The following is a 57,671-nucleotide window of genomic DNA, read 5'->3' as shown; positions in this document are numbered from 1 at the left end:
TGAACCGTGATTCCCTCCGCCCCAAATTTTTCACAATCAATCGCAACCTGCACCACATTCGGTTGGCTTCCGCCTCGTGAGTTTCGCAAGGTCGCTATTTTGTTGATATTGACCGATAATTTCGTCATGCTGTTCTTTAATCTGTTTCGTTAAAATCAAACTCTTCCCTAACAAATACCGACTACGTGTCTGAGTATCATAATGAGACGTGCGAGTGGCAACGTTTTTCCCATCAACGGCTCTTACAAGCTTCATTTTTTGGTAATAGTAAGTATTTTCGCTTACTTTTACCAGATTTTTGTCGGAACTTTGTTTTGTTTGGTACTGAAATAACTGATTTGTAGCCAAAATCAGTTCCCCATTTTTGCCAAAATAATACTCGTGTCTGATTTTTCCAGCTTCTCCGTAAGTTTCCGAAACGATTAACTCAATTCGTTTGTTTTGGAAGTAAGCCGTCACGACATCATCGAATCGTTCGTCAGAGATTCGTTTGGTAATGTACAGGTGGTTTTTGAGATTTGTTTGGATTTCGGCACAACGTTTCTGAATGCTTGTCGTAGGTGAGTAACTTTTCTTAGGAGTAGCAAACACACTGGACGTAAATAGCAGAATGCCAACGGCAGTTAAATTAAAAACACGCATATTTGTTTGATGGGTTGGTTAAGTAATACATACCCGTTATCAAAAGGTGTTCCAAAAAATTATCGTACGGATACACAAATCGAAAAACACCAGTTTTTATTAAAATAATACAATTAATTCTTAAAAAAATGTCTTTAAAAACAACAATCGACGCCCAAATAAAAGCAGCTATGCTTGCTCGTGAACAAGGCAGACTTATGGCTCTTCGTGATATTAAAAAATTGATTTTATTAGAAGAAACGAAGGAAGGAAAAACAGGCGAATTGACAACCGAAGAAGAAACAAAATTGCTTACAAAGGCCGCAAAACAAAGAAAGGATTCGGCTGATATTTATCGTCAACAAAACCGTGAAGACCTTTTGGAAAAAGAGTTAGCCGAATTGACGGTTATCGAAGAGTTTTTGCCAAAACAACTCTCAGAAGATGAGCTAAGAGCTAAATTAGAAGAAATCAAGGCTCGTGTTGGGGCATCTGCTCCATCGGATATGGGCAAAATGATGGGCGTAGCTACCAAAGAACTCGCTGGTCTTGCAGATGGAAAAGCTATTTCGGCAATGGTGAAAGCTTTATTGGCGTAGTTTCGATTTACGAATGACGATTTACGAATTTTATACGTTGCGTGTATTCGTAACTCGTCATTCTTAATTCGTCATTCGTAAATTCTTCCTCATCGCAACCATTCCCAAATATTCGGTTTTCATTTGCTCGAAATCAAGGCGTGAAGTTCCGCATATTTCAAAGCCGAGGCTTTCGTAAAACCTAATGGCATTGTGGCTACTATCCATTGCTTTTAGCCAAACATAATCTTTGTTTTGCTGCTGTGCCATTTCAATGGCAAACTCCATTAGTTTTCGGCCTACACCTTTTCCTGTGGCTTCGTTTGTCAGATAAATTCTTTCTACCTCAAAGCCATCTCCATCTTGCCCAGCCAGTTGATTTTCGGGACGAATTTTCAAGAATCCGACGTACTTTTCATCAAGAATTGCAAAGAAAAACTCGTTTTTAGCATCAGTCAACTCTTCGGTTAATTGATTGATATTAAAACATTTATGGGCATACCATTCGCCTTCGTCGTACCACAGGTGGCGGTAATGGTCGAAATATGCCCGAGTGGCAACCTCTGAGAATTTTTCAACCTCCGAAGTACTTATTCTTTCTATTCTTAAATTCATTATAAATCTCTTTTCATCGTAAAATCGGTTTGAACCTCTGTGCCTAACACAAAAACGTGTTTGTCGAGAAACTCAAAGCCCATTTTCTTATAAAACTGCATGGCATTGTGGTTGTTTTCCCATACCCCGAGCCAAATAGACTCAAAATCATTTTCTTTTGCCCAATTCGTGCAGAAATCCATTAGTTTTCTTCCCAACTGCTGTCCATGCAAGTTTTTATCGACATAAAAACGCTCTATCTCTACAACTTTTTTGTCTTCTAAACCCTTGGTTGGGTGGTCTTTTACGAGTTTAGCAAATGCCACAATTTGTTGCTCTGATTCAATGATAAAATATTGATTTTGAGGGTTTTGCAAATCTGATAAAATTGCTTCTGATGAGAAATTTTTAGCCACATGGGTTTCCATGTTTTCGGGTGTGTTAAACTCTGTGTAAGTATCACGGAAGGTTTTTTCTGCCAATTGGCGAATAGTTTCGGTATCGTTGGTTGTTGCTAATCTGAAACTAAAATTCATGGGTATTTCAAATACTATTTGGTTTCTGAAAAATTTAAGGATAAAATTTCTTTTTTCGGTGAACAGGATGTTCACTCCACAAATTATAGAAATATTCTTTTCTATCGTTCTATTATTTTCTTTATCTTTGAAATATCACCCTAATCAATAAAAAATGAGTACTTCGACTCCTACACAAAGACTTTATTCGCTCGATGCCCTACGTGGTTTTGATATGTTTTGGATTATGGGCGGTGAAGATGTTTTTCATGAACTCATGGAAGCTTCGCATCACCCCGCTGCCGTCTGGATGGCCACACAGCTCTCGCACGTTGCATGGAACGGTTTTCGTTTTTACGACCTTATTTTTCCATTGTTTCTATTTATTTCGGGGGTTTCAACACCATACTCTGTTGGGCGTGAAATTGATAAAGGCATCGAAAACCGCAAAATTGCCCTCCGAATCATCAAGCGTGGACTCATTTTGGTGCTGTTGGGTATTATTTACAACAATGGCTTACAGATAAAAGAACTTTCGCAGATTCGTTTCCCGAGTGTATTGGGTCGTATCGGGCTGGCGTATATGTTTGCGTGCATGATATATGTATATGCAAGCCACCGTTTTCAGTATGTTTGGTTTGTGAGTATTTTGGTTGGTTATTGGTTGATTATGAAATTTAATGCTGCACCAGGTTTTGTGGCTGGCGATTTGACAATTCAAGGCAATTTTGCTTCGTGGGTTGACCGTATGGTACTTCCGGGCAGATTACACCTTGTTATCCATGACCCCGAAGGACTTTTCTCAACACTTCCTGCAATTTGCACGGGTTTATTGGGGATTTTTGCAGGAAATTATCTTAAAAACAATTCTACCAAAACGCCAACCCAAAAAGCCGCAACTTTGGCGATTGGCGGTTTACTGTGTTTAATTGTTGGTGGAGCTTGGGGGCTTTTCTTCCCTATTAATAAAAACCTCTGGACAAGCTCGTTTATGCTTTATGCGGGTGGTTGTAGTTTACTTTTGTTGGCTATTTTTTACTTCATAATTGATGTTTTGCAGTATCAACGTTGGGCTTTCTTCTTTACGATAATCGGACTAAACTCTATTCTGATATATCTATCGGTTAAGTTTATCGACTGGTATTATACGGCTGAGGGGCTTTTTCGTTGGCTGGGGCAGCTATTTGGCGAGGCGTACTACGGGGTTATCATTACGATTGCTGTCATTGCCGTGAAATGGGCATTTTTGAGAGCGATGTATCACTATAAGATATTCTTAAGAGTTTAGGTAGGCCTTGTTATTATTTGTTAATGAAAAACTTTTTAATGCTAACCAACGTATATAGATGTAGAGGTTTCAGTAATGAATAATAACAAAAACGACATAAAAATGAAGATTACAAGTTTATTGAGTATCATATTGCTTACGGTGAGTAGCTGTTTTGCCGTAAATGCTCCGACATCAAATGCCGAGCCGATTAGCCATGAGATTTGGAATGGACTTTTGAAAAAATACGTTGATGCCAAAGGTTTCGTCAATTATGGAGGTTTTAAGAAAGACCAAGCAGAGCTGAAAAAGTATTTGACATTGGTTGAAAACAATGCTCCTGGCGATAAATGGAGCAAAGACGAAAAGTTGGCGTATTGGATAAATGCTTATAATGCCTTCACGATTCAGCTTATCTTAGATAATCTGGATAATAAAATCAAAAGTATCAAAGACATCGGTAGTAAAGTAAAAATTCCGTTTGTAAATACACCGTGGGACGTGAAGTTTATTAATATTGGTGGAAAGAAAATGGATTTGAATAATATCGAACACGGTATTATCAGAAAAGATTTTGATGAGCCTCGTATCCATTTTGCGTTGGTTTGTGCTGCAAAATCTTGTCCACCACTCCGAAATGAAGCATATATTGCATCAAAACTTAACCAGCAACTCGACGACCAAGGTGTAGATTTCTTGAATGATTCGAGCAAAAATCAGGTTTCAGCCGATGAAGCGAAACTTTCAAATATCTTTAATTGGTACGGTGGCGATTTTAAAGACAAAATGCCCGTGATTGATTGGGCAAACAAATATGCCAAAGTAAAAGCCAATAAAGGTGCAAAGATTTCGTATATGACCTATAACTGGGATTTGAACGGAAAGTATTAGCCCCTCCCAACCAACCTCCCCGATAGGGAGGAGAAAAGCAGTTTCTTGATAAAGAAGCTGCTTTTTTGTTTTTATACTCCTTCAAATCGGCTGGGCGATTGACCTGTGAATTTTTTAAATGCCCGATTGAATGTAGCTTTTGAATTAAATCCACAGTCGAAGGCCACTGCCAAAAGTGTATAGTTTTGGTTTTGAGGGAGTTTTATTTGTTTCTTAAATTCTTCTACTCGGTATTCGTTCACAAAATCATTGAAGTTTTTGCCAAAATTCGAGTTGATGGCAGCCGAAAGTACCGAAGTGTTAGTCTTTAATTTTAGAGCCAAATCGCTCAACGAAAGTTCTGATTCGAGATAGGGCTTTTCTTGAAGCATCAGGTTTTCGATTTTAGTCTTTAATTCTTCAAAATTATTCTCCTTCGGCTCGCTTATTATGGTTGTGTTTTGTGATTCTGACATCAGGCTTTTTGAATAAGCCAATCGCAAAGGCTGATGCTGGGCATAGCCTTTAATGCCCACATAACAGATAATCAGAACCGTAAACAAGTGCCACCACCAATCTTGCTCGAAAGGTAAATCGCCGAGTAGTTTGTCGGCCATTCCCCAAGCCCATTTAAAGACTTCGCCCGCAATAATCAGATAAATAAAGTTTCGTAGCCAAACAAAGCTAATTGTCTCAGTATCAGAGAATTGGGTTTCTGTCCAACTCCTATATTCTCTATAAATTCGTAGTGATTGATAGAAATAATAAATATACGAACCCCAAATTGCTACAATTTCTACCCAACCTAACCAATCAGAAATTTTTGAACTTCTGAAACGATTTACAGCCTCATGCCCTTGTAAGAAAGCCCCAAAATTGATAATGAAATAGATAGCATAAAGCACATAATGCAGAAAATAAATTGGCTTAAAACGAAATTCTCGATTGATTTGAGCCTTTAGATAAAAGTAAATAGTTGGAGCAAATGCCAAAGTAAAATAGCGAGGAAAACCATCGAATTTTTCCCAAAGAATATTGATACCAGCAAAACCAAAGGTATAATCTTGGATTTCCATCGCCAAAAAGAACATCACGAATCCCAAAAATTTATCAGAAAGGCGTTCTTCTTGCCAACCCCTATACCAAAGTAAAACGGCAAAAAGCAGAGCGAGAAAATAACCAAATTGTAGCGGAGTGGTGTATAGCGACATTTTTCGGAGGTAATTCTTTTTTAACTATTTCGATGTTGTTTTGTTTAATATTCACATTTTTCGCACTTCACCATTGCCAATAATTCCTGACATCGGGTCGATTTTTCCTTGGCCAAACTGCATTACGCTGTTGTTTCCTGTGCCGTGAGCAACAAGCGAGATTTGCGAATTTACTGACACATTTCCGTTACCGTAGCTTTTTACTTTGGCGGTTTTGGCAATAAGCTTTTGGGCATTTACATTACCATTTCCGTTTTTCTTGATGTCGAGTTCGTCGATATTGCCTTGTAGCGAAACATCACCGTTTCCATCATTTTCAAATCTAAAGTAGCGGCCGATAACACCCAAAACATGCACATTAGTGTTTCCTCGGTGCTGAATAACCGTAGCTTCGGGCATGGTTACTTTGATTTTTATTCGGGTATCTTCCAGATACAGTTTTCCGTTGTAGTTTCCTGCCAAGCGAATCGCTAATTGGTGCTCGGCATCATCTTTTTTCACTTCAAGTCTTGGTTCTAAATTTTCGTCAATATCCACTTTTATCGAAAAAGGTTTACCGATTTCTACTTCAATCTTTCCATCAAAGTCTTCAAACGAAACTTTATCGAAGTCTTTAAAATCAAAAGTTCGAGAAATAATTTTTCCAGTGCCTCTTAATGGTCCTTTTTGGGCGAAAGTTATGGTGCAAAATACATTAAATATTGCGATGATTAAAATTAGCTTTTTCATGTTTGTATATTTAAAATGTTGATTTGTTTGGAGCAAAATAGAGTTTTGCTCTACTATTCTTTGTCAAATGTTGTTTCGTAAATGGTTTTGCCGTTTTCGTTGAATATTACTCGTCGGTTATCTTTTTCTTGTAATTCAAACTCATCATTGACCACAAACTTCACTTCCGTAAACTTATAGCCCGTCAGAAATGTAACCGTAACCGAGTACAGACTATCTTGCTTGATGGCTTTCATTTCTAAGTCTTGTCTCCAACTCAAAGGTTTCTCTTTGCCCCTTAACCCAACTTTTTCGATGTTTTTTAGTTGTTCGGTGTGTAATAAAAACGTCACTTTTCGTTCATACGCTTTTTGTACACAATTTATTAGTAATAAAGCTATTGTGCTGATTATCAAAATATTAGTTATTTTCATTGTAGTATTTTTTTGAGATTAAGAAATCAATTCTGAAGCGGCCAGAGCCTAAAATCATGGTAAAAAGGCTCACCCACAAAAAGCCCATCGCAGGAAGCATGTTCCACATTCCATTACTGAATTGCTGCATAAAAACCGCCACCAACATTGTGCAGAGAATCAAGAATGATGCGATGCGGGTTTGGAAACCAAACAAAAGAAATAATCCACCAACGGCTTCACTGAAAGCTCCCATCCAAGCAAAAAATGCTGGAAAAAGTGCGAAAATTCCGCCATAAGATGCTACATCGTTCGGAAACCAAAAGGCCACTTCAAAGAAGCCCAGATTATTGTCGGGTGGCGACCACGGCAGGCCAAATTTTGCCGCACCAAAATCGGTGGCGAGAAGGTATCCACACACAATGCGTGGAATAGCAAATAAAAAATCTTGTAGCCAATGTGGCATCGTGATAGGTTGTAATAACTTTTTCATTTTATGCGTTTTATACTTTGATTCGATTTTGTGAATGAGAGTGCGGGCAAGGCTTGTTTTTAATCATTTCTAAGGTTGATAGTTTTACCGTTATCTTCGCTCTTGAAAACCCAGAATGCTTTGTCTTCAATCTTTTTGCCACTCATTACGGTATTTATTTGAGTAGAGTTAGCCAAAAACAACTCCGTTCCGACTACATCTGTAATCGTTTTAGTTGCGTAAGGGGCCAGCACAACACCTTCGGTTGCGTTATTGTGGCGGTCTTTTGTCCAGTAAGTTACGAATGTGTATTTTCTTGGTAAAAGGCTGTTGTTTTTAAAAGTAATGCTTACTTTTTGTGCTGGTTTTGATTGTTTTTCTTGAGCGATGGCACCTATTGATAAAAGTACTAAAAGTGTGATTTTTGAAATTTGCTTTTTCATGATTTAGAAAGTTTTATTGTTGAAATTTTAGTTTTTATAACCCATCGAAAGACCAGTATCTCCTTTTACCAAAAGTTCAACTGTTGCTTGCTCATTAGCTTTGTTTTCGATTTTTAGAGCTGTATTTTTTTCTACATTAATCTTTACGGTTTCATTGGGTTTTACAGTTACTGGCGAATTCTGGCCACCATCAATTGGTGTTCTCCAAAGTTCGAGGTTGGTTTTGGAAGCATTTTTTAGTCTTACCGAAAACTCCCCGTGTTTATTATTGCCCAAAATAAAAGCGTCATTGCCTTTGATATAAGTAGTTGAAGTAAGGCTACGACAAGACGTAAAAAATAAAGTAAATGCGATTGATGTTAGAAATAGCTTTTTCATTTTGTTAGTAGTTTTTGCCAAACGCTTTGTTGCGATTTGATGCTACAAAGTTGGGGTAAAATGAAAAGCTGGTCGTTGCAGAAGATGATTTGAGCCGTCTCAGATTATAATTCGAGACATTCTCACTTGGTAGAGGCTAACGTTCAAGTAGTTGTATAGCCTAATATTAATCTTTGACAATTCGTTAATGGTATTATAAATGGTTTTTTTTTTATTTTTTCACGAAAAGCTGTTTTCTTGCCTCATATTGAGCCAGTTAGCAAATAAAAAAACTCGAATAAAATATTGCAGTTTCTTACAAACCACTACATTTGCACACTTTTTTACTAAATATCGTTAAAAAATAATGAGCCAAAATCACAAAAACCTTGATAAGGTTACGGCCGCTGGATTGCTTATAACACTCGGTATTATTTTCGGAGACATCGGAACTTCTCCACTCTATGTAATGCAGGCCATTATTGGCAAAGAAAAAATTGATGATGAAATTGTTTTTGGTTCGCTATCACTTATTTTCTGGACGCTTACACTACAAACCACACTCAAGTATGTTGTTTTGATTTTAAGAGCCGATAACAACGGTGAAGGTGGGATTTTTGCACTCTATGCACTTGTCAGACGCCACGCTAAATGGTTGACTATTCCTGCAATTATTGGAGGGAGTACACTATTGGCCGACGGTATCATTACTCCACCAGTATCGGTAGCTTCTGCTATTGAAGGTTTGCAACTTGTTTATCCCGACATTCAGACTATTCCGATTATCATTACCATCATAACGATTCTTTTCTTAGTACAGGCGTTCGGAACAAACTTGGTTGGTAAGGCTTTTGGGCCTATCATGTTTATTTGGTTTTCGATGCTGGCTATTTTAGGACTTCGTCAGATAATCAATGAGCCAGCTATTTTTTCGGCACTTAATCCTTATCATGCCTACCGCTTATTATTTTTCCACCAAGATGGATTCTGGTTACTCGGCTCGGTGTTTTTGTGTACAACGGGTGCAGAAGCTCTTTATTCAGATTTAGGGCATTGTGGTCGTGGCAATATCAGAATTAGCTGGATTTATGTAAAGATTTGCTTGCTACTCAATTATTTCGGACAAGGAGTTTGGGCAATTTCTATGCACGGACAATACCTCGATGGCCGTAAACCATTCTATCAATTAATGCCTGATTGGTTTTTGTTGATTGGTATCGGTATTGCTACGATGGCTACAATCATCGCCAGCCAAGCCTTGATTACGGGTTCATATACGCTTATTTCGGAAGCAATTCGCCTTACTTTTTGGCCAAAAGTTCGTTTGAAATATCCTTCTGACCATAAAGGCCAACTTTACATCCGTAGTATCAACTGGCTACTTTGGGCAGGATGTGTGGGTGTTGTGCTTTACTTCAAAGAGTCGGCTAATATGGAAGCAGCTTATGGTTTGGCTATTACGCTCACGATGTTGATGACCACAATTTTAGCAGCATATTATCTTTATACTCACCGCTTTAACAAAGCATGGATTGTGGCATTTTTGGTTGTGTATGTTTTAATTGAAGGGGCTTTCTTAGCGGCAAATATGCTCAAATTTACTCACGGAGGATGGGTTTCGGTGCTAATTGCGTCGGTTATTGCGTTGGTAATGATTATTTGGTATCGTTCGAATATCATTAAAAACCGTCTGACTGAGTTTGTGAAATTAGAAAGATACATTGATGGCTTGAAAGAATTAAGCAAAGACGAATCAATTCAAAAATATTCAACGCATTTGGTTTATATGAGTAATGCTCACCGAGTTTCGGAAATCGAATCAAAGGTGATGTATTCAATTTTTGAGAAACGCCCAAAACGTGCCGATATTTATTGGTTTATCCACGTTGATATTACCGATGAGCCTTACACAATGAAATATAAAGTAAATATCATCGAACCAGATGATGTGATTAAGGTAACTTTCAAGCTGGGCTTTAGAGTTGAACAAAGAATCAATCTCTATTTCAGAAAGGTTATTGAGGAAATGGTAAAACGCAAAGAGGTTGATATTAGAAGTCGATACGAGTCGCTGAGCAAACAAAATGTGACTGGCGATTTCCGTTTTGTTGTTTTGGAAAGATATTTATCGAACGAAAACAAACTTCCGTTCTGGGAACGTCTAACGATGGAAGCCTACTTCTTCATCAAAGGCTTTACGAACTCAGAAGATAAATGGTTTGGGCTTGATACAAGCAATGTAAAAGTCGAAAAAGTACCACTGATTCTTCGTCCGATTGATAATATTACTTTGGAGAGAGAGGATTGATTTCTAATTAACAAAAACGGAGGCTTTAGAGAGTCTCCGTTTTTTTGTTAATTAGGATTTTCTAAAATACGCAATATCCCAAAGTTGATTGGGTTTCAGATAGATTTCATTTTTCTGAAAATCGAAAATAACATTGAAGCGTTTTAATAAATCATTGCCGAAAACTTTCATCGGAATTGATGACGATTGTGCCGCAATACTTAATGGTACGTTTTTTAACTTTTTACCGCCAATCTCCACTTCTGGAATTTCCTTTGTTTCAATCTTTATTACGTTGTTGAACGAATCTCTCAACTCCGAACTTTCAATGGTTTTAAGGGCACTCATATCATACTTTTCTGCAATTTTGGGGTCAAGCAAGATAGAACGCCCATAGCCAGTATGAAACATGAATTTATCTTTATAGGTAACCTTTCCTGTATTCAGTGTTCCTTCGATATACATACTTCCCCTATCAAAATTCATCGCCATTTTAGCGTATCCACGTAGTTTTTGCGGTAAAGTTTCCGAGACTATCATGCGTTTTTTGTCATAATCAACGCTTACGATTTTGTTTTTGAAAATATCACAGCCAAACTTACCATCGGTATCAGCTCCCGAATTATCATCGGCAAAAACGGTCATATCATTCCAAACTAAATGATTAATAAATAGCGTATGATGTTCGCTATTCTCCGACTTTGCCATTCCACCCCAAGTTTGTACCTCATCCGTTTTATCTAATTTAATGGTAATCTTATTTTTGATAGCCTCACGAGTCAAAGTAATATCAGATGCAGATGTATGAAACATCAGCGTCAGCGTATCTGAATTGTCGATGCGTGCTTTGATACAAATATTACTTTGCTTATTTAACGTAAAAGCGATGGTATCTGACTTAACTTGGGCATAAATCGTATGCAACGGAAGTAAAAGTAATAGAAGCGTTTTTTTCATAATTAGATGTTTTTGAACTAAAATATAAGGTAGAGAGTCGACAGTCAGTGGTCGACAGTCCACAGTCATGTAAAATACTTATTATTAATGTTTTATACAAAATAGCGTTGTCGATTATTTTCTAACATCTACATTATTTGTCTTGGGAAACATCAATTCTCGACCAAACACTCCTTCAATTTCACTTCAAACACCAACCAATCTAAATCATAATTGGCAATGAGCTCGATGCGGCTATCTCGGCGGTAGGCGATATATTGCACCGAAAATTCTCGGTCAACGGCATTTATTAACACCCAATCTTTGCCCGTTCGGAAAACGCCTTTGGCTCTATCAACGCCTTGTAGTGTACTAAAAAACTGACGCAACTTAGGCAAACTAAAAATCTCTTCGGGCGAGAAAATCCAACCACAGCTATACATTCCCAGTCCTTTACTTAGTTTCTTGGTGGGTTTCCCTATTTCAAGAATGTCGAGCGTTTCTTCTGCGTGGTGATGATGATGTTCATGAGAATGTGCCTGTGGAAATTCGGCCTTTCTGCCTGCAAATGGCTCAATATCAAGCCAATCTACATTTATTTCGCCATTAGAAACGGTTTCTACCAAAAGCTTGGGTGGAAACAGCGTTTTTGCCCAACCTTTAAATTTTTCGGCCAACTCCTCTCCTACTAAATCGGCTTTGTTAGCTACCAACACATCGGCCAAATTGATTTGGTCTTGGAAGGTTTCGTGCGAGCGTACATTGGCATCCGCCCAACGGCGTGGGTCAACTAAGCAAATTGTTGCTCTGACTTCGAGAATATCTTTTAAATATTTGCTTTGCAGTAAGTCTAAAATACTGGCGGGATGCCCCATGCCCGTTGGCTCAATCAAAATTCGGTCGGGCTTTTGGTTGCGTAAAATGGACGTAAGCGTAACTTGCATTGGCACATTGGCCGTGCAGCAAATACATCCTCCTGCTACTTCTTTTATGGTTAATCCATCTTGTTCGTCTATGGCTGTGTGGTCAATAGATACTGCCCCAAATTCATTGATAATTATTGCCCAACGCTCATTAGAAGGTTTATTAGCAAGAATATGTTTGATGGCGGTAGTTTTGCCCACACCCAAAAAGCCTGTAATGATATTCACTGGTATTTTCATAAAGAGAAGATTCTTTGTTGCTATAAAATCAAAAGGAAGGCATCGCTTAAAGCGATGCCTTCCTTAGAAATAACACCTTTTATACAAAAAAGTTTACTTAGCTGGTGTAATAACAATGTTTCTGTATTCAATCGGTCCGTGGTCACCTTGGAAGAAAATTGGGCCAGGCTCACCTTCGTTGCTATCTAAAGCACCGCCCGTAATTCCTGGAATTTCGTTTTTATAGATAATTGTTTTACCGTTCAAAACAACCGTCACGACTCTCCCTACCAACGTAATATCGAAACTTTGCCATTCGCCTGCTGCTTTTGCTGGCATTTCGAGCGGAGCAATAAAACCATAAACAGCACCCAGTTGGTCTTTCAATGGCTCACGACCTTTGCTATCAGTTACTTGCACTTCATAGCGACCTCTTAGGTAAACTCCACTATTACTTTCTTCTGGATACTTAAACTCAACGTGTAGTTTAAAATCTTTGAAAGTTTTAACCGTACGAAGATTAGCCCCTGATTTTGGACTTTTAAGAATACCATTTTCTACAATCCATTGGTTTTCGCCACTTACAACTTGCCAACCATCAAGATTTTTACCATTGAAAAGTTTGATTGGCGTACCCCAAACTGGTGTTACTGTACTGTTTAACTTGGGAGCTCTTACACCAACCCAACTCAAAGATTCGCCACTTGGCGTGTTCATTGTGCCAGTTAGTTTATCATCTTTCAGAACAGCTTCTACTGATAAGTCTTTTTCGGCTCTATCCCATTGTGGTGGAATTGAGAATGACATTTTATCATCAGCGAAATTGATGCGTGAAATCGGTCTGGCACTTCCACCGTCTCCCACAAAATGACCATTTAAGTATTTTACGCCTGAATGATTTACCTCTAACCAAGATGGCACTTTTTTATCGCCTTTGGTAATCGTAATATCCCAACGGCCTTCGATGCTTTTGATTGGAGCCAATTGTGCCATGAGAGAGTTACTGATAAGGATTGCTCCTAAAAATTTTACAAAGTTTTGCTTCATGTTTGTTTTTGGTTGAATATAAAATTTGGTTAAAATTGGATTGTAGCACAATTCTCCGAATTGTGAGTTACGCAAAACATAAGCGGAACGCCGCCCGTTCAGAAAATTGTGCTACAAAGTTACTTCTTGGTTTCTTCAAAACCCATTTCTTCGTACCATTCTTCAAATTCAGATGGCGAAGCAGTTGGTTTCGGACTCATTGCTCTACGAGAGCGACGCTCCGATGCTTTGATTTCAAGGTCTTTTTCTACTTTGTCGCCGTTGAGTTCGATGATAACTTTATATTTTGCTGGACGGAAATAAATTTTCTTATCGTCAGCAAGCTCCAACTTGATTTCTTTATCGTCTTTTTTCTTTACATCGTTCAAATACTTTTCGTATTCGCCTTTGGCAGCGGCATCAATCGCTTGGTCGAAGTTTACGTTATTTAAACCTGCTTCAGCATCATCCGAAATATTTTTTACAACTAATCCTTTATCTGTCTGAATCTTGATTGTGGCTTTTCCTGCTGCTTTTGCGTAGTAAGTAATGTTGTACTTACGTTCTTCTGGCTCGGCATATTTATCAAACATTCTACCCCATGAAGCATTGTAATTGATTGCTGGTAAATCATATACGTGAATATTTTTAGCTAAAACCTCGTTACTCAATGCTTGCAAAGGCTTCACATCAGCAATGTAAATTGAGCGTCCGTGCGTGCCAACGACCAGTTCGTTTTCTCTTGGGTGAATCACCAAATCATGAATTGAGACACTTGGCATTCCATCGCCATTGCCACGCATAAAAGTTTTGCCTTTATCCATCGAAATATATAAACCGTTGTCAGTTCCGATATAAATAATATTAGCATTTTTCGGGTCTTCTTTTACTACGTTAATTGGCTCGGCTGGTAAATCTGCACCGATTGCTTGCCAATTTTGACCGTAATCAGTAGAAACAAACAAGTATGGTTTGAAATGGTCGCCACGATAAGCGTTTAGTGAAGCATAAACCGTTCCTTCCGCATGAGCCGAAACCGCAATTCCACTTACCCAAAGATTTGGTTTATCCATGATTTTGGTGAAAGTATAACCGCCATCTTTTGTGACATAAATCAAACCATCGTCTGAACCTGTGTAAATCAAGCCAAATCTGCTTGGTGATTCTTCGATAGTTGTGAGTGTTCCGAAAGGAACATCGCCTTCTTTGCGGCCACGAGTCAAATCTCCCGAAAGGGTTTTGAAAGTATCGCCTTTATCGAAACTTCTATGGAATTTATTTGAACCAAAATAGATAATATCTTGATTGTGGCGAGAAATCGTAAGTGGAGATTCCCAGTTGAAACGGAAAGGTGCTTCGCCTAATTCACGTGGAACTTCCAATCTTTTACGTTCGTTGGTTGCTTTATTGATTCTGAAATAGTTTCCAAACTGAAACCCTGCGTAAACCGTGTTATTATCTCGGTAATCTACTTGTACTTGCATTCCATCACCACCGAGCAAGAATTTATAGCCATCGCCATTATCGAAGATACCATAGTTATAATCGAACGAATTGGTTGACGAACCATACCAAACGCCATTATCTTGCAAACCACCATAGACATTGTAAGGCTTAGCCATATCCACTGAAACGTGATAAAGCTGCCCAACAGGAATTGAATTTGCCTTGAACCAAGTTTTGCCATCATCATAAGTTATGTTGATTCCGCCATCATTTCCGTTAATATAATGTTTCGGATTTTTCGGGTCGAACCACAAAGCGTGGTGGTCTGAGTGTACGTTTTCTCTTTCGATACTTTTGAAACTTTTTCCGCCATCTTCCGAACGCACGATTGGCACACCTACAATCACGATTTTCTTATCATCGGTTGGGTCAACCCAAATTTGTCCAAAATAATAGCCATACGTGAAGTAGATATTATCCAAATAGTCGGCGTGGGTGCGTTTCCATGTTGCACCTGCATCTTCACTGCGGTAAACCTCCGCTCCTGTTACTTGCGTATCGAATAAATCATTATTGCCATTGTAAGTGTATTCGTAAATATCTTGTACCTTGATTTTATCGGCTTTTAAGTTTTCTTTGAAAGCCATTGCCGTGAATTTTTCAGGAAAACCTTGTCCATCTAAATATTCATTGATAGTTGCATCACTCAAAGCCAAAAACTCATCTTTGGTGATGGTTTTCATTTTTTTTGTGGTTAGACGGCTGGCATCTTCTTTTTCTTCTTTCTTTGGTCTATTCGCTTGATTATCAATGATTGCGTAAACGATATTCGGATTTTTTGGGTAAACCGCCAAACCAATGCGGCCATTGCCCGCACCAGTCGGAAAGCCACTACCTTCGCCCGAAATCAATTTCCAAGTTTCTCCTGCATCGGTACTTTTATAAATGCCCGATTCTTTTCCACCTTCCACAAAATTCCATGCTGTACGCTCTTTGTACCACATGGTAGCATAAAGTGTATTGGCATTGTTTGGGTCGAGTCTTACATCAATCGCACCCGTGTTTTCGTTGATGTATAGCGTTTGTTTCCAAGTTTTTCCGCCATCGGTGGTTTTGTACATACCACGTTCTTTATTTGGGGAATATAAATGTCCCAAAACTGCCACCCAAGCAATATTTGGGTCGGTTGGGTGCAAAGCGATTCGTCCAACGTGGTGAGATTCGGGCAAGCCAAGATACTCCCAAGTTTTGCCATTATTGGTAGATTTGTACATCCCCACACCCGAATACGACGAGCGACTTGAGTTATTTTCGCCCGTACCAATCCAGATTGTGCGAGTTTTCCAGTCAACGGCAATATCGCCGATGGTCATAACTGCCTCATTATCAAAGATTGGCGAGAAAGATTGACCATTATTGACAGTATGCCACAAACCACCCGAAGCATAAGCCGCATAAAACTCAGTTGGGTTTTCGGGATTTGCATCAATATCTACAATACGGCCACTCATAACAGTTGGGCCGACATTTCTGAATTTTAGATTTTTAACGAGCGATGCTTCTTGCAATTTTTTGCGTTGCTCATAGCCAGCCATTCGCTCAGTAGCTGATGTTGGAGAAACAGCATCGGCTGCTATTACTGGAGCTGCTTCAACCGAAGCTTTCTTCTTTTTCTGAGAAAACCCTGCGAAGCAGGTGATTGATAATAAGGTAATTAGGGTTAGTTTTTTTTTCATTTTTTATGTTTGAAGTGTTTTCAATGTTCTTATTTTTCCGAAAGATAGGCTTTTAACCATTCTACAAAAACTGTTATTTTAGGTTTAAATTCTTTTAGAGCAATGCTCCAATTAATCGTATCTGTGTCTGGATTATAAAAACTCTCCGCTTCTTCATGGTCAATTGTATATATTCTTTCATCGTTATCCAAATTAATAAAAAACATATTCCCTCCATAATCGCAACCTATGGGAAAGAAGTTTCGAGGAAGAGTTTCTTTGGGGTTAAACCAACGACATCTTATTATCAAGTTATACAATAAATCTTTGGCATCATAAATCAAAAACTGATTTCCATATTCATTTGATTTTAACTCTTCTGGATAATTCAACAATATATTTTTATAAGCAATCGGAAGTTTTATATTTAAGTTTTCTTCTAAACTTTGAATATCATACGCTGTCATACTGTATTTTTCCATTATCTAAAGAAAATAAGGTCTAACCATGATATATCAAAACCCAGCCGCATGGCCATCTTTTCGAGACTCTGATGCTCCGAAATATACTTTACGCACAGGGTCGTAGCGAATGGCTTGATAACCACCATATTGGCCGAGCGTGTAGCCAACTTTATGTCCTTTTTGCATCAAACCTCTGATAGTTTCGTATGGTATCCCCGACTCCATTGTTATCATTCCTACGCCTTCCATTGGCTCGCCCGTTGGCTCTGATGAACCATCGTGGTTGAGTCTTGGGGCATCGCCTGCTTCTTGTAGATTCATGCCAAAGTCAACAACATCCATAATTATCTGTACGTGTCCCATTGGCTGGAAAGCTCCGCCCATTACGCCAAAACTCATAAATGGCTTGCCATCTTTGGTTACAAATGCAGGAATAATTGTCTGAAACGGACGTTTATGCGGAGCATAAGTATTGTTTTCGCCTTCTTTCAAATTATACAATTCGCCACGGTCTTGGAAAATAAACCCTAAGCCATCTGGCATCATTCCCGAACCAAAACCTCGGTAATTACTCTGAATCAACGAAACCATGTTTCCATCTTTATCTGCCACGGTCAAATAAATAGTATCACCTTCACGCAAGGCAGGATTTCCTGCATCGTAGTGAGTGGCGGCTTTATTTGGGTCGATTAATTTGCGTCTTTCGGCAGCATATTCTTTCGAGATTAATGATTTTACTGGAATTTTAGCAAACTCAGGGTCGGCATAGAATTTTGCACGGTCTTCAAAAACCAATTTCTTGGCTTCGGTGAAAAGGTGTACGTGTTCGGTGCTTCCGTAAGGAATTTTTGAGAAATCGTATCCTTCTAAAATATTGAGCATTTGCAAAGCAGCAATTCCTTGTCCGTTCGGTGGCAATTCCCACACATCATAGCCACGATAATTGGTTGAAACTGGCTCAATCCAAGTTGAAGTATGGTCGGCAAGGTCTTTTGCACTCAAAAATCCGCCGTTTTTCTTCATAAAAGCATCAATCGTTTGGGCAATTTCGCCTTTATAAAAAGCATCACGACCACCTTTAGCGATTTTCTCCAGTGTATTTGCCAAATTTGGATTCTTGAAAATATCTCCTCTTTTCGGCACTTCTCCATTCGGGTAATAATGTTCTTTGATGTTTGGAAACTTGCCGTACAAACGTGGGACATTCTGTAAGCTCATCGCCAGCTCATCATGAACAGGAAAACCATTTCGGCCATAACTGATAGCGTGCGAAAGGATTTTTTCCATCGGCAATTTGCCAAATTTCTTGTGTAGCTCGAACCATCCATCCACACAACCTGGCACGCTGATTGGCAAAGGCCCTGTGGCTGGAATGTGCGTTAAACCTCTTTTCTTAAATTCTTCGAGAGTCAAAGAATATGGTGAGCGACCCGAACCATTCAGTCCGTATAATCTCTGAGTTTTAGCATCCCATACAATAGCGAAAATATCGCCTCCGATTCCATTTACGTGTGGTTCGACCATTCCTTCCATAGCATTGGCGGCAATGGCAGCATCAACGGCACTTCCGCCTGCTCGAAGAATCTCGATGGCGGCCTGCGTTGAAAGTGGGTGCGACGTACAGACCATGCCGTTTTGTGCCATTACTTCGGAGCGACCCGCCCATGTTTTACCATACATTCGGTCTTGGGCGAAACTGGAAATCGAAAAAGTAAGTAGTGAAATGATGGTTAGGTGTTTTTTCATATAGTTTGTTAATTTTTTCATAAATATAATTTTTTTAGCTACCGCTTCCAACCAAATTATAAAAACCAGAATCATTATTGCTGAAAAGGGTAATTTACTCAGACAGAAACACTTTGTTTCGTCGTGGGAGAAGAAATGAGAATGAATCCTTTTTCTTCTCCCCGACAAGCTGAGTTTTTTTAGTCCACTGGCCACGGACGAACGTTTAAATAATTCTCAAATCTACATCTATAACAAAAATGAAAAAGCTAAGTTTTTTATTCATTATCACCGTCCTGTTTGCTTTTTCTTGTACAAAAGAAGAAGTTTCGGCTACTAAAGAAAGTACCAGTGGCCTTGTTGGTGAATGGCGTTGGGTATCGTCAACGGGTGGAATTGCGGGCAAAACAATTACTCCTACATCGGCAGGTTATGAGCGAAAATTAGTTCTTACGGCCGATTTAAAATTTTCTCGATACAAAGATAACACCCTCGAAAGTTCGGGTACTTATCAGATTACACAGGGAAAATCTATCTACAAAGTCGAACAAGTTGACTTCATCAAATTTAGCGATGGAGCATCCTCAGTAATTATCAGCCAGTCTGCTTCCGAATTATCGCTCGCCGATAATTTCTATGATGGCTTTGGCGAAGTTTATCAACGAATAAAGTAAGAAAATGAAACTTTTAGTAAACACACTCTTAATCTGCACACTTCTTTTGGGTGCTTGCTCAAAGGAAATTGTAGAAGCCGATTCTATGACAGTCAGTGCCTTGAGACAATCCGAATTGCTCGGACAATGGAAATTTAAAAGCTATTCGGATGGTAAAACTCCCGCTTATGATGTTACGCTCGAAATCAAAGATGAAGAAGGTAAATATACTTTCAATGGGCGTTCATCGGTGAATTTTTATTTTATATCGCCCGAAATCAATGAAAGCAAGAAGACGATTTCGGTTGAAGGTGTAGGAAGTACCAAAATAGCGGGTACGCTTGAAGCCAATCAATTTGAAATGGCCTATTACGAAAACCTCCGAAACATTGAGCGATATGAATTACAAGATAGAAATACGCTCATTTTTCATATTTCAAAGCCAACAAAAGAGGCAATGTATTTTGAAAGAAAGTAATTTAGTCAATAGTCCATAGACGACGGTCAACGGATTAAAAAAACTATCCAAACAAATGAAAAATTTTAAAACACTAACACTTGCTGGAGCATTATTTCTGATGGCCGCCAGCTGTAAAGACGAGGCAGATTCTGTGCAACCCAACCAATTATTAAAAGCCGTTCCTGCTACTTTTGCAGACCAAACCAGCGAGTTTGCATTCGATTTTCTAAAAAAACACAATGCTACGGAAAAGGTTGATAAAAACTACTTTGTTTCGCCACTCAGCCTGCACGTAGCACTCGGAATGTTGGCTAATGGAGCCGACGGCAAAACAAAAGAAGAACTCACAAAGGGTTTGCGGGTATCGTCTGATTTGACCACTACCAACCAAATTTACAAAGATTTGATTGATAATCTGCCAAACTCTGACCCAAAAGTAACTAACACAATCGCCAATTCGGTTTGGTACAGAAATACGTTTTCGGTAGAAAAATCTTTCTTGGATATTCTGAAAACGTCTTTCAATGCCCAAACTTATGCCGAAGATTTCAACAATGCTGCAACCGTTGGCAAAATCAATAATTGGGCGAGCGATAACACAAACGGAAAAATCAAAAAAGTGATTGAGCAAATTGAGCCTGCTCATGTAATGTTTTTGATGAATGCTCTTTATTTCAAAGGCGATTGGAAGATTCCATTTAAGACCGAAAACACGCAAGATGCCAATTTTACTGGGATAAATGCTAAAAAAACGGTAAAGATGATGAACATGACCGAAAAAGTTAAATATGCCAATCGCCCCGACTATCAGGCTATCGAATTGGCTTATGGCAGCGGAAACTACGTCATGACAATTCTATTACCAAATGAAAAAAGCAATGTTGGTAGCGTAATAAATTCATTATCAGCAAGTGAGTGGCAAAACTTAAATAAGGCTCTTGCCGAACAAAAAGTAATTGTTGGACTTCCAAAATTTACGGTCGAATACGAGACAAATCTAAACAGTGTTTTGAGTCAAATGGGAATGCCAACGATGTTTAGCGATTTTGCCGATTTATCAAAAATTTCGCCGCCTGCGGGTAAGCTTAAAGTTGGATTTGTGAAGCAAAATACTTTTGTCGCAGTTGATGAAAAAGGCACAGAAGCAGCTGCAGTTACGACTATCGGCATTGAACTTACTTCTGCTCCAATTTTGCCCGAATTTATCTGTAATCGACCATTTGCGTTCTTTATTAGCGAAAAACAATCAAATACGATTCTTTTTGCAGGTAAAATTGTGAATCTGTAAAAAATATCACGGAGGCATAGATAATTCGCCTATGCCTCCGTGATAATAAAAACCAAAAACTATGAAAAAACTATTACTACTTCTTATTTGTGCATCTATTTTCTTCTCTTGCCAAAAAGAAACAATCGAAGTTGCACCAGTTAGTGATTTTGACCACTTAAAAACTGTCAGTAAGCTTAAAGACCAAAAAGGTTTTTTGATGGATGCTGGCAATAATTTGACCGTAATTGTTGTGGAAGGCAATACCGATAACTTTGACCCACTTTCGTGCGTAGCCAATCCTTCAGAAAGATACGTAGTTGGTAATCTTCCTTCCGAATTGAAAAATAAAACTGACTTGAAAATAGTATTTAGTGGAGAAGTAAAAGAGTTGTTATCAGCCACAGCTCCAAATCTTGGAATTCCGCTTAAACTTACCAAAATACGAGTAAAATAAGTGTTTTTTGATTCTTTCTCTCTCTTAATAATTATGAAAAATATTTTATTACTGCTGGGTTGCATCTGCTTAGCCATTGTCAACTCAGCCTGTACCGATAATTGCGAAACTACTCGCACCTATCGCACAACTGTACCCGTTACATTTACGCTTGCACAAATTCGTTCGGGCATTGCCTCCGAAGCACCACAAGATTTAAAAAATCCTGGCAAAATCTATGTAAAAGACAACTACATTTTTGTCAACGAAATAAAAAAGGGTATTCATATTATTGACAATACAAATCCGCAACAGCCACAAAATATTGCTTTCTTGAAAATACCTGGTGTTATTGATATGGCTGTGAAAGAGAATACCCTTTATGCCGATAATTACATGGATATTGTTGCATTTGACATCACCAATCCAAAAGCAATTAAAGAAACTGGCCGAGTAAAAGATGTCTTTCAGAATGGTCTTACCGATGGCATTTCTTGGTATTATAACCCTCAAAATCAGACAGTTACCGACTATGAAGTGAAAATCATAACCGAAAAAGTGCGTAGTAATTGTGGGCAAAATGGCAATATAAATCCGATTTATTATTATGCCAATGATATGGCTTTCAAGAATGGTTCTGTACAATCTGGAAGTTCGGGAGCGAATAGTGGTGCGGCAGGTGCAACAGGAACAGGCGGCTCAATGGCTCGTTTTACAATTTATGATAATTACCTCTACACCGTCTCACAGTCAGACCTATTACTTTTCAATATAAAAACGCTTAATCAACCAACTCAACTTAGCAAAATCAATTTAGGTTGGGGAATTGAAACTATTTTTCCTTACAAAGACAAATTGTTTATCGGCTCAAATACTGGAATGTACATTTTCGATAATAAAAACCCTGAAAAACCTGAACGTTTGTCAATTTTTCAACACGCTCGTGCCTGTGACCCTGTCGTTGTACATAATGATATTGCCTACGTTACGCTTCGCACGGGTTGGTGCGGAACATCGCCCAATCAACTTGATGTTGTCAACGTATCAAATCTTACTTCACCAAGCCTCATCAAAAGCTATCAAATGCAACAACCTGCTGGCTTGGGCATTGATTTCCCGAATTTATTTATTTGTGAAAGTCAATACGGCCTAAAGTCTTTTGATGCGACCTCTGCAACGAATATTACCTTACAACAACACATCGAAAAGATTAATGCCTACGATGTAATTCCACTCGAAGGCAAACACCTCTTGATGGTCGGTAAAGATGGTTTGTATCAATACGATACTTCTAATCCAAAAAATATGAAGCAACTAAGTGTAATTCCTGTCAAACGTGAAAACTAAAACCCCATTTTCAATCATGAAAAAGATAATTATACTATTCATTTGTGGGGTTTTTAGTATGACACAAGGCCTTGCACAAGACAAAAAATATGGGTTTTTCAAAAAATATCCTTTTGTCAATATCACCGAACTCGGAGCATCATTTGGTCGAAATAAGTACCAAACCAATGCTTATTACAACAGTTATTATCCCCAACCCATATTATATCAAACTCAAAACAGAGTAAATTTCACCCTACACACTTTCAATGGCGTTTATGTAAATCCTAAAACTGCCATTGGTCTTACGGTCGGTGTTGACTCTTATGGCGAAACCGTACTCATGCCTATCTCGGCGGGTATTCGTAGGAATTTGGTTCAGAAAAAACAAGGGGGAAGCATTTTGCTCGGTAGCTTAGATGTGGGCTACTCTACTATTTGGCTCAATGAAGATAATACTGGCTATAAAACCTCGGGAGGTTTAGTCGTTTGTCCAACCATTGGCTATAAGTTTCCCATGCGAAATGGTTCTGCTTGGATGATGAATTTTGGTTATCGTTTCCAACGTGCCGAATACAAACAACAACGCACCGAAGACCAATTCTACTGGACAGAATCAAATGAAGTAAGAAACTACCGTCGAATGGTTGTAAGGTTTGGTATTGAATTCTGAAGTTACGTTTCGGAGGCACGAATTAATACAAAGACAATTCTGTGAAAATCTATGTAATCGCAGCGGCGAACCGCCCGTGCCTCCGTGGTAAATTTCCATAAATACGGTTTTCTTTGGTTTTGATTAAGTAGAATTTTTATCTTTACTGAAAATCATCAACCAAAGAAAACCAACATGAATAAATCCCTCCTACTCTTCATTTGTTTACTATCAAACCTTACAATTTTTGCTCAAAAAAAACGAGCAAGAGATTACGGCATCGAAATCGGCGTACTCCGAACTGGCAAACTCAATGCCATTACTGACGTTGCTGGTGTAAAGGTCGGACAAGTGACTTTCCATCAAGCCGATGGCGTACACACGGGCGTAACCGCCATATTACCACACGATAAAAATATCTTTCAAAATAAAATTCCTGCGTCCATTCACATCGGCAATGGTTTCGGGAAACTGGCAGGTTATTCGCAAGTAGAAGAACTGGGCAATATCGAAACACCAATTGTACTCACCAACACACTTTCCGTACCAACGGCCTCTGCAGCAATTATTGACTATACTTTTCAATCTCCCGAAAACAAAGACGTCAGAAGCGTAAATCCCATCGTAGGCGAAACCAACGATGGCGGCCTAAACGATATTCGCAGAAGGTTCATCACAAAAGAACACGTACTGGAAGCTCTCAAAAAGGCTCAAACAGGGCCAGTGGAAGAAGGAAATGTAGGTGCTGGTGCAGGGACCGTCTGCTTCGGTTTTAAGGGCGGAATTGGCACTTCTTCAAGAATTTTACCAAAATCGAAAGGTGGCTATACGGTTGGTGTTTTAGTTCAATCTAATTTTGGTGGTGTACTTCAAGTAAATGGTGTGCCAGTGGGTATCGAATTGAAAAAACACAAATTCAGCAAAATTGATGAAGCCTACAAAGATGATGGCTCATGTATGATTGTAGTCTTGACCGACGCACCCCTCAGTGCCAAAAATCTAAAGCGTTTAGCCGCACGTGCAATGTTGGGATTAGGTAGAACTGGCGGAATGGCAGCCAACGGCAGCGGCGACTACGTAATTGCAGCTTCTACGGCCGAAGATTTAAGAATAGCACACAATTCCGAATCCATGTATGAAACTTTTAAAGTATTGAGAAACAACGACTTAGATTTACTTTTTGAAGCAGTAATCGAAGCTACCGAAGAAGCAATCATCAATTCACTTTTTGCAGCAGAAACCTTGACTGGTTTTGAAAACACAAAAGTTGAGGCCTTACCGATTGATAAAACCATCGAAATTTTAAAGAAATATAACAGAATAAAATAAACCTTACAAATGCAAAAAGCCTCGAAATTCGAGGCTTTTTTAAGTCAATGGAAAGCGAACGTCGCTCGGTTCGCCCCACAATGTTATGCTTCGCCCATTGGGCCACCAAAGTTCATTGGAAAAGGCAATGCTTCATTTGTTTCTCTGATACTGCCAAAATTATCTTCGTATTTAGCGATATTATCCTGCAACGCAGTCAATAAACGTTGTGCGTGTTCGGGAGTCAGAATCACTCTTGACTTTACTTTTGCCTTCGGTACACCAGGCATTAATCTGATAAAGTCAATTACGAATTCGGTATTAGAGTGAGCTATCATCGCTAAGTTTGCATAAACTCCTTCGGCCATTTCTTCCGATAACTCAATATTTATCTGTTGTTCAGGTTCGTCCTGAATGTCTTTGCGTTTTGCCATTATTATTTGTATATTTAAGTAGTTGGGAGTCATCAGATTGGTTGGTTAACCAAATATAAGAATCATTTTCTTAAAAATAAAATTCCCCCCTAATTTGTTATTCTGTGGTCGGTTTTCTTCAAAAAAGCTTCTTATCTTACCGCTTCTCTTACTCTCAACAGTTTTTCAAGTAAACCCTCCAGCTTATCAAGAGCCAACATATTTGCACCATCTGACTTAGCCACCGAAGGATTTGGATGTGTTTCTATAAAAATACCATCTGCTCCGACGGCAATGGCAGCCTTAGCAATTGTCTCGATAAGAGCTGGCTTTCCGCCTGTCACACCCGACGATTGATTTGGTTGTTGAAGCGAGTGTGTGCAGTCCATCACGATTGGCACATTGAATGCTTTCATTTCAACTAAGTTTCTGTAATCAACCACGATGTCAGAATATCCAAACGAATTTCCACGGTCTGTCAACATCACATCGGCATCTGGATTTACGGCTTTTACTTTTTCAACGGCAAAACCCATTCCCGAGCCGTGCATAAACTGTCCTTTCTTCACATTTACAGCTTTGCCTGTTTTTGCAGCAGCTACCAAAAGCTCAGTCTGACGGCAAAGAAAAGCAGGAATCTGCAAAACATCAACGTATCGTGCCGCCAAAGCCGCCTCTTCTGATTCGTGAATATCAGTAACGGTTGGTACTTCAAAAGTCTGTCCAACCTCTTTCAAAATCCCTAAAGCAAGCTCATCTCCAATGCCCGTAAACGAATCAAGTTTCGTACGATTTGCTTTACGATAAGATGCCTTAAAAATATACGGAATAGCCAAGCGGTCGGTTATATTTTTGATTCTCTCGGCAATTTCCAATGCCATATCACGCCCCTCTACCACACACGGGCCAGCTATGAGGAAAAAATTGCCCGAATCCTGATTTTTTAAATGATTGATTTTCAATGCTTTGTCTATTTTTATAATAATTATTTACAATTCTTTTATTTGTCAACTGAATATTTTTCAAGGCAAATTGGGCATTTTTCATAACATTTTACCCAATTTTTCGTTGCAAAAGAGCAATTTAACAAAATCTACTGCAAAGGTCTAAACAATTCTCGTACTAAAAAAATTTCCTGTATTTTGTTGTTTTCGTTTAAAAGCGTTTTCTTTGCAGTCGTTTTTCACCAAACTACAGTTCAAAATGTCAGCAATTGCAACTAAAGTAACGCAAATTATCGTTGAGAAACTCGGCGTTGATGTATCAGAAGTAACTCCAGAAGCTTCATTCACAAATGACTTAGGAGCCGATTCTCTCGACACCGTAGAATTGATAATGGAATTTGAAAAAGAATTTAATGTCTCTATTCCAGACGACCAAGCAGAAAATATCCAGACAGTAGGTCAGGCTATTACTTACTTGGAAGAAAATTCTAAATAAGTATTCTTAAGTACCGAGTACCGAGTATCGAGTTTGGTGTGATTATCTATCTTTGTATAAATATTCACTCCCAACTCGGTACCACGAGCTCTGTATTTTTTTACTTTGACACAAACATTTACACTTTATGGCATTCAAACGAGTAGTTGTAACAGGATTAGGAGCATTAACACCTATCGGTAATACGGTAGAAGAATTTTGGCAAGGGCTATCAACTGGTAAAAGTGGAGCAGCTACTATAACCAGATTCGATGCGAGTAAGTTTCGTACGCAATTTGCCTGTGAAGTAAAAAATTTCGATGTTACGCAGTACATTCCACGTCAGGATGCTCGTAAGATGGACTTATTCACCCAGTTTGCAATGGTGGTTGCCGATGAGGCCGTCAAAGATTCTGGTCTTGATTTAGAAAGTATCAATAAAAATAAAGTTGGCGTAATTTGGGGGTCGGGTATCGGCGGTTTGAAAACTTTTGAAGAAGAAGTTATCAATTTCTCGAACGGCGACGGAACTCCGAAGTTTAACCCATTCTTTATTCCCAAAATGATTGCAGATAGTGCTTCTGGCCAAATCTCAATCAAATATGGTTTCCGTGGACCAAACTACATCACGGTTTCAGCTTGTGCTTCCACTAACAATGCTATCATTGACGCCTTCAACTACATTCGTTTAGGCAGAATCAACGTTTGTGTTTCGGGTGGTTCAGAAGCAGCCGTAACTCAAGCGGGTATCGGTGGTTTCAATGGTCTTCGTGCCATGTCTGAAAGAAACGACGACCCAGCAACGGGTTCTCGTCCGTACGACAAAGACCGTGATGGTTTTGTATTGGGCGATGGTGGTGCTGCCTTGATTTTAGAAGAATACGAACACGCTGTGGCTCGTGGAGCTAAAATCTATTGCGAAATCATCGGTGGTGGATTCTCTTCAGATGCGTATCACATTACGGCTCCACACCCAGAAGGCGAAGGAGCATATTTATCAATGGTTGATGCCCTTGAAGATGCAGGTATCAAACCAGAAGAAGTTGACTATATCAATACGCACGGTACATCAACTCCACTTGGCGACCCGCAAGAAATTAAGGCAATCGAAAAGTTATTTGGCGACCATACTTACAAAATGAGTATCAGCTCAACCAAGTCTATGACTGGCCACCTATTGGGTGCTGCTGGTGCGGTTGAATCGGTTGCTGCCGTTTTAGCAATCAAACATCAGGTAGTTCCACCAACAATCAATCTCTTCAATATTGATGAGTCAATTGACCCTCGAATAGATTTGACACCAAATGTTGCGAAAGCTCGAAAAATAGATGTAGTTTTGAGTAATTGTTTTGGTTTCGGTGGGCATAATGCTACGTTGATATTTAAGAAAATTTAATTACGAATCGTGTTGTCGGAAGTTAGTAACTCTTTTTGGGGATTTTTCAAATCTGATTCTAAGGAACGCAGTTTTAGAAAATCAGTGGAGCAGATAATTGGCGAAAAGCCAGGAAATCCTTTGCTCTATCAGCTTGCTTTTAGACACACATCTGCATCTAAAGAAACAAATATTGGTGGTTTCAGAGAATCAAACGAACGACTCGAATACCTCGGTGATTCTGTTTTGGGTATGATTGTAGCTGAATACCTCTTCAAAAAATATCCGTTTAAAGATGAGGGGTTTCTGACCGAGATTCGTTCTCGAATCGTAAACCGTGAGTCATTGAACGTTTTAGCACGTAAGATAGGTTTAGAGCGACTCATTGAGTTCGATGGACAAAGAGTCGCTCATAACCGTACTTCAATGTATGGCGATGCCATGGAGGCTCTCATCGGGGCTATTTATCTCGACAAAGGTTTTCGTTTCACCAAGAAGTTTATCTTAAAGAAACTAATCGCCAACTACTTCGACCTTGATACGGTCATTCAAACTAATACAAACTACAAAAGTATTCTTCTGAGTTGGTCGCAACAAGAAGGCAAACGTGTTACTTTCGAGATTATTCAAGAAAACGGCAAGCACCACCACAAAGAATTTGTGGCTCAAGTTTCGGTCGATGGCGAAGCCGTGAGTAAGGGTGGGGGATGGAACAAAAAGAAAGCCGAACAAGAAGCAGCACGCCGTGCTTGCGAAGCTTTGGAGATAAAATCTTAATCGAGATTAGTTACTGGTTATTTTTTTAGGAAACGTTGAAGTCTTCCACAAGTTTATTGGTTTGATGGTTTTCTCCGTAACCTTATTTTTTCACTTCATTTTTTTGTATTTGCCCTTCCTCTTAGTAAAATGATTTGAATTTATTTGCAGAATCCCTACAAGTATCTATTTTTGTGATTTGATAGAATTCAACCACCATTACTTATAAGCTGCCATTTGTTGAAACTTTTACCTAAAATAACTTTCGGCCTATTACTATTTTTAACTTGCGGTGTTTCATACTCCCAAAAGGTAAATATTCAGGTTTTGCAACAAGGGACTTCCTATTCGGATTCGTCTTATTATGACATTATACCCGTAGGCGACAAATTTTGGATAGGAGGGAAATACGGCACATTGAAATCTATCGACGCCGAAGGAAATCTCTCTAACATTAGCTACCCAAGCGAAAACGTTGATATTTATAAATTAGACCATTTTGATAAAGAAAACCTTATCATTAGTGGCGATAAAGGCATTGTTTATAAGCACAATCTGACTACCAATACTTGGGAAACAATCAAAATCAAAGGCTACGAAAAAGCTTGTTTCTATAACCTTACAGTTGTGAATGATTCAACAGCTTTTATTTGTGGTGGTAATTCTGCTATTGCACATTCCGAAAAGACAGTTCCGTTTGGATTTATTTTGAAAACAACCGATAAGGGCAAAACGTGGAAACGGGTGTATAAGAATGCCTTTAAGATGGTTTGGTGCGTAAAATACAATGAATTCGATAAAAAGGTTTATGCTTTGATGTACACACCCAACAAAACTCATTTGTATGCTTTTGAAAATGAGCAGTGGGAAAAGAAACAAAAAATAGGCAATAGCATCTTCCACGAAATTCAGTTTGAAAACTCGAAAGACTTTATTGCAATGGGCGGCTGGATGGGCAAAAAAGGCCGTATTCACAACCAAACGCAAAAGTTAGAGATTCCTACTTCTGGTTTGCTTTGGGGCCGTGTAGCCAACGAAAAATACGAAATTTATTCAGCCTGTAATGGTCAAGTTGTATTGGGTGACAAAACTGGCAACTACAAAGTCTTTGGTGAAAAACTCAATAAGGCATTTAATATTTACGAAACTGTTTTTACCTCTCCTACAACAGCCATTTCGATTGGTAGTGCCAGAACGATTCTTTTACTTAAAATAGTTGAAGAAAAAAACACTGGTAATTTATCTGTTGGTAAATAACTCTGTTTGACTAATACGCTCCTACAAATTTGCTAATTCAAAAGCATCTTCTTAATTTTAAAAACTTTCAAAGATATAAAGTAGGTCTTTCAAAAATTTTAAAATTCAACTCTCTAAAACAATGAAAAAAGTAATGGTTTTGGCACTTGTTGCTTGTAGCACATTTGCTTATGCCCAAAAAGGCAAAACGGTAAACTTATTTGACGGTAAAACGACCAAAGGCTGGCATACTTGGCACGAAACGACTGTGAAAGGCTGGCATGTGATGGATGGTATATTGATGACACACGGTGGCAATGGTGATTTAGTGACCGATAAAGAATACGAAGACTTTGAACTAACTTTTGAATTTAAAGCCGCCCCAAAAGGTAATAGCGGTGTAATCTATAAAGTTTTGGAAACACCAGAAGCTCAAGCTTCTTACATGTCAGGGCCGGAGTATCAAATCATTGATGATAAGAATTATCCTTCGCCGATTAAGGATGTACAGAAAACCGCTGCAAACTACGATATGCAAGTGCCTGCCGACCTAACCGTTGTAAAGCCAGCAGGGCAGTGGAATACTGGTAAAATCATAGTAAAAGATAACCACGTTGAACATTGGCTAAATGGCAAGAAAATGGTTGAATACGAATACGGTAGCACCGACTGGCAAGTGATGGTAGCTAAAAGTAAATTTGCCAACTGGGAGTTTGCAAAAGCCCACGCAAAAGGCAAAATAGCCCTTCAAGACCACGGCGATATGGTGTCGTTTAAGAGTATCAAGATAAAAGAGTTATAACAAAAAAGGAGAGCCGTTGAAAGCTCTCCTTTTTTGTTTTTGTATTGACATCTTAGAATTTAAGAGAAATACCAAGTGAGCTATATGGCACACCACCTTCGGCATAAATAGCTAATTTTTCTTTAATGTAATATCTTGCTCCTACATAACCTCCTAACATAATGCCAGCAGCTGCTCCACTATAATAAGTTGAATAAGTGTCGTTGTATTTAACGGTTCTAAAACCTCCTACTGCACCAACGTAAGGGTCTAATTTGTCTTCATTAATACCTATTTCTTTCAAATACTTACCAAAGTGTAGTGCTGCTCTTCCGCCTACGCTCAGATATGTTACACGGTAATTAGAAAGTACATAGCCATAACTTCTTGAAGAGAAAGCCCCAATAGCCCCGATACTTATCAAATCCGAGATAGCATAATCAACACCAACATTTACTCCAAGGCCATATCCAGCCCCAACGCCAACACTGAAGTTCTTTTGACCTTTTTCGAATGATTGTGCATTGATACTTTCGGAATACAAGAAACACGATATTGTTAATAATGCAACTGTGAGTAATTTTTTCATGATACTTTAATTTTTATGGATAGTTCTATTAAGTCCGAAATTTATACATTGGTATTTTGATAACAAAAGTAAAAAGGGAAAAATGACCTAAAAATCAATTAAGCGGTCGGAAATCCGAAAAGCAGACGATTTTACTTTAAAATTTCATCTAAAATCTGATTATAGACCTTTGAGCGACGTTTCTTTTTTTCGTTGATAGTAATTTGCTCAGCTTTTTTATAGCCTCCCATATAATACCTCTGAAACCACGGAGCAGCAGTTACCAGCACATCAAAAGGGCTTGAACTTTTGATGGCGGCCATAATTCCCCATGTGGCAATACCAACTGTAAGAATAATTGAATTTGTACCATTTTTTATATCGCCCGCATAAAACTGTCCAAGCCCCGGCACTATCATGCTCATAATTCGTGCTGCTCGGGGGTTGAGTTTGTTTATCTTTTCGTTTTTTATAAATAACTGTTCTATTTTTTTTCTCGACTCAATATTCGATGAGTCAACCAATGATAAAAACTGTGCCTTTGCTAAATCGTATTTTTCTACTGAAAAATTGAGTACTCCCGTATAGAATATTTTTCTTTTGGCTTGTTCGGTATTTAGCTTTGATGGTAAATTTAGTAACTCGATTTCGGCATATTCAAAGTTATTTTGAATAAGGTAACAAGACATTTTTCTGAATATCACTTCGGCCTTTGCACTATCGGTTTTTTGTTGAAAAAATGCTAATTCATAATAATCGGCGGCTTCTTCGTACTGCTGTGTTTCGTAAAGGCAATCGGCTATATTCTTATAGCAGTCTTTTCGATATACTTCGGTTTTATCAAAATAAATTACTCTTCGATACGTAACGCTTGCTCCGAGATAATCTTTTTTGGCAAAGAGTTCGTTAGCAAAATCGAAGCTTTGTTTGAGGTCTTGCGAAAAAGAAATCCGTGATATTAATATAAAAAGTATTAAAAGTATTTTTTGCATAATTATCGACTCAATAATAGCTATTAAAAAGATTTTCTATTTTGGTTCGGATACCTAAATGGCTTTTTTTATTATAGCCTTTTGCCGAAACCACTGAGCCGTAGATATTTCCTAAATAAAACCCAAAGCCTATTCCGCCATAAATCCAGCCTCGGGTGCTTTTGACACCGCTTTTATTAAATCCTCTTACAGACTGAACCGCCATTGTTCCGACAAAGAAAAGTGACACGATTCCGTCTTTCCAATCTTTTACATACATACGTCCAGTACCAGGAATAATTGCCGACATAATACCCGCAACCGCTGGACTTTTACGCTTGATTGCCATCGCTTGCTCGGCCAAGTCTTTATAGTTTGCAGCTAATCGGTGGTCTTCTGGCTTGACCGTTTGTAATAACTCATTGGCACTCTTATAATTATCTTGTAGAATATCTGAAGTAGCCGAAAGGATTGTTTTATCGGCAGCTGATAATTTTAAGTTAGCATCCCAAAAGGTTTTTGCTGATTTATACTCAGATTTCAGAAGAAGCGTTCGGCCATATTCAACGGCCGATGAGGCACTCATGGTTGTAAGTTCGGGGTAGAGTTGTTTTCCTCTGATGAGTGCTTCATCGTATTTTCCCGAACGACGATACATTGATAGGAGAGATGTTTTTAAAGTATCGTTGTCGGGCGACATAAATGTGAGGCGTTCAAACTCACGAGTCGCCAAATCATATTGGCCAGACTTGGCTAAGTATTCGGCAAATTTTTTTGTGTTTTCAAAATTATAGAGGTCTTGAGAAAAGACGTTCGTGGTATAAAATATTATAAAAAGTATTAACAGTTTTTTTTTCATTATCAAGGCTTATCTATCAGTAATTTCTCTTTAAAATCAATTGCGTATTTTTCGGGACTAAGGCCATTGCAGCGAGTAAGCCTATCCATCGTTTTGATTCCTCCCATGACAACTCCGCTTTTTTTAACCGCCAAAATACCAAACTCTGAGCAAGACGGCGTAAATGTACAAACCGTTAGGTCTTGCGAAGAGAAAAAGGTTTTGTAGAAAAGAAACAGCCCCGAAAACAAATACTGAACTTCGTTGCGATTACCTTTAGCTTCTTTATATACTCTCTTTTGTGGAGCTTGAATAACCCCACGAAGCAAATTTACCTCCGACTTACTTTGGGCTTTTAGCTGACTGCTTAGGCTTAGTGATAGTAGGAATAGGATAGTTATAACTTTCGTTTTCATCTTCTTGGTCAATGATAATATTTTTATAGGTTGTTTGTTGAATATTCTGTGTTCCATCAGTATTTATTGAAATCTGTGTTACTTGCTTCGGAAATTCAACGCCGTTATAGTTTGAGTATTCTTTGAAAAACTGTTGGCTAAGTAATTTATCTTGGGCATCATAAAAGGCAATCGCATCTAATTTTTTGTTAACATTAGCCATTTTTATTTTGCCGAGGGTCTTCATGAGTTGCTTTTCTACTACGCTCCAAGTAGTTATTACTCGTCCATCTTTGTCTTTTTCTACTTTTGATATTTTATATATTTTAGCCACATTGCCAGAGTTGAGACCATAATCAGCCAATTTTCCAGAAAGGGCTAAATGAAAAATCGAGAACTCATTGGAAGCCAAAACACTCTGCACCAAAACACTATCTTTAGTGATTTTGTACAAAGTTGTATCTTTAATTATAATCGTTTCTTTTTGGGGAAAGGTGAGTTTATAAATTACTTTTAGCGATGTTTTGTCATAATAAACTTTACCGACTGTTAAACGATACGAGCCATTCGATAATTTATCTTTGATAGATACATCAGCCTTGACTCTATAAAATTGTTGGGCGTTAGCAAACTGTACGCCCAACATAAATGTCATTAATAAGAGAAAAATGTTTTTTTTCATAAAATAGATTTTCAAGTAAAATGCCTGCGAGTCTTGCTCTTACAATGTTCCTGCACTCAATCCAATTGCAATCAAGACAATGTAAATGACCGCCACAACACCACCAGTAGTCAAACATCCATAGAGAGCTTTTTTAGTTTGTTCTTTATCTTCTGTAAATATATAGACAAGTAATATACCCAATCCCCCTAAGAAACATCCCCACAAAAATGCTGGAATATTCAGTGGTAAGTCATTATCTTTTGTAACATTGGCTGAAGTATTGGTGTCAAGTTCGATGTCTTTTAATAAGTCAGTATTTTTTATTGTTTCAAAACTCGCTTCGGTATTTTGTTCAACAAATGCCTCAACTTTATTGAGTTTTTCAAAATTGGAATTTATGCTTTCTTGATTATATACTAAAACTTCATTCTCCGAAATATTATTATTCAAAGACGCTGTTTCTTCATTTAGTACTAAGACTTCAGAAGCAGCCAGTTGATTTGTTTCGTTAATATTGTTGGTTATTGTGCTTGTAATTTCATTTTTGGTCTGATTAGCAACTTGGCTTTGGGTTACCTTTCTCGAAGACTCAAAGTTTTCTACTTTACCTTGCTGCACATAAGCATATTGCTTTTGTTGACAAGAAGTAAGTGCTAAGACCAATGCGATGGTGGAAATAATTATAGATTTCATAAGATTGGATTTTTGTGACTATCAATAAACAAAAATAGCCCAATCTTTTGATTTGGGCTATTTTTGAGGATACTAATATTTATTATTATCTAAATGTAGCTAATACTACAAAGTAGTAAACTACCCAAAGAACTGTCCAAGCTAAACAACCATATAGTGCTTTTTTAGTTTGCTCTTTGTCTTTATCAGTGATTAAGTAAACTGCCAAAACACCAAGTAAACCAAGTACACAACCCCACCAGAAAGCAGGAATGTTTAATGGCAAATCTCCAGCTGCAACAGCATTAGTTACGTTTGTATCTAATTTTAAATCTTTAGTAAGTTCTGTATCTTTTACGTCTTCGATTGTTGTACCTTCGTGTGAAGCCACATACTCTTCTAATTTATTCAATTTTTCAAACTCAGCATTTACCGATTGCTCGTTGAAAGTCATTACTTGGCTTTCAGCAACTACTGGAGCAGGAGTAGTTTCTGTATTTAATGAAGAAACTGCTACTGAATTATCTGCCGAAAGTGCAGTCTCAGTTGGAGCTACAATCGAAGCGGTTGCTTCTTCTACAACAGCTACTTCAGTAGTTGGTTGAGCGGCTACTGCTTGTTTTTTAGCAACTGCATAGGTAGGAGTGTTAGTTTTTTGGAAAGAAGCATATTCTTTCTTTTGGCAAGAAGCTAATACAACGATTGCTGAAAGGAATAGGATTAATTTTTTCATAGAACAAATGTTTTAAAAGTTAAGAGAATGATTATTAGATACAAAAATAAAATTTTAAATTGATTTACAAAGTGATATTAAACATAAAACTGTTTTTTTCTTAATAACTCAAAATAACCTTTGAAATTGACCTATTTTTCATAAAATGCAAATCAACACAAAAATTTTATCTTTGTATTTTTTGATTCATTAAAATCCAAAAAAAATTTACTTAACGGTCAATTATTATTTTTTATGGAATCCGAACATAAGCATATAGATTATTCAAATCCATCAAATTTGAGTTAGGAGGATTTGATTGCCAAATCGAAAGAAATTTTTCAACACCTCAACAAACGTCGCTCGTTGAGATTCTTTTCTGATAAAACATTTCCAGCAGAAGTAATCGAAAACTTGGTGATGTCCGCTTCAACCGCACCATCAGGAGCAAACAAACAACCGTGGACATTTTGTGTTGTTTCATCTCCCGAACTTAAAAGGCAAATTAGATTTGCTGCCGAAGTAGAAGAACGCATTAGTTATGAAAGTAGGATGTCTGAAGACTGGAAACAAGACCTAAAACCGTTTGCAACTGATTGGCAAAAACCGTTTTTAGAAATTGCTCCGTATTTGATTATCGTTTTCAAGCGAGCATACGAATTTGAAGTAGGAGGTAAGAAGCACCAGAACTATTGTGTCAATGAGTCGGTCGGGCTTGCGTGTGGATTTTTGCTTACGGCTATACACAAATTAGGCTTGGTTGCACTCACGCACACACCAAGCCCAATGGATTTTCTGACTAAGATTATAAACCGTCCTGCTAATGAACGCCCATTCTTATTGATACCTGTTGGTTATCCTGCCGATGACGCAACCGTACCTGACATTCAACGAAAGAAGAAAGAGGACGTACTTGTTTGGTACAAGTAATGTCTTATTTAATTCTATCGCTAAATACTTTTTTGAATTTTTCAACCTTTGGTTTTACTACCATTTGGCAATATGGATTATGCCCATTCAGATTGAAATAATCTTGGTGGTAATCTTCGGCTTTGTAGAAAACACTCGCTGGCTCGAAAGTCGTAACGATTGGAGCATCATAAGCACCAGATTGGCTCAAATCATTTTTAATGTTTTCGGCAATTTGTTTTTGAGTAGCGTCATGATAAAATACTGCCGAGCGATATTGAGTGCCGATATCTCCACCTTGGCGATTAAGCGTTGTCGGGTCATGGGTTTTCCAGAATACTTCCAATAATTCTTCAAACGAAATAATATTAGGATTGTACGTAATCTGACAAACTTCGGCATGGCCTGTCTGACCAGTACATACATCTTTATACGTAGGGTTTTTGAGTGTACCGCCCATGTAGCCTGATTCTACTTTTTCAACACCTTTCAATTTCTGAAATACTGCCTCAACACACCAAAAACAGCCAGCAGCCAAAGTGGCAACTTTATTTGTTGATACTGCCGTATTTTCTACTTTTACATTTTCTTGATTCATTTTCTTAACTTTGTTTTTTACGACTTGAGCATTGGACAAATATCCAACAAACAGAAGTACAATTAGTGGGACATTGTATTTCATTTTAACAATTTACTTTTGGGTTATGTTTCCTTAAATCAAATTTTAAATTAACTCTTTCAGAAACCATCACGCTACATTGCATAGCAAAATCTACAATCCAATGAAGAAAATTGATATTGACGACTTTAAGTTTAACGGTAAAGGTAAGTTTTCGATTAAAAAATCTGAGACCAAAGTTAATGATTTTTATGAAGATAAAGAAGACTATGAAACAGCTTTAAAGTCACTCCAAACCGAACTTGACGAACTACAAGAAAAAATGTTTGCTCATAATAGATATGGTTTGTTGGTTATTTTTCAGGCGATGGATGCCGCAGGAAAAGATGGAACACTGAAGGCTGTCTTCTCGGGAGTCAATCCACAAGGCATGAGATTTTATTCTTTCAAGCGTCCAACCGAAACCGAACTCGACCATGATTTTCTGTGGCGAACAAATTTGCAATTACCCGAACGTGGAACAATTACAGTTTTCAATCGTTCTTATTACGAAGAAGTTTTGGTAGTAAAAGTTCACCCAGAGATTCTTCTTAATACCCAACGTCTCCCAGCCGAAATCTCTGAGGATTTAGATAAAGTGTGGGAAAACCGTTATGAGGATATTGCCAATTTAGAAAAATACCTTACTCGAAATGGCATCCATGTTGTGAAGTTTTTTCTAAATGTTTCAAAAAAAGAACAATCAGAAAGATTGATTGAACGCATTGAAGACCCTTCAAAAAATTGGAAGTTTGAAGAGCAAGATGTAAAGGAAAGAGAGTTCTGGAACGACTATCAAAAAGCGTACGAAGATGTCATCAATGCCACTTCAACTGACCAATGCCCATGGTATATTATTCCTGCGGACGATAAAAAAAATATGCGATTGATTGTAGCGAGTATTCTTGCCAAAAAGCTAAAATCACTTGATATGGATTATCCAAAATCTGATGCAACAAGACAAGCAACTTTGAAGGGTTTGATTGAAAAAATTCGATTACAAGATAATGAATAATTTCGCATAAAAACAAAATAAATAACAAAAAACGACATTATTAAGCGGTGTCATTTTTACATAAATTCCTTATAATAAACAAGTTATACCTTAATAAATTTAAAAAATCATCAAATTTCTATTTTTTGCATATTTTTTCAACTTTAGGAGGAGTATAAAGAGCCGTTTTCTTATATATACGTTTGTTTTCTGAAGGTATTTTTGTCAAAAATCACAGATTAATCGAAGAGGATTATCTGAAATTTGACTCAACTAAGTGAAAATTTCAGATAAATTTTATCTGAACAATTCAAGAATTAGAATTTTATTTATTTCGTATAAAAATATAATAAAAAATAAATTACGATATTATAATTTATTGCATTTTTTACATAAACAACTGATAACAAATAACTTATATTAAAATATTAAAAAAATTATCAAATTTCTAATTTTCATATATTTTCTCAACTTTGAGGGCAATATTGAGAGTCGTTTTTTACATTTGTGTCATATTTAGCAGGACGCAGAATTATATCTGCGTCCCTTTCGTATTTATAAAAGCATAATTAAAGTGAAAGCTCACGAATTATTAAAGATTTATGAAGAAGATAGTTTTATCAAAACTCTTCTTGAAGAAATAAAATCAAAAAAGAATGTATATATCAAAGGTCTATCGGGGAGTTTAGATGCAATCATTGCTTCGGTCAATTATAAAGTAAATCCCCAACACAATATTTTTATTTTGAATGACAAAGAAGATGCGGCCTACTTCTATAACGACCTACAAAATTTGTTGGGAGAAGAGAACGTCTATCTTTTTCCGATGTCATATAAGAAGCCTTACTTATATGAAGAAATAGATAATGCCAATGTGTTACAACGTTCGGAGGTATTGAATCAACTAAACAATGAAAAGACCAATCTTTTAATCGTTACTTACCCCGAAGCTCTTTCAGAAAAAGTAATTAACAAGAAATCATTAATTGCCAACACGCTTCAAATTAAAATAGGAGAGAAGCTCGATGTAAGTTTTATTTCGGAGTTACTGGTATCGTATGATTTTGAAAAAACAGACTTCGTTTATGAGCCTGGGCAGTTTTCGATTCGTGGTGGTATTGTCGATATCTTCTCTTATGCCTCTGAGTTTCCTTGTCGTATCGAACTCTTTGGCGATGAAATTGATAGCCTCCGACTTTTCAACCCAGAGTCACAGCTATCAATGCAGTCTGTCAAGCAAATCAATGTAATTCCTGACGTTCAAAACAAGTTGATTCAAGAAACAAGAGAATCTTTCTTTAATTTTATTCGTAATAAAAGCGTTATATGGATAAAAGACGCAGAATATTCTTTAGAGTGCATGGAGGATTGTTTCAATAATGTTGAACAGCAATTTCATAAAATACTCGAACAAAGCGGAGGAATAAAAATCATTTTAAAGCCCGAAGAACTTTTTGAAACCCGAAGAACCTACCTCAACGAACTAAAAAAATTTGATGTAATAGAATTCGGTACGAAGTCCTATTTCAAAGATTCTGAGAAAATGGTTTTTCCTTCCAAGAGCCAACCTTCATTTAATAAGGATTTTAAAAGACTAATAGATAATGTAAAAGAAAACCAGCTCAATGGTATTTCGACACTTATTACTTCTGACTCGCTCAAACAACTAAATAGACTTGAATCTATTTTTGAAGAGATAGACCCGCTCACCAAATTCAATGCCTTAGAAATTTCACTTCGTGCGGGTTTTATTGATGAACTTACAAAAGTTGCTTGCTATACCGACCACCAAATTTTTGACCGCTATCACCGATTTAAAGTACGTGATAAATTTAGTAAGTCAAAGGCATTGACTTTGAAAGAATTAAAATCACTCCAAACGGGCGATTTCGTTACGCACATTGATTATGGAATCGGTCGATTTGTGGGTTTAGAAAAAATTATGGTTGGCCATAAAGAACAAGAAGCCGTAAGGTTGATTTATCGTGATAATGACATTTTACTCGTAAATATACATTCTTTACATAAAATTGCGAAATATTCAGGTAAAGAAGGTGCTCCACCAACTATGAGTAAGTTGGGTTCGGGCGAATGGGAAAACAAAAAATCAAAAGTCAAACGACAGGTAAAAGATATTGCCAAAGAGTTGATTGCCTTATACGCCAAGCGTCGCCTTGCACCTGGCTTTCAATTTTCAAAAGATGGTTTTATGCAAGCCGAGTTAGAGTCTTCGTTTCTTTATGAAGACACCCCCGACCAAGCAAAAGCAACGAGCGACGTCAAAGACGACATGGAAAAACCATACCCGATGGATAGGTTGGTTTGTGGAGACGTTGGCTTCGGAAAAACTGAAATTGCTATTCGTGCAGCCTTCAAGGCAGTAGCCGATAGTAAGCAAGTGGCGGTCTTAGTACCTACTACAATTTTGGCTATGCAGCACCACAAAACTTTTTCTGAGAGGCTATCTAAACTACCTGTAAATATTGAAGAAATTAGTCGCTTCCGAACAGCAAAGGAAATCACCCAAACACTAAAGAATATAAAGGAAGGCAAGACTGATATTCTTGTTGGCACGCACCGTATCCTTAATAAAGATATTGTATTCAAAGACCTCGGCTTACTTATAATTGATGAAGAACAAAAGTTTGGTGTAAAAGCCAAAGACCGTTTGAAAGAAATAAAACATAACGTCGATGTGCTGACTTTGACTGCAACGCCAATTCCGAGAACTTTACATTTTTCGTTACTGGGGGCAAGAGACTTATCTATTATTTCTACGCCTCCACCAAACCGCCAACCTGTTACGACCGAGGTGCATGTTTTCAAAGAGGAACTTATCAGAGATGCAATCAGCTATGAATTGAAGCGTGGTGGACAGGTTTTCTTCGTACACAATAGAGTGAATGACATTGAGTCAATTGCCAACATTATTCTTCGACTTGTTCCTGATGCTAAGATTGGAATCGCCCACGGACAAATGGACGGAGACAAGTTGGAGAAAGTAATGATGAAATTCATCGAAGGCGAATATGATATTTTAGTTTCTACCAATATAATTGAATCGGGTTTGGATATTTCTAATGCCAATACCATTATTATTAATCAAGCCCAAAACATTGGGATGTCTGACCTTCACCAAATGCGTGGTAGGGTAGGGCGTTCAAACCGAAAAGCCTTTTGTTATTTGCTTACTCCACCAGTATCGTTGCTTTCAAAAGATGCTCGTAAGCGTTTACAAACACTCGAAGAATTTTCAGATTTAGGAGATGGTTTCAAAGTTTCGATGAGAGACTTGGATATTCGTGGAGCAGGAAACCTTTTAGGGGCCGAACAAAGCGGTTTTATTAACGATTTGGGTTATGAAACTTATCATAAAATTTTAGATGAGGCAGTACAAGAACTGAAAGAGAACGAATTTAAAGACCTATTTACAAAAGATTTGTCTTCGGCTGTTGATTTAAGGCTTCCAGATTGCCAAATTGAAACCGACTTACAAATTATTATTCCTGAGAGTTACGTAAGCAATATTTCCGAAAGACTTTCGCTTTATAATCAACTTGACAACATTGAAAGAGAAGAAGAGTTACAGGAATTCCAAAAATCAATGGTTGATAGATTTGGTCCAATGCCTGAAGAAGTTGAAAATCTATTCAAAATTGCCCGAATTAGATGGAAAGCCGAACAGATTGGTTTTGAAAAATTAACCTTGAAAAACAATATCCTAAAAGGATACTTCGTTTCACAAGAGCGTACAGAATATTTTCAGACCGATAAGTTTGGCAAAATTCTTGATTATATTAAGAATAATCCTAAACATTGTTCTTTGAAAGAAATTAAGTCTAAACTGCTACTTACAGTCGAAAAAGTACAATCAATCGATGAATTAGACAAATTATTAAGCGGTGTTATCTAATTTATCATGTTTCTTAAGTAATTGATTTTCAGATTTCTACTGAAATATATATTGAATTACCTATTTTTGCAAAACGAATTTAATTAACAAAAATCATTCCGAAAATGAAAAAACTACTTTTTAGTTCGACTGCGGTTGCGTTAGCGTTCATGCTAATTCTAAGTGGTTGTTCGAGCAAAAAGAAAGCTTCAAGTATCAATCCGGGCCGTAAAAGTACTGCCACTGGTATTGCATACAACAAGAAAAGTAAGAAAGGAAAAGAGCCTGAAGGTTTACAAGTTAAAGACTTCAAAGGCCAGCCAGCAGGTCCTAACCTTGTGTTTATCGAAGGAGGTCGTTTTACGATGGGTACGGTTGAGGAGGATGTAACTTTCTCTCGTGACAACCTTGAAAGAACAGTAACGGTTTCGTCTTTTTATATGGATGAAACTGAAATCACGAACCTTCACTGGTTAGAATACCTTCACGCTATTCAAAAAGATTCTTCTCAAGAATTTTACGAAACAGCATTACCTGATACAACGGTATGGTTAAGTAAACTATCTTTCAATGACCAATTTACTGAGCAGTATCTCCGTTACCCTGGTTTTCGTATGTATCCAGTTGTTGGTGTTTCTTGGGTACAAGCATCTGACTACTGTAAATGGAGAACTGAGGCTGTAAACGGTGAAATGGCTGTTAGATTTGGCGATAAAGCTAAAAAATCTAAAAGTGGCGGTTTAGGTAAAAAATCTAAAAAAGGTGCCGCTGCCGAAGCACCAACGGTTAAAGTTGGTGGTCGTTTAGCTATTGAGTCTGGAAACGTTTTACCTGCTTACCGCCTCCCAACTGAAGCTGAGTGGGAATATGCTGCCAAAGCACTCATTGGTACGCAGTATATGGACGAGAATCAATCAAATCAACGTATTTATCCTTGGGATGGCTCATCAATGCGTAAAAGCAAAGGAAAGGCTAAAGGAACTATGCTTGCTAACTTTAAGCGTGGCCGTGGTGACTATGCTGGTATTGCGGGTCATCAAAATGACAAAGGAACTATTACAGTTGAAGTTTATGAGTTCCCTGCGAATGACTTCGGGTTATATCAAATGGCAGGAAACGTAAATGAGTGGGTATATGACCTTTATCGTCCAAACTCTTTCCAAGATGTTAATGATTTGAACCCAATCCGTCGTAATGACTTCTTGGATGAAGAAAAACTTTATGACAAAAAAGGATATAACTCTTTGATTGACAATAACTTGAGAGTTTACAAAGGTGGTTCATGGAATGATGTAGCTTATTGGTTATCACCAGGTACTCGTCGTTATTTAGACCAAGATTCTTCTACTGCTACTATCGGTTTCCGTTGTGCAATGATTGCAATCGGGCCAAAAGGTAAACGTAAGCTATAATTAAAATACTGATTATCAGCAAAATCCCCTCCCAAAAGAGGGGATTTTTTGTTTTAGAATGCTGCCGCAATTGTTATCACCGAAATCTCTTTTGCTTCTGCATTTAATAGTGTTATTCCAAGTGATTCTATAGTTGAGCCAGTTGTCAACACATCATCCACAATAGCTATTCTTTTGTTTCTAACTTTTTCATTATCAATAACTTCAAATATATTTTCTACATTCTGAAAACGCTCTATGCGGCTCTTTTTTGTCTGTGTTGAGGTATGTGTAAGCCTTTTTACTGCATTTGTATCATAAGGTACATTTAACGCCTCTGAAAGCCCCTCTGCAATGCAATCTGCTTGATTATAACCTCTTTGTATTAATTTTGTTGGATGGAGTGGTACACCTATTATTAAATCAATTTTTTCATCAAAACCCACTGCTTTTAAATCAACTCCATAGATTTTACCCAAATACTTTCCAACCTCTGGTTTATTTCTATATTTCAGTTCGTGTAGCAGTTTCTGAACTTTTCCTTTCTTTGAAAACTTCATAAAGGTAATGGTATCAGTCACTGGAATTTTACCCCAAAAACGATTTGAAACTTTATCAAGTCTTTGAATGTGTGAATTGGTGCGTGGCAAATCAATCATACAATTTGTACAAATCAGATTTTCTCCGCCCAAAAGAGCTTCTCCACAAGCTTCACAGGTACGTGGATAGATTATATCTAAAAAATGCTTAAACCATTTCATAGTGATTGTTTAAGTTTGTATATCAAATAAATTAATATGACTCAAGAAGACAATATTTTAAAAGAAAATTGGCAAACTTTACAAAGTTTCCTAAAAAATAACCTCGGCAAAAAACCAACTGACCTCAACGGTGTTTTATTTCTTATCGGCGTTCAAGAACTTGGACAAGGTAAAAAAGTTTTTACAAAAGAACAAAAACAAGACCTTATGCACATCGCAATTTGTAAGGTTTTAAGTTTTGGCGGCTATTACGAACTTGAAGGCAGAGACGAAGAAGGCTGGCCACATTGGAAGTTAATCACTCCTTTACCACATTTTGATATGCTTTCACAAGAAAAACTACTTAAACACTTCGTAATTGAGTATTTTAGAAAAGAAGTTGGCTTACATGTTTAATCTAATCCTTATAAAACTATTATATATTTTAAAATGAAAATTATTTCATATAACGTAAACGGCGTGCGTTCAGCAATAAATAAAGGCCTTATCACTTGGTTAAAATCAAGTAACCCAGATATTTTATGTTTACAAGAAATTAAACTTTCTGAAACTGAATTGGTAAATCCGCTTTTTGAAGAACTTGATTATTATTGTTACTGGTATCCTGCACAAAAACGAGGTTATAGTGGCGTTGCCATTTTAACTAAAATCAAACCTAACAACGTTCAGTACGGAATTGGTAACTCTCTTTTTGATGATGAAGGTAGAATTCTCAGAGCCGATTTCGATACTTTTTCTATTCTAAGTATGTATTTTCCTTCAGGTTCATCTGGCGATGAACGTCAAGGTCTGAAAATGACTTTCTTAGATGATTTTTACATTTATATAAAAGAACTTGAAAAAGAGTTACCTAATTTAATTATTAGTGGTGACGTAAATATCTGTCATCGGGAGATTGACATCCATAACCCTAAGGGTAATGCAAATTCATCGGGCTTCTTACCCGAAGAACGTGCATGGGTTGGCAAATTTCTTGATACTGGTTACGTTGATACTTTTAGACATTTCAATCAAGAGCCACATCATTACACTTGGTGGTCGTACAGGGCAGGAGCGAAACAGAAAAACTTAGGTTGGCGTATTGACTATCACTTTGTTACCGAAAGCCTCAAAAGTCGTTTAGCAAGTGCAGCTATCCACCCCGACCAATTGATGTCTGACCATTGCCCAATTGAATTAAACTTGCTTTAAAAATTTATTAAACCTTATACCATCATGTCAACATCTGTAAAAACTATTTTTGAAAAAATAGACGATTACAAAAGGAAGTATTATAAAAACCTACTCATTAAAGGGTCTTTATTTACTTTGGCTTTGATATTCTCTGCCTTCTTATTAGTTAATACAGTCGAATATTTCGGTCGTTTTAACTCAACTATTCGAGCAATCTTGTTTTTTAGTTTTCTCGGAATGGTTATTTACTCACTATTTGCGTGGGTAGTTAAGCCTTTACTTTATCTTTTTCATTTTAACGAGCCACTTACTTACGAAAAAGCTGCGAATGAAATTGGTAAATTTTTCCCAGAAATAGGGGATAGGCTACTCAATACGCTTCAATTAGCTCAAATCTCTGATAAAGACAATTCTTTATTACAAGCAAGTATCGCCCAAAAAGCTAATGAATTACGTTTTGTTAAGTTTGCTGATGCTATCAAGATTGACGAAAATAAGAAATACTTGAAATATGCCATTCCACCATTATTACTTATTCTTTTGATTGCGGCTGTTTCACCTAAATTTTTCAAAAGCAGTACTGAACGTATTGTTTATTTTCAGAAAGATTTTGCCGAAGAAGCACCTTTCAAGTTTAAAATAACAAATGAAGAGTTAAAAGCAGTAAAAAACGAAGATTTCAACCTGAACCTTACGCTTATTGGTAATGCAGTTCCTGAGGCTGTTTATTTAGTTGCCAATGACCGTAAGTTTAAAATGAATTCTGTTGATAACAAGAATTATACTTTTACTTTTTCAAAAGTTCAAAATCCAGTTGACTTTCATTTTTTAGCATCTGGTTTTAAATCAAATGAATTTGAACTTGAATTAATAAGTCGTCCAAACTTACTTTCTTTTGATGTTGCCTTAAACTATCCTTCGTATTTGAATAAATCAAACGAAAGTTTTGATAATGTTGGAAACCTTGTTGTTCCCGAAGGGACTACTGTTGAGTGGAACTTTAGAGCTGCTAATACAGATTCTTTGTATTTACTATTTGAAAACGAACCTAAGCATTTATCTAAAGATGGTTTTGGAGATAATTTTTCTTATGTTCGTCGCTTGAAAAACTCATCTTCGTACAAAATTCAGCTTAAAAACGAGTTTAGTACTAATCGTGAAAATATTGATTTCTATATAAATGTCATTCCTGATAAATATCCACAGATTCAACTCGAACAAATCCGTGATACTACACTATTCAATTATATAGTTTTAGGTGGAAATATTAACGATGATTATGGTTTAGCTCAATTTAAATTATTTTATCGTCCTGTGCGAGATATTACTCAAAGCCAAGCACCCGCATTTACTTCGGTTGATGTGGCTTTTAATAAAACTCAAATCTCTCAAAGTTTCTATTATCAGTTTCCCTTAAATGATTTAAAACTCAATCCTGGAGAGAAAGTTGAGTACTTCTTGCAGGTTTGGGACAATGATGGTGTAAATGGCTCTAAAAGCACAAAAACACCCGTTCTGACATTTGCTCTTCCTTCGGCTAAGAATTATGACGCCGAAGTTGAAAAAGCGACTGAGAAGACCGAAAATATGCTTGAGAAACTCAATGAGAAGTCTAAGAAATTAAAGAATGACCTCAATAACTTAGAGAATAAATTAAAGAGTAAAAAAGACTTAGATTTTCAAGAGAAAAAACAATTGGAAGAATTGCTCAAAAAGCGTGACGAGTTAATGTCAGAGATGAAAGCTATGCAAGAGCAGTTTGAAAAGATGCAAGAGAAAACTAACCGTTTTCAGCAACAATCTCCCGAACTCCAGAAAAAAATGGACCAACTCAAAAAGTTGATGAAAGAAATTATGAATGATGAAACCAACAAAATGTATGAGGAGTTGAAAAAAATGATGGAAAAAGGTTTAGATGAGAAAACTGTTGAGCAACTTGAAAAGCTAAAAAACCAAGAGCGTAATATGGATAAAGACATTGACCGTACGCTTAAACTTTTCAAACAACTTCAAATGCAACAAAAGGTTGAGAAAACTGCCAATGAACTGGAGAAACTCGCCGAGAAACAAGATAAATTGGGTGACGAATCTCAGAAAAATGAGAAAGAGCAAAATCAACAACAAAAAGATGCTAAGAATGAAGAACTGAAAAAAGAGCAAGAAAAGCTCTCGAAAGAGTTTGAAGATAAAAAAGAACAGATGAAAGACATCGAAAAATTGAGCAAAGAACTCAAGAAAGAATTCGATGAGCAGAAAGAAGAGCAAGAAGAGGTGTCTGAAGAACAAGAAAATTCAGAAGAACAACTCGACCAAAAGCAAAGTGGTGCTGCATCTAAGAGCCAAAAGAAAGCTGCTTCAAAAATGAAGAAGATGGCTCAGAAAATGAAAGAGTCGATGCAGTCACAAGAAATGAAAGAAATGGACGAAGATATGGATGCTTTAAGAGCGATTCTTGAGAATCTCGTCAAGCTCTCATTCGACCAAGAGAAGATTATGAAAGACTTCCGTAATATGAATGTTGCAGACCCTCGATTCGTGAAACTCTCGCAAGACCAATTGAAGATTCAAGACGATGCTAAAATGATTGAGGATAGTTTGTATTCACTGGCCAAGCGAGTCCTTCAAATTCAATCTTTCGTGACAAAAGAAGTCACATCTATGCGTAACTCAATGGATGAAAGCGTGAAGTTTATTAAAGAACGTAAATTGAATGTAGCATCTGCTAAACAACAATTCTCTATGACTTCTATTAATAACCTTGCTTTAATGCTTAGCGATACCTTTAGCCAGATGCAGCAAATGATGGCTAACGCAATGCCGGGAAGTGGTAGCAAAGGCAAAAAAGGTAAAGCTCCATCGCCATCTTCAATGGGAGAGAAGCAAGACCAACTCAATAAATCTATGGAGCAATTATCTAAATCAGGTAAGTCAGGTCGTGGATTATCAGAAGAAGCTGCAAAGCTTGCACAAGAACAAGCCGAACTCAGAAAACGCATTCAACAAATGCAAGAGGAATTGAAAGGTACAGATCCAGGTAAGAAACTTGGTAGTGAATTAAAGGAACTTGAAAAGAAAATGGATGAGAACGAGACAGATTTAGTAAATAAACGCATAAACCCCGATTTGATTAAACGCTCTCGTGATATTCAAACAAGATTGCTTGAAGCTGAGAAGGCAGTTCAACAGCAAGAAGAAGACCCTACACGTCAATCAAAGGCTGCCCAACAGTTTAATCGTCAGTCTCCACCATCAATGGATAAGTTCTTACAAGAGAAACAAAAGCAAGTGGAATTAATTCGTACAGTTCCGCCTAATTATACACCATTCTATAAGAAACAAACGGATAATTATTTTAGAAAAATCAAGTAAACGTTTTTCTTAGTAAATTTGCAGGGACGCACTAAATGCGTCCCTTTTTTGTTGACTTATAAATTTATCTATATATTAGTCTTAGAAAGGTTTTATTTTTTAGCACCAATAAAGAAGTCTTTAGAATCCCTTTTATAGTTAATATTATTTTGATTTATTTTTACCTAAACCATCGGAAGAAATTCCTCCAAAACACAAAGTCAAAAACTCACGTTTCACGTGAAACAGAGTGATTCACAAAAACACAAACGTTTCACGTGGAAACATAAATAAAAAAGTAATGTTCAAAGAATACGATGTAATAGTTGTTGGAGCAGGCCATGCAGGATGTGAAGCAGCCTCTGCCGCTGCCAATATGGGTTCGTCTGTTTTATTGGTAACAATGAATATGCACACCATTGCACAGATGTCATGTAACCCTGCGATGGGTGGTGTAGCAAAAGGACAAATAGTTCGTGAAATAGACGCTTTGGGTGGTCAATCAGGAATTATTAGTGATAAGACAATGATTCAGTTCAGAATGCTTAATCGTTCTAAAGGGCCAGCAATGTGGAGCCCAAGATGTCAAAGCGATAGAATGATGTTTGCTCAAGAATGGAGAGATACGATGGAAAATATCCCGAACCTTGATTTTTGGCAAGAAATGATTGAAGGCTTGGTTATTAAAAACAATAGGGTAGTAGGAGTTCGTACAGGAATGGGAATCGAAATAAAAGGTAAATCGGTTGTCTTAACAAATGGAACATTTCTTAATGGAAAAATACATATCGGAGAGAAAAACTTCGGCGGAGGAAGAACAGGAGAGAAAGCAGCACACGGAATTACGGAGCAATTAATTGAATTAGGATTTGAGTCTGGACGAATGAAAACAGGAACTCCACCTCGTATTGATGGTCGTTCATTAAACTGGAATTTAATGGAAGAACAAAAAGGCGATGAAAATCCAGAGAAGTTTTCATATACAGATACACCAAGATTAACTAAGCAAAGAAGTTGTTATGTAACCTATACGAACGAAAAAGTTCACGAAGTACTGAGAAAAGGATTTGATAAATCACCAATGTTTAGTGGCAGGATAAAAGGACTTGGCCCGAGATATTGCCCTTCGGTAGAAGATAAGATTAATAGATTCGCCGATAAAGACCATCACCAAATATTTGTAGAACCAGAAGGATGGAATACGGTGGAAATGTATATCAATGGTTTTTCTACTTCATTACCAGAAGAAATACAATACGAAGCATTAACTAAAATAAAAGGATTTGAAAATGTAAAAATGTTCAGACCAGGCTATGCAATCGAATATGACTTCTTCCCACCAACCCAATTAAAACTAACGCTCGAAACACATTTAATTGAAAACCTGTATTTTGCAGGACAAATAAATGGAACTACAGGATATGAAGAAGCGGCTTGTCAGGGATTAATGGCTGGAATAAATGCACATAACAAAGTCCATGAAAAAGGCGATTTTATTCTCAAAAGAAATGAAGCATATATCGGAGTACTAATTGATGACTTAGTAAACAAAGGTACAGATGAACCTTACAGAATGTTTACATCAAGAGCAGAGTTCAGAACATTACTACGTCAAGACAATGCAGATATTCGCCTAACTCAAAAAGGTTATGATTTAGGATTAGCTTCTGAGGCACGTTTAGAAAGAATGAATTTCAAAAAAGATGAAGCTGCAAAAATTGTAGAAGAAATTAAAACAAGAAAGATTACACCTGATAACGCCAATAATTATCTCGAACAAATCAGTTCATCTGCATTAAGAGAGAAGTCATCTTTCTACAGTATTCTAAAACGTCCAGAAATAGAAATAGAAAATATTCGTTTATTAGATAATGATATGAAAGATTTTCTAAGTCAATATGATGATGAGGTAATTGAACAAGCCGTAATACATATTAAGTATGAAAGCTATATAGAGAAGGAATTATTGATGGCAGAAAAAATGTCTCGTTTGGAAGACCTAAATATTAATCCAAATTTTGATTACGAAAAGTTATTATCCATTTCTATCGAAGCAAGACAAAAACTTAAAAAGATAAAACCACAAACACTCGGTCAGGCATCAAGAATAAGTGGAGTTTCACCAGCAGATATTTCAGTAATAATGATTCATCTCGGTAGATAAACAAAAATTAAAGTTTCTTAATTACCCTCAACTAATCGTTGAGGGTTTTATTTTTACTAAAAAAATAAAACCATAAAATGATTAAAAGTAGTATTCTTAAAAGTGTAGTTCTAATAACTGGTTGTAAGTTATTAATTAGTTGTGCTCAGTTTGTGCCACCAACAGGAGGAAAAAAGGATGAAACTCCTCCAAAACTAATTAGTTCGATTCCAAAAGCAGAACAGAAAAACTATAAAGAAAAAACGATTAGTTTAGAATTTGATGAATTGGTAGATGTAACAAGTTTAAGACAAGAACTTTTAATCATACCAGAAGCAGAAGGTACGTATGATATTCGTTCAAAATCGAATACTGTGATTCTAAAATTTGATAAGGCTTTTAAAGATAGTACAACCTATACGCTAAATTTTAGAAAAGGTATAAAAGATTTAAACGAGCGAAATGAATCTCGAAACCTTAAATTAGTGTTCAGTACGGGAAGTAACATTGATTCATTAAAAATAGGAGGGAATGTGAAAGGGCTCTTGAGCAATCAACCTATTTTAGAAGCTCACGTTGCTTTATACAAACTTCAAGATTCATTAGACCTCAAAAAGACCAAACCTGATTATTTCATAAAAACAGATTCAGCAGGAAACTATCAGTTTGAAAACCTAAAAAGTGGAAAGTATCGAATTTATGCCTTTATGGATAAGAATAGCAATTTGAAATACGATACCAAAACAGAAGCAATAGGATTTAGAAATGACACGATAAATTTAAATAAAAATTTAAGTGGAATAAACATCCTTATGGCAAATGCCAACAACGAAAAACCGAAAAACCAAAAAGTACTACCAAGAGCCGAAGATTATACTATACTATATGATAAGAGTATAAAATCGTTTGAAGTAAAATTTGAAAACAAAAATGATAGTATTCCGTATTATGGTGAAGGAAAAGAATTAAAATTTTATAATTCAACACAACGAACAGATACATTAAAAGTAAATATAACGGTAGCTGATTCAAGTGGAAATGCTTTAACTTATTTACAGAAGATAAAATTTAGAGAGCCTGAAAAAAAGAAAAAGGAAAAAAGAGAATATCTAACCTTCACGGTAAAACCAAAAACAGGAGAAGAACTTGACAAGAAAGTAAAATACGAAATAAACTTTGATACTCCTATTCAGACCTTTGATACAAACAAGTTTAAAATATTATCAGATACAATTAGAGAGGAGAAACTCGAAACATCAAACTTCACGTGGAATAAATCCAAAACTAAACTTATTATCAATAAAGAGATAAAAGCAGAACGAGAAGTAAAGATAGAAATGGGTAGGGGAGTATTTATAAACATTAAAGGAGATTCGAGCGATAAACAAAATTTAAAATACCCAATTCTAAAAACCGAGAATTATGGACTCATAGAAGGAAGCTTTGAAGAAAAGAAAACAAATAAGATAATTCAGATAATAAATGATAAGTATGAAGTAATAGCAGAGCAGACAGCCAAAGATAAATTTTTGTTCATCAATATAAAGCCTGGCATTTACTTGTTGAGAGTAATAAAAGACAAAAACGAAAATGGATATTGGGATGCTGGTAATGTAGAAAAGAATATTCAGCCCGAAGAAGTGCAATTTTATGAAGAACCAATAAGGTTAAAAGCCAACTTTGAGGTACGTGGATTAGTCATAAAATAAATGAAATATCAACACAAAATAAACGAGTACTGAAAAGGTCAATTCAAAATAAAAAATATCCAAGAAATTTTGTGGACAAGCATGTGGATTGAATACCAATAATGTGAATTGATACGTTGAAAGCCATGTGGGAAACTCTACCGAAAAGTGGAAAGAATAAAAAAGAAGTGGAAATCAGGTAAAAGTATAGGGTTATCCTCAATTCACATGATGTTGATTAACGTGGACACATACTGTGGAAATGATATTAAGTAATAAACAAAAAATAATTGGAGCTAATGTCAATAAATGGTATTAGAATTGATAATCAATAATATAAGTGTTAATTAAGATAATAAAGCTGTGGAAAAAGCAATTAGTTATGTACATTCACATTTAGAGCGTTGTCAACAACAATAGTTTATACACATATCAACAGCCCTAACAATTTAAAACAGTAATTAAAAATATATTTTATTTCTTTTTTTTTAGGAAACTATGAAACGGTATTTATTGATAATTCTATTCTTTTCAATTCATTGGTTGGCCAAGGGTCAAGACATCGAATTGGCAAACGAATACTTCAAACAAGGGGAGTACGAAAAAGCAAAAGACATTTTCCAAAAAATTGCGAAGGATAAAAACAATATCAGATTGATTCATCAAAATTATATTCAGTGTTTGTTCAAACTGAAAAATTTCGATGAAGCCGAAAAATATTTGAAACGTCAAATCAAAAGCAATGATTTAACAGGAATCGTTTATCGCTCAGATTATACCAGCTTGCTCGAAATGACGGGAAAGTTTGAAGAGGCTCAAAAAGAAATGGAAACTTTGATAGACCTTGCTGCCCGAACAGAAGGGACAATCTACGAGCTACAAGATTTGTTGTACCGTAATTCAAAAACTGAACTCGTGATTCAGTTATTGAAAAAAGGACGTGAGATTGCCAAAGATGAAAATAAGTATGCAATCCTGATGGCAAAGGCATACCTCTACAACGGACAAAAAGAGCCTATGATTGAGGAAATGCTAAAATACGGTTTGGCAGAAGGCAACCAAGATTACGTAAAAGCGACGTTCCAAGATAATCTCAAAACCGAAGCTGAGATAGATATGCTTGAGAAGGCTCTTTACAGCAAGGTACAGAAGTTCCCAACCGAGCAGTACTACACTGACATACTCATCTGGCATTTAATCCAGCAGAAGGAGTTTACGAAAGCCTTTATTCAAACAAGAGCTTTAGACCGCCGCCTAAAACAAGATGGACAAAGAGTTTTTGAATTAGCACAAACTGCCTTGGTTAACAAAGATTACAAAAGTGCGATTCAAATGTACGAGTATGTGATGAAAGAATATCCACAAGGACAATATTACGCTTATGCCAGACGCAATGCTTTGTTTTGCAAGGAAGAAGTAGTAAAAACAACTTATCCTGTAAGCATTGCCGACATTCGTTCGTTGATAAAAGATTATCAAGGATTATTTTCTGATTTAGGCCGAAATGTAAAAACAATGGAAGCCCTCAGAAATACAGCTCAACTTTACGCTTTTTATTTGAACGAAAGAGATACTGCGATTACAGTTCTCGAAACGGCCATCATGATAGCTGGCTCTGACAACGCTTTCAGAGATAAATGCAAATTAGATTTAGGTGATATTTATGTGTTGAAAAACGAACCGTGGGAAGCAACTTTGCTTTATTCACAAGTTGAAAAATCACAGAAGGAAGACCAACTTGGGCAAGAGGCCAAACTCAAAAATGCCAAGTTGCATTATTACAATGGCGAGTTTGATTTATCAAAAGAAGTGTTGGATATTCTTAAAAAAGCCACTACACGAGAAATCGCTAATGATGCCATGCAACTAAGTTTGTTGATTCAAGATAACATTGGGCTTGATACTTCTGAAGTTGCCATGAAAGACTATGCCAAAGTTGACTTACTACTTTTTCAAAATAGAAACGCCGAAGCAATGGCGGCACTTGACCAAATTTTTGAAAAATATAAATCACATTCTTTGGCAGATGATATTTTGTGGTTGAGGGCAAATACAAATCTCAAAATCAATAAACCTGAAAAGGCATTAGAAGATTTAGAGTTACTTCGCAAAAATTATAATTTCGATATTTTGGCCGATGATGCTTTATTTTTAGAAGCTAAAATTTACGAAGAGAACTTCCAACAAAAAGATAAGGCTATGGAATTATACCGTGAGATACTCCAGAAATTCCCAGGTTCAATCTTCGGAGCGGAAGCCCGCAAAAGATTCAGAAATTTGAGAGGCGATACAATAAATTGAGCCTTTTTGCATTTATAATATTGAAACGCCTCAAAACTTTCTGCTTTGGGGCGTTTTTGTTAAAACTATGTTAATAAACCCCTCCAATTGCCATTGAAACTACTTTTCCTCGTTTATCTAAAATAATCACTTACAAACTTTCACCCGATGAAATTCAAGTTATGCACATTATCCACAGTGTTATCCACATTTGTGTTATTGGCTAATGCACAAGAAGAAAGAGTCAAATCTTTTGGATATAACTACTACGGACAGAAAATAAACGAAAGAGCATTTTGTAGTCAATTTAGCTTTCGCTCAAAAGAAGTAGCTGAAAAAGCAGTTGACGAAATCGTAAGAAGAAGCGGCTTAAAAAGAAACTTCTACGTAATGGAATGCCCAAATACAGATAACTGCTTTGCAGCCATACAAGGCCAGACTCGATTGATAGTCTATGATGGTTCATTCATGAAAAAAGCCAACGACTTATCAAAATCTGACTGGGGAGCATTGAGTATCTTAGCCCATGAAATCGGGCATCACCTACAAGGCCATACAATTATCGAAGGAGGGAGCGACCCAGCAAAAGAATTAGAGGCAGATGAGTTTTCTGGATTTGTGATGTATCAAATGGGAGCGACTCTAAAAGATGCACAAGCAGCCATAAATAAACTTACCTCTGATTATGATGGCGGAACTCACCCAGCAAGACCAAAGCGTTTAGCGGCCATTAAAAAAGGATTTGACAATGCCCAAGAGCTTTATCCGAATATAAAGAAAAGCGATGGAAGTGTTGTTACTCAGCCAAAAACACAGCCGACGCAACAAGCTCCACAACCACAAAATCCAACAAGACCAAATCCACAACCTGTTCCTCAACAAATACCTCCACGAACTTACCCACAACCAGCTGATAATCAAGGTAATGTGGATAGAGTGGATAACTCGGTGGACAATTCTGAGATCCCAGCAAAAAGACCAGATATTATTGTTGCAGCCCCAACAAATGTGGAAAACATTGGTGAGGTTGTGAAAAAAGGGGGATGTTTTGAAGGAGATTGCAGCGATGGTTTTGGAAAAATGATTAATCCAAAAACTGAAGAAAAGTATGAAGGTGAGTGGAGAAACGGAAAACGGGATGGAAGAGGCGTAGAATTCTATGCTGATGGTGAGAAAAAGTATGTGGGTAACTTCAAAAATGGTAAGTATGAAGGTAATGGAACCTTTTTCTACAAAAATGGGGATAAATATGTGGGTAAGTACAAAAATGGTTTTATGAATGATGATAAAGGTTATTTTATCTTCAATAATAACATCAGATTGGTTGCTCGTGTGGAAAATAACATCAAACACGGAAAAGCCATGAGAATCTACCCCGATGGTAGGAGAGAAGATACTTTTTTTGTAAATGATATAGAAAGAAAAGGATATATTCCTGATAAGAAAATTAGATAAATTATATGCAGGAAGGCATCGCTTTAAGCGATGCCTTCCTTATTTTAGGGGTAGTAAAATAAAATTTTGGACGAAACCCAATAAATCAACGGACAAGTTTATTTAACTTTGTCCCCTCAAAATATGATAACCTAATATGTCTTGGTTTAAGAGAACAGATAAAGGAATACAAACTCCGACGGAGATGAAACGTGAAGCCCCTGATGGGCTTTGGTATCAATGTCCAACTTGTAAGAAGGCAATGCACACCCGTGAGCACAAACTAAATGCCTTTACGTGCATCAATTGCAACTACCACGAAAAAATTGGCTCAGAAGCATATTTTCAAATTTTGTTTGATGAAGGTGAATACACCGAATTAGATGAAAACCTACGCTCAGGTGACCCACTGAAATTTACAGATACAAAATCTTATGTGGACAGAGTAAGAGCAACCGAAAAAAAATCGGGCTTGAAAGATGCTGCCAGAACTGCCTACGGTAAAATGTCTGAAATTGATATTGTAATTACCTGTATGGATTTCAGTTTCATTGGTGGTTCAATGGGGTCAGTGGTTGGAGAAAAAATTGCACGTGGAATCGAATGTGCCTTGCAACATAAAATACCGTTTTTGATGATTTCAAAATCAGGAGGAGCAAGAATGATGGAAGCTGGTTTCTCATTGATGCAAATGGCAAAAACTTCAGCAAGATTAGCTCAACTATCAGAAGCAGGAATTCCTTATGTATCTTTATTGACTGACCCAACAACGGGCGGTGTAACAGCTTCGTATGCGATGCTCGGTGATTTTAATATTTCAGAACCAGAAGCACTCATTGGATTTGCAGGGCCACGTGTAATCAAAGAAACAATTGGTAAAGAATTACCCAAAGGATTTCAAACTGCCGAGTTCGTTTTAGACCACGGTTTCCTTGATTTTATTGTAGATAGAAAAGACCTAAAAGATAAGCTCGCAAGTTTATTGGGAATGTTACGATAACATATTTGTGAAGCGAATCGGGCGGCGACCGCATACTATTAGCTAACAATATAAAGAGAAAAGAATTGATAAATTAGTAATTAACGTCGGCAGGGTTCAAAACCCTGCCGACGTTCTACTAATAGGATAAAAGAATCATAGGTATGTCAATTCAAAAAAATATCACAAATGAGGCTAATCAAACACCCAGTTTTGTGTAACTACTACGTAACCTATCGCTGCAATGCTACGTGTAGTTTTTGCGATATTTGGGAAAAGCCCTCTCCTTACATTACCCTCGAAAATTTCAGAGAAAACCTCAAAGACCT

The 57,671-nt window shown here is 37.1% G+C and carries 56 protein-coding genes (2 of these 56 only partly in view); 29 read left to right on the top strand and 27 right to left on the bottom strand.

The features are described from left to right. A protein-coding gene (locus IEX65_RS16760; RefSeq protein ID WP_188767501.1) for a pyridoxine 5'-phosphate synthase crosses the window boundary here: on the bottom strand, positions 1–128 show its start. The gene continues 589 nt to the left of window position 1, outside the view; only the first 128 of its 717 coding nucleotides appear in the window; it begins with the start codon at positions 126–128; the stop codon falls past the left edge of the window. Then, positions 37–642: a hypothetical protein gene (locus tag IEX65_RS16755; protein WP_188767499.1), complete on the bottom strand. Its 606-nt coding sequence runs from the start codon at positions 640–642 to the stop codon at positions 37–39. The genes IEX65_RS16760 and IEX65_RS16755 overlap by 92 nt, the downstream gene beginning before the upstream one ends. Positions 643–770: 128 nt before the next feature. Between IEX65_RS16755 and IEX65_RS16750 the strand changes: the two genes are divergently transcribed. After that, complete coding sequence (locus IEX65_RS16750) at positions 771–1,220, top strand: GatB/YqeY domain-containing protein (RefSeq protein ID WP_188767498.1); 450 nt, start codon at positions 771–773, stop codon at positions 1,218–1,220. A gap of 63 nt (positions 1,221–1,283) precedes the next feature. On the opposite strand, the gene IEX65_RS16745 is transcribed toward IEX65_RS16750, so the two are convergent. Beyond that, on the bottom strand, positions 1,284–1,814 hold the full coding sequence (locus IEX65_RS16745; RefSeq protein ID WP_188767497.1) for a GNAT family N-acetyltransferase: 531 nt from the start codon (positions 1,812–1,814) through the stop codon (positions 1,284–1,286). Beyond that, positions 1,814–2,329: a GNAT family N-acetyltransferase gene (locus IEX65_RS16740; protein WP_188767496.1), complete on the bottom strand. Its 516-nt coding sequence runs from the start codon at positions 2,327–2,329 to the stop codon at positions 1,814–1,816. Before IEX65_RS16740 ends, IEX65_RS16745 begins: the two co-directional genes overlap by 1 nt. 154 nt (positions 2,330–2,483) lie before the next feature. Here IEX65_RS16740 and IEX65_RS16735 point away from each other — a divergent pair, with 154 nt between their 5' ends. Continuing rightward, positions 2,484–3,596 carry an acyltransferase family protein gene (locus IEX65_RS16735; protein WP_188767495.1) on the top strand — a complete coding sequence of 371 codons (1,113 nt, stop codon included), beginning with the start codon at positions 2,484–2,486 and terminating at the stop codon, positions 3,594–3,596. A gap of 102 nt (positions 3,597–3,698) precedes the next feature. Continuing rightward, on the top strand, positions 3,699–4,466 hold the full coding sequence (locus tag IEX65_RS16730; RefSeq protein WP_188767494.1) for a DUF547 domain-containing protein: 768 nt from the start codon (positions 3,699–3,701) through the stop codon (positions 4,464–4,466). A 71-nt stretch (positions 4,467–4,537) separates the two neighbouring features. On the opposite strand, the gene IEX65_RS16725 is transcribed toward IEX65_RS16730, so the two are convergent. The 6 genes from IEX65_RS16725 to IEX65_RS16700 are packed head-to-tail and all read right to left on the bottom strand — an operon-like array spanning position 4,538 to position 8,070. Continuing rightward, entirely contained in the window at positions 4,538–5,656 is a 1,119-nt protein-coding gene (locus IEX65_RS16725; RefSeq protein WP_188767493.1) for a helix-turn-helix domain-containing protein, read from the bottom strand. A 51-nt stretch (positions 5,657–5,707) separates the two neighbouring features. Further along, positions 5,708–6,385, bottom strand: coding sequence for a GIN domain-containing protein (locus IEX65_RS16720; protein WP_188767492.1), 678 nt, complete (start codon positions 6,383–6,385; stop codon positions 5,708–5,710). 53 nt (positions 6,386–6,438) lie between these two features. After that, complete coding sequence (locus tag IEX65_RS16715) at positions 6,439–6,798, bottom strand: hypothetical protein (RefSeq protein ID WP_188767490.1); 360 nt, start codon at positions 6,796–6,798, stop codon at positions 6,439–6,441. Continuing rightward, positions 6,785–7,270, bottom strand: coding sequence for a DoxX family protein (locus tag IEX65_RS16710; protein ID WP_188767489.1), 486 nt, complete (start codon positions 7,268–7,270; stop codon positions 6,785–6,787). Before IEX65_RS16710 ends, IEX65_RS16715 begins: the two co-directional genes overlap by 14 nt. Before the next feature lie 59 nt (positions 7,271–7,329). Further along, a complete protein-coding gene (locus tag IEX65_RS16705) occupies positions 7,330–7,692 on the bottom strand; it encodes a hypothetical protein (protein ID WP_188767487.1) in 363 nt (120 codons plus the stop codon). Between the two features lie 27 nt (positions 7,693–7,719). Then, entirely contained in the window at positions 7,720–8,070 is a 351-nt protein-coding gene (locus tag IEX65_RS16700) for a hypothetical protein (protein ID WP_188767486.1), read from the bottom strand. Between the two features lie 346 nt (positions 8,071–8,416). Here IEX65_RS16700 and IEX65_RS16695 point away from each other — a divergent pair, with 346 nt between their 5' ends. Further along, the gene (locus IEX65_RS16695) at positions 8,417–10,357 is read left to right on the top strand and encodes a KUP/HAK/KT family potassium transporter (RefSeq protein ID WP_188767484.1); all 1,941 of its coding nucleotides are present in this window, start codon (positions 8,417–8,419) and stop codon (positions 10,355–10,357) included. 51 nt (positions 10,358–10,408) lie between these two features. Here IEX65_RS16695 and IEX65_RS16690 read toward each other — a convergent pair whose 3' ends face one another. The 6 genes from IEX65_RS16690 to ggt form a co-directional block, all read right to left on the bottom strand. Then, on the bottom strand, positions 10,409–11,293 hold the full coding sequence (locus IEX65_RS16690) for a pepsin/retropepsin-like aspartic protease family protein (protein ID WP_188767482.1): 885 nt from the start codon (positions 11,291–11,293) through the stop codon (positions 10,409–10,411). A 152-nt stretch (positions 11,294–11,445) separates the two neighbouring features. Beyond that, on the bottom strand, positions 11,446–12,435 hold the full coding sequence (locus IEX65_RS16685) for a CobW family GTP-binding protein (RefSeq protein ID WP_188767479.1): 990 nt from the start codon (positions 12,433–12,435) through the stop codon (positions 11,446–11,448). 93 nt (positions 12,436–12,528) lie between these two features. Further along, positions 12,529–13,461, bottom strand: a complete 933-nt coding sequence (locus tag IEX65_RS16680; protein ID WP_188767477.1) for a 3-keto-disaccharide hydrolase — start codon at positions 13,459–13,461, stop codon at positions 12,529–12,531. Between the two features lie 119 nt (positions 13,462–13,580). After that, the gene (locus IEX65_RS16675; protein ID WP_188767475.1) at positions 13,581–16,622 is read right to left on the bottom strand and encodes a WD40/YVTN/BNR-like repeat-containing protein; all 3,042 of its coding nucleotides are present in this window, start codon (positions 16,620–16,622) and stop codon (positions 13,581–13,583) included. 29 nt (positions 16,623–16,651) lie between these two features. Beyond that, complete coding sequence (locus tag IEX65_RS16670; protein WP_188767473.1) at positions 16,652–17,083, bottom strand: SMI1/KNR4 family protein; 432 nt, start codon at positions 17,081–17,083, stop codon at positions 16,652–16,654. A gap of 33 nt (positions 17,084–17,116) precedes the next feature. Beyond that, positions 17,117–18,811 carry a gamma-glutamyltransferase gene (gene ggt, locus IEX65_RS16665; RefSeq protein ID WP_188767609.1) on the bottom strand — a complete coding sequence of 565 codons (1,695 nt, stop codon included), beginning with the start codon at positions 18,809–18,811 and terminating at the stop codon, positions 17,117–17,119. Between the two features lie 239 nt (positions 18,812–19,050). On the opposite strand from ggt, the gene IEX65_RS16660 reads away from it, so the two are divergent. From IEX65_RS16660 to IEX65_RS16630, 7 genes are all read left to right on the top strand, one after another. Next, entirely contained in the window at positions 19,051–19,464 is a 414-nt protein-coding gene (locus IEX65_RS16660) for a lipocalin family protein (protein WP_188767470.1), read from the top strand. Positions 19,465–19,468: 4 nt separating this feature from the next. Beyond that, positions 19,469–19,921 (top strand): META domain-containing protein, encoded by a 453-nt coding sequence (locus IEX65_RS16655; protein WP_188767468.1) that lies wholly within the window; start codon positions 19,469–19,471, stop codon positions 19,919–19,921. Between the two features lie 55 nt (positions 19,922–19,976). Further along, positions 19,977–21,191 carry a serpin family protein gene (locus tag IEX65_RS16650; RefSeq protein WP_188767466.1) on the top strand — a complete coding sequence of 405 codons (1,215 nt, stop codon included), beginning with the start codon at positions 19,977–19,979 and terminating at the stop codon, positions 21,189–21,191. Positions 21,192–21,252: 61 nt separating this feature from the next. Next, complete coding sequence (locus IEX65_RS16645; protein ID WP_188767464.1) at positions 21,253–21,627, top strand: hypothetical protein; 375 nt, start codon at positions 21,253–21,255, stop codon at positions 21,625–21,627. 33 nt (positions 21,628–21,660) lie between these two features. Beyond that, positions 21,661–22,953 (top strand): LVIVD repeat-containing protein, encoded by a 1,293-nt coding sequence (locus IEX65_RS16640; protein ID WP_188767462.1) that lies wholly within the window; start codon positions 21,661–21,663, stop codon positions 22,951–22,953. A 16-nt stretch (positions 22,954–22,969) separates the two neighbouring features. Beyond that, positions 22,970–23,605, top strand: coding sequence for a hypothetical protein (locus tag IEX65_RS16635; protein ID WP_188767460.1), 636 nt, complete (start codon positions 22,970–22,972; stop codon positions 23,603–23,605). Positions 23,606–23,779: 174 nt separating this feature from the next. Next, on the top strand, positions 23,780–24,913 hold the full coding sequence (locus IEX65_RS16630) for a DmpA family aminopeptidase (protein ID WP_188767458.1): 1,134 nt from the start codon (positions 23,780–23,782) through the stop codon (positions 24,911–24,913). Positions 24,914–24,996: 83 nt separating this feature from the next. Here the strand turns inward: IEX65_RS16630 and IEX65_RS16625 are convergent, their stop codons facing one another. Next, a complete protein-coding gene (locus tag IEX65_RS16625) occupies positions 24,997–25,326 on the bottom strand; it encodes a DUF3467 domain-containing protein (RefSeq protein WP_188767456.1) in 330 nt (109 codons plus the stop codon). 131 nt (positions 25,327–25,457) lie between these two features. Further along, complete coding sequence (kdsA, locus tag IEX65_RS16620; RefSeq protein ID WP_188767454.1) at positions 25,458–26,267, bottom strand: 3-deoxy-8-phosphooctulonate synthase; 810 nt, start codon at positions 26,265–26,267, stop codon at positions 25,458–25,460. A gap of 241 nt (positions 26,268–26,508) precedes the next feature. Between kdsA and IEX65_RS16615 the strand changes: the two genes are divergently transcribed. The 5 genes from IEX65_RS16615 to IEX65_RS16595 all read left to right on the top strand — a co-directional run bounded on the left by IEX65_RS16615 (position 26,509) and on the right by IEX65_RS16595 (position 30,893). Then, a complete protein-coding gene (locus tag IEX65_RS16615; protein ID WP_188767452.1) occupies positions 26,509–26,745 on the top strand; it encodes an acyl carrier protein in 237 nt (78 codons plus the stop codon). 127 nt (positions 26,746–26,872) lie between these two features. Further along, a complete protein-coding gene (gene fabF / locus IEX65_RS16610) occupies positions 26,873–28,120 on the top strand; it encodes a beta-ketoacyl-ACP synthase II (protein WP_188767451.1) in 1,248 nt (415 codons plus the stop codon). Between the two features lie 9 nt (positions 28,121–28,129). Beyond that, the gene (gene rnc, locus IEX65_RS16605; protein ID WP_188767450.1) at positions 28,130–28,876 is read left to right on the top strand and encodes a ribonuclease III; all 747 of its coding nucleotides are present in this window, start codon (positions 28,130–28,132) and stop codon (positions 28,874–28,876) included. A gap of 219 nt (positions 28,877–29,095) precedes the next feature. Next, positions 29,096–30,112 carry a WD40/YVTN/BNR-like repeat-containing protein gene (locus IEX65_RS16600; protein ID WP_188767449.1) on the top strand — a complete coding sequence of 339 codons (1,017 nt, stop codon included), beginning with the start codon at positions 29,096–29,098 and terminating at the stop codon, positions 30,110–30,112. A 121-nt stretch (positions 30,113–30,233) separates the two neighbouring features. Beyond that, entirely contained in the window at positions 30,234–30,893 is a 660-nt protein-coding gene (locus IEX65_RS16595) for a 3-keto-disaccharide hydrolase (RefSeq protein WP_188767448.1), read from the top strand. A gap of 52 nt (positions 30,894–30,945) precedes the next feature. On the opposite strand, the gene IEX65_RS16590 is transcribed toward IEX65_RS16595, so the two are convergent. The 7 genes from IEX65_RS16590 to IEX65_RS16560 all read right to left on the bottom strand — a co-directional run bounded on the left by IEX65_RS16590 (position 30,946) and on the right by IEX65_RS16560 (position 35,713). Beyond that, the gene (locus IEX65_RS16590; RefSeq protein WP_188767447.1) at positions 30,946–31,461 is read right to left on the bottom strand and encodes a hypothetical protein; all 516 of its coding nucleotides are present in this window, start codon (positions 31,459–31,461) and stop codon (positions 30,946–30,948) included. Between the two features lie 131 nt (positions 31,462–31,592). Further along, positions 31,593–32,432 (bottom strand): tetratricopeptide repeat protein, encoded by an 840-nt coding sequence (locus tag IEX65_RS16585; protein WP_188767446.1) that lies wholly within the window; start codon positions 32,430–32,432, stop codon positions 31,593–31,595. A 10-nt stretch (positions 32,433–32,442) separates the two neighbouring features. Next, positions 32,443–33,270, bottom strand: a complete 828-nt coding sequence (locus tag IEX65_RS16580; protein WP_188767445.1) for a tetratricopeptide repeat protein — start codon at positions 33,268–33,270, stop codon at positions 32,443–32,445. Between the two features lie 2 nt (positions 33,271–33,272). Next, positions 33,273–33,665 (bottom strand): membrane protein insertion efficiency factor YidD, encoded by a 393-nt coding sequence (yidD, locus tag IEX65_RS16575; protein ID WP_188767443.1) that lies wholly within the window; start codon positions 33,663–33,665, stop codon positions 33,273–33,275. Then, entirely contained in the window at positions 33,592–34,326 is a 735-nt protein-coding gene (locus tag IEX65_RS16570) for a hypothetical protein (RefSeq protein WP_188767441.1), read from the bottom strand. The genes yidD and IEX65_RS16570 overlap by 74 nt, the downstream gene beginning before the upstream one ends. A 39-nt stretch (positions 34,327–34,365) precedes the next feature. Then, a complete protein-coding gene (locus IEX65_RS16565) occupies positions 34,366–35,001 on the bottom strand; it encodes a hypothetical protein (RefSeq protein WP_188767439.1) in 636 nt (211 codons plus the stop codon). Positions 35,002–35,086: 85 nt separating this feature from the next. Further along, on the bottom strand, positions 35,087–35,713 hold the full coding sequence (locus IEX65_RS16560; RefSeq protein ID WP_188767438.1) for a lipoprotein: 627 nt from the start codon (positions 35,711–35,713) through the stop codon (positions 35,087–35,089). 294 nt (positions 35,714–36,007) lie between these two features. On the opposite strand from IEX65_RS16560, the gene IEX65_RS16555 reads away from it, so the two are divergent. Beyond that, a complete protein-coding gene (locus IEX65_RS16555) occupies positions 36,008–36,622 on the top strand; it encodes a nitroreductase family protein (RefSeq protein ID WP_229250723.1) in 615 nt (204 codons plus the stop codon). A 4-nt stretch (positions 36,623–36,626) separates the two neighbouring features. Here the strand turns inward: IEX65_RS16555 and msrA are convergent, their stop codons facing one another. Further along, a complete protein-coding gene (msrA, locus tag IEX65_RS16550) occupies positions 36,627–37,199 on the bottom strand; it encodes a peptide-methionine (S)-S-oxide reductase MsrA (protein WP_229250721.1) in 573 nt (190 codons plus the stop codon). 184 nt (positions 37,200–37,383) lie between these two features. Here msrA and IEX65_RS16545 point away from each other — a divergent pair, with 184 nt between their 5' ends. From IEX65_RS16545 to gldJ, 3 genes are all read left to right on the top strand, one after another. Further along, a complete protein-coding gene (locus tag IEX65_RS16545) occupies positions 37,384–38,274 on the top strand; it encodes a polyphosphate kinase 2 family protein (protein ID WP_188767436.1) in 891 nt (296 codons plus the stop codon). Positions 38,275–38,827: 553 nt separating this feature from the next. Next, entirely contained in the window at positions 38,828–42,166 is a 3,339-nt protein-coding gene (gene mfd / locus IEX65_RS16540; protein ID WP_188767435.1) for a transcription-repair coupling factor, read from the top strand. A 104-nt stretch (positions 42,167–42,270) separates the two neighbouring features. Continuing rightward, positions 42,271–43,557 (top strand): gliding motility lipoprotein GldJ, encoded by a 1,287-nt coding sequence (gene gldJ, locus IEX65_RS16535; protein ID WP_188767434.1) that lies wholly within the window; start codon positions 42,271–42,273, stop codon positions 43,555–43,557. Positions 43,558–43,610: 53 nt separating this feature from the next. Here gldJ and IEX65_RS16530 read toward each other — a convergent pair whose 3' ends face one another. Continuing rightward, positions 43,611–44,297 carry a ComF family protein gene (locus IEX65_RS16530; RefSeq protein WP_188767433.1) on the bottom strand — a complete coding sequence of 229 codons (687 nt, stop codon included), beginning with the start codon at positions 44,295–44,297 and terminating at the stop codon, positions 43,611–43,613. Positions 44,298–44,333: 36 nt separating this feature from the next. Between IEX65_RS16530 and IEX65_RS16525 the strand changes: the two genes are divergently transcribed. From IEX65_RS16525 to IEX65_RS16485, 9 genes are all read left to right on the top strand, one after another. Then, positions 44,334–44,693 (top strand): hypothetical protein, encoded by a 360-nt coding sequence (locus IEX65_RS16525; protein ID WP_188767432.1) that lies wholly within the window; start codon positions 44,334–44,336, stop codon positions 44,691–44,693. A gap of 33 nt (positions 44,694–44,726) precedes the next feature. Next, positions 44,727–45,488 (top strand): exodeoxyribonuclease III, encoded by a 762-nt coding sequence (locus IEX65_RS16520; RefSeq protein WP_188767431.1) that lies wholly within the window; start codon positions 44,727–44,729, stop codon positions 45,486–45,488. 24 nt (positions 45,489–45,512) lie between these two features. Further along, a complete protein-coding gene (locus tag IEX65_RS16515) occupies positions 45,513–48,839 on the top strand; it encodes a DUF4175 family protein (RefSeq protein WP_188767430.1) in 3,327 nt (1,108 codons plus the stop codon). A gap of 280 nt (positions 48,840–49,119) precedes the next feature. After that, positions 49,120–50,982 carry a tRNA uridine-5-carboxymethylaminomethyl(34) synthesis enzyme MnmG gene (mnmG, locus tag IEX65_RS16510; RefSeq protein WP_188767429.1) on the top strand — a complete coding sequence of 621 codons (1,863 nt, stop codon included), beginning with the start codon at positions 49,120–49,122 and terminating at the stop codon, positions 50,980–50,982. A 77-nt stretch (positions 50,983–51,059) separates the two neighbouring features. Beyond that, positions 51,060–52,670 carry an Ig-like domain-containing protein gene (locus tag IEX65_RS16505; protein ID WP_188767428.1) on the top strand — a complete coding sequence of 537 codons (1,611 nt, stop codon included), beginning with the start codon at positions 51,060–51,062 and terminating at the stop codon, positions 52,668–52,670. 477 nt (positions 52,671–53,147) lie between these two features. Continuing rightward, entirely contained in the window at positions 53,148–54,950 is a 1,803-nt protein-coding gene (locus tag IEX65_RS16500; protein ID WP_188767426.1) for a tetratricopeptide repeat protein, read from the top strand. A 177-nt stretch (positions 54,951–55,127) separates the two neighbouring features. Continuing rightward, on the top strand, positions 55,128–56,384 hold the full coding sequence (locus IEX65_RS16495) for a M48 family metalloprotease (RefSeq protein ID WP_188767424.1): 1,257 nt from the start codon (positions 55,128–55,130) through the stop codon (positions 56,382–56,384). Positions 56,385–56,520: 136 nt separating this feature from the next. Further along, positions 56,521–57,363 carry an acetyl-CoA carboxylase, carboxyltransferase subunit beta gene (gene accD, locus IEX65_RS16490; RefSeq protein WP_188767422.1) on the top strand — a complete coding sequence of 281 codons (843 nt, stop codon included), beginning with the start codon at positions 56,521–56,523 and terminating at the stop codon, positions 57,361–57,363. A gap of 168 nt (positions 57,364–57,531) precedes the next feature. Next, positions 57,532–57,671, top strand: partial view of a radical SAM protein gene (locus IEX65_RS16485; protein ID WP_188767420.1) — the beginning only. 838 nt of this gene lie beyond the right edge of the window; only the first 140 of its 978 coding nucleotides appear in the window; the start codon lies at positions 57,532–57,534; its stop codon lies off the right edge, out of view.

This window comes from Emticicia aquatilis (genome assembly GCF_014644295.1).
Lineage (GTDB): Bacteria > Bacteroidota > Bacteroidia > Cytophagales > Spirosomataceae > Emticicia > Emticicia aquatilis.
This window is presented reverse-complemented; position numbering and strand designations above follow the sequence as displayed.

Bases quoted from the DNA above. Each gene is read 5' to 3' on its own strand.
- IEX65_RS16545 (WP_188767436.1), top strand. From the start codon at position 37,384: ATGAAGAAAATTGATATTGACGACTTTAAGTTTAACGGTAAAGGTAAG.
- IEX65_RS16635 (WP_188767460.1), top strand. From the start codon at position 22,970: ATGAAAAAGATAATTATACTATTCATTTGTGGGGTTTTTAGTATGACA.
- gldJ (WP_188767434.1), top strand. From the start codon at position 42,271: ATGAAAAAACTACTTTTTAGTTCGACTGCGGTTGCGTTAGCGTTCATG.
- IEX65_RS16585 (WP_188767446.1), bottom strand. From the start codon at position 32,432: ATGCAAAAAATACTTTTAATACTTTTTATATTAATATCACGGATTTCT.
- IEX65_RS16565 (WP_188767439.1), bottom strand. From the start codon at position 35,001: ATGAAATCTATAATTATTTCCACCATCGCATTGGTCTTAGCACTTACT.
- IEX65_RS16700 (WP_188767486.1), bottom strand. From the start codon at position 8,070: ATGAAAAAGCTATTTCTAACATCAATCGCATTTACTTTATTTTTTACG.
- IEX65_RS16705 (WP_188767487.1), bottom strand. From the start codon at position 7,692: ATGAAAAAGCAAATTTCAAAAATCACACTTTTAGTACTTTTATCAATA.
- yidD (WP_188767443.1), bottom strand. From the start codon at position 33,665: ATGAAAACGAAAGTTATAACTATCCTATTCCTACTATCACTAAGCCTA.
- accD (WP_188767422.1), top strand. From the start codon at position 56,521: ATGTCTTGGTTTAAGAGAACAGATAAAGGAATACAAACTCCGACGGAG.
- IEX65_RS16595 (WP_188767448.1), top strand. From the start codon at position 30,234: ATGAAAAAAGTAATGGTTTTGGCACTTGTTGCTTGTAGCACATTTGCT.
- ggt (WP_188767609.1), bottom strand. From the start codon at position 18,811: ATGAAAAAACACCTAACCATCATTTCACTACTTACTTTTTCGATTTCC.
- IEX65_RS16750 (WP_188767498.1), top strand. From the start codon at position 771: ATGTCTTTAAAAACAACAATCGACGCCCAAATAAAAGCAGCTATGCTT.
- IEX65_RS16710 (WP_188767489.1), bottom strand. From the start codon at position 7,270: ATGAAAAAGTTATTACAACCTATCACGATGCCACATTGGCTACAAGAT.
- IEX65_RS16745 (WP_188767497.1), bottom strand. From the start codon at position 1,814: ATGAATTTAAGAATAGAAAGAATAAGTACTTCGGAGGTTGAAAAATTC.
- IEX65_RS16755 (WP_188767499.1), bottom strand. From the start codon at position 642: ATGCGTGTTTTTAATTTAACTGCCGTTGGCATTCTGCTATTTACGTCC.
- IEX65_RS16695 (WP_188767484.1), top strand. From the start codon at position 8,417: ATGAGCCAAAATCACAAAAACCTTGATAAGGTTACGGCCGCTGGATTG.
- IEX65_RS16615 (WP_188767452.1), top strand. From the start codon at position 26,509: ATGTCAGCAATTGCAACTAAAGTAACGCAAATTATCGTTGAGAAACTC.
- IEX65_RS16730 (WP_188767494.1), top strand. From the start codon at position 3,699: ATGAAGATTACAAGTTTATTGAGTATCATATTGCTTACGGTGAGTAGC.
- IEX65_RS16690 (WP_188767482.1), bottom strand. From the start codon at position 11,293: ATGAAAAAAACGCTTCTATTACTTTTACTTCCGTTGCATACGATTTAT.
- IEX65_RS16560 (WP_188767438.1), bottom strand. From the start codon at position 35,713: ATGAAAAAATTAATCCTATTCCTTTCAGCAATCGTTGTATTAGCTTCT.
- IEX65_RS16500 (WP_188767426.1), top strand. From the start codon at position 53,148: ATGAAACGGTATTTATTGATAATTCTATTCTTTTCAATTCATTGGTTG.
- IEX65_RS16660 (WP_188767470.1), top strand. From the start codon at position 19,051: ATGAAAAAGCTAAGTTTTTTATTCATTATCACCGTCCTGTTTGCTTTT.
- IEX65_RS16670 (WP_188767473.1), bottom strand. From the start codon at position 17,083: ATGGAAAAATACAGTATGACAGCGTATGATATTCAAAGTTTAGAAGAA.
- IEX65_RS16625 (WP_188767456.1), bottom strand. From the start codon at position 25,326: ATGGCAAAACGCAAAGACATTCAGGACGAACCTGAACAACAGATAAAT.
- IEX65_RS16645 (WP_188767464.1), top strand. From the start codon at position 21,253: ATGAAAAAACTATTACTACTTCTTATTTGTGCATCTATTTTCTTCTCT.
- IEX65_RS16590 (WP_188767447.1), bottom strand. From the start codon at position 31,461: ATGAAAAAATTACTCACAGTTGCATTATTAACAATATCGTGTTTCTTG.
- msrA (WP_229250721.1), bottom strand. From the start codon at position 37,199: ATGAATCAAGAAAATGTAAAAGTAGAAAATACGGCAGTATCAACAAAT.
- IEX65_RS16725 (WP_188767493.1), bottom strand. From the start codon at position 5,656: ATGTCGCTATACACCACTCCGCTACAATTTGGTTATTTTCTCGCTCTG.
- IEX65_RS16630 (WP_188767458.1), top strand. From the start codon at position 23,780: ATGAATAAATCCCTCCTACTCTTCATTTGTTTACTATCAAACCTTACA.
- IEX65_RS16525 (WP_188767432.1), top strand. From the start codon at position 44,334: ATGACTCAAGAAGACAATATTTTAAAAGAAAATTGGCAAACTTTACAA.
- IEX65_RS16680 (WP_188767477.1), bottom strand. From the start codon at position 13,461: ATGAAGCAAAACTTTGTAAAATTTTTAGGAGCAATCCTTATCAGTAAC.
- IEX65_RS16720 (WP_188767492.1), bottom strand. From the start codon at position 6,385: ATGAAAAAGCTAATTTTAATCATCGCAATATTTAATGTATTTTGCACC.
- IEX65_RS16650 (WP_188767466.1), top strand. From the start codon at position 19,977: ATGAAAAATTTTAAAACACTAACACTTGCTGGAGCATTATTTCTGATG.
- IEX65_RS16505 (WP_188767428.1), top strand. From the start codon at position 51,060: ATGATTAAAAGTAGTATTCTTAAAAGTGTAGTTCTAATAACTGGTTGT.
- IEX65_RS16740 (WP_188767496.1), bottom strand. From the start codon at position 2,329: ATGAATTTTAGTTTCAGATTAGCAACAACCAACGATACCGAAACTATT.
- mnmG (WP_188767429.1), top strand. From the start codon at position 49,120: ATGTTCAAAGAATACGATGTAATAGTTGTTGGAGCAGGCCATGCAGGA.
- IEX65_RS16530 (WP_188767433.1), bottom strand. From the start codon at position 44,297: ATGAAATGGTTTAAGCATTTTTTAGATATAATCTATCCACGTACCTGT.
- fabF (WP_188767451.1), top strand. From the start codon at position 26,873: ATGGCATTCAAACGAGTAGTTGTAACAGGATTAGGAGCATTAACACCT.
- IEX65_RS16570 (WP_188767441.1), bottom strand. From the start codon at position 34,326: ATGAAAAAAAACATTTTTCTCTTATTAATGACATTTATGTTGGGCGTA.
- IEX65_RS16675 (WP_188767475.1), bottom strand. From the start codon at position 16,622: ATGAAAAAAAAACTAACCCTAATTACCTTATTATCAATCACCTGCTTC.
- IEX65_RS16520 (WP_188767431.1), top strand. From the start codon at position 44,727: ATGAAAATTATTTCATATAACGTAAACGGCGTGCGTTCAGCAATAAAT.
- IEX65_RS16580 (WP_188767445.1), bottom strand. From the start codon at position 33,270: ATGAAAAAAAAACTGTTAATACTTTTTATAATATTTTATACCACGAAC.
- IEX65_RS16655 (WP_188767468.1), top strand. From the start codon at position 19,469: ATGAAACTTTTAGTAAACACACTCTTAATCTGCACACTTCTTTTGGGT.
- IEX65_RS16640 (WP_188767462.1), top strand. From the start codon at position 21,661: ATGAAAAATATTTTATTACTGCTGGGTTGCATCTGCTTAGCCATTGTC.
- IEX65_RS16685 (WP_188767479.1), bottom strand. From the start codon at position 12,435: ATGAAAATACCAGTGAATATCATTACAGGCTTTTTGGGTGTGGGCAAA.
- IEX65_RS16515 (WP_188767430.1), top strand. From the start codon at position 45,513: ATGTCAACATCTGTAAAAACTATTTTTGAAAAAATAGACGATTACAAA.
- IEX65_RS16735 (WP_188767495.1), top strand. From the start codon at position 2,484: ATGAGTACTTCGACTCCTACACAAAGACTTTATTCGCTCGATGCCCTA.
- IEX65_RS16715 (WP_188767490.1), bottom strand. From the start codon at position 6,798: ATGAAAATAACTAATATTTTGATAATCAGCACAATAGCTTTATTACTA.